Source organism: Telluria sp. GW821-FHT07G12 (genome assembly GCF_059418525.1).
In genome coordinates this window covers 100,251-157,134 of the sequence record NZ_JBWKQA010000006.1, presented here as the reverse complement: position 1 = coordinate 157,134, position 56,884 = coordinate 100,251, and the positions used below count along the sequence as shown (strand labels likewise).

The window sequence follows — 56,884 nt, the reverse complement described above, 5'->3', positions numbered from 1 at the left end:
CCGACAACATCATCGGATTTGGAGGAAGAACATGCCGTTTGGCCGAATGTCCTGGTCCGCCGCTGCCATGCTGGGGGCCCTGGCCATGTCGCTCGCCGTCCCAGCGCAGGCCCAGCAGCGCGCCACGTCAACGCCGAACGGCGAAGTCTTCGCGCTCAAGCTGCCGGCTACTTCCGCGCCTGCCTCGGAAGCAAACGGCACCGTCCAGTTCATCGGCACCGCCACCGTCCTGATCCGCTACCAGGGCTTCACCATCCTCACTGACCCGAACTTCCTGCACAAGGGCGACCACGTCCACCTGGGTTATGGCATCACCGCCGAGCGCCTGACCAATCCGGCGATCGAACTGGATAAACTGCCGCCGATTGACTTCGTGGTGCTGTCGCACATGCACGAAGACCACTTCGACAAGCTGGTGCAGGAAAAGCTGCCGAAGGACACGCCCATCGTCACCACCAAGGAGGCCGCGGCCGCGCTCGAGAAGCTGGGCTTCACGCGCGGCATCGGGCTGGGGAAATGGGACCAGGTCGAGGTCGAGAAGGGCGAGTCGCGCCTGCGCCTTACCGCCGTGCCGGGGCGCCACGGCAAGGCCGGCATGCAGGCGCTGCTGCCCAGCGTGATGGGCTCGATGCTGGATTTCGGTCCGAACAAGGCGGCGCCGACCTACCGCATGTACATCAGCGGCGACACGCTTGTCTACGACGACCTGAAGAACATCCCGCAGCGCTTCCCCGGCATCGACCTGGCCCTGCTGCACCTGGGCGGCACCCGCATCCTCGGCGTGTTCAAGGTCACGATGGACGGCAAGGACGGCGTGCAGTTGCTGCAGATCATCCGCCCGCAGCATGCGATTCCCATCCACTACAACGATTACGACGTGTTCAAGTCGCCGCTGGCCGATTTCGCGCGCGAAGTGAAGGCGGCCGGGCTGGACGAGCAGGTGAGCTATCTCGCGCATGGCGAGACCTATACCTTCTCGCCAAGAAAACGCTGATCACTCCTGTTCTTCGGTACGCGGCGCGAGCGTGGCGTCCTTTTCGCTGTGCGGCGCCGGCGTGGCGTTCACCTGAGGGCGCGGCGCCACGGTAGCGTCTTCGTCGAAGGGCCAGCCGGTGTAGGGCGGGACTTCGCGCTGGAATTCGTGGGGCATCACGATCGGCACCTGCAGGCATACGCTCTGGGTCGGCAAGACTTCCATCCAGTCGCGCACCAGTTCCTTGTAGGCGATGCCGACCGGGCGGATCTTGCGGTCCAGGTCGAACAGGCCCAGTTCGTTGACGTTGCCGTTGTTCTCGCGCAGGGCGGTGTCCCAGTCGACCTGGTCGGTAAGCGAATACCAGGTGAAGCCGACCAGCGGCACGCCGTTGTTGCGCACGCGTAGCACGTTGGCCCATTCCTTGCGCAGCCATTGCACCGCCTCGTCGCCGCGCGGGCCCTGGCACAGATTGGTCTCGGTGTGCATCACCGGCAGCCGGTAGCGGTTGTAGTACTGGTGGGTGATGACCGCGTAGCCGAAGATCTCGCCTGCCGAGCGCGTCAGGCCGTCGGCCGAGACGTAGTGCTCGTTGGTCTGGTAATAATCGTTGCCCATGATGCAGTGGTGCTTCAGATTATTATTCAGGAAGAAGTGGTACTCGTCGCGCGTCATGCCGTTGTCCAGCATGTACTCGTACATTTCGGAGTCGACACGCCGGCCGTAGTTGAGGTCGAGGGAGAGGAAGCGCCGCGCATTGTAGAGTTCGGCGGGGCCGATGGCTGCCGGGCTTTCGGCGTGAAAGTATTCGGTCGACTCGCTCTGGATGAAGAGGGCGTCCGGACGCACCTGCAGGATCGCGTGCATGGCCAGGATATTCGCCTTGACCAGGTGCTTCATCGCGGTGACGAAGGCCTGGTCGGTCGTCATCTGCTCGTTCCACCAGCCGTAGAGGGCCGAGAACAGGGCGCAGATCGACATCTCGTTGATCGGCGTGTACAGCTGCAGCCAGGGGTAGCGCCGTGCGAAGGTGCCGGCGTAGTCCGCGAACAGTTCGGGGAAGTCCGGATTCTGGAAATTGCCGATCCAGTCAGGCACGCCGAAGTGGCATAGGTCGACTATGGACGCGATATTGCGCTGGCGCAGATCGTTGAAGGTCAGGTCGGCAAACTCCCAGTCGTAGCGCTTGGGGCCGAGCCAGGTCCTGTGCAGGGGCGGACCGTAGCGCAGCACCTTCAGGCCGAGTTCCTCCACAAGGTCGAAGTCGGTCTTCCAGTGCTTGTAGTGGCCGCATTTTTCCAGTTCGTCCATGCGGACGCGCCCATGTTCGATGGTCGGATTGCTGTTTTCGATACCCGTGGCAAAGATAAATCCCGGAGACATTCACCCCCCTTTCATCCTGAACGCGTCGTTTTCATTGTAGCCGGCTTCCGATTTGCCGTTCCGAACCGTGCGCGCGTCATTACTGCCGAGTGATAAGCTATGTAATACTTAGACAATATTTCCCGCCGCTACCGTCCTCAGCATGTCCACGCTCATCGCGATTCCGACCGCCGGTCCGCGCGCGCCCGCCACGCTCGCGCCTCCAAACCGCCGGCTTGCCTGGGGGCTGCTGGTCTCGCTGTTGCTGCATGCGCTGCTCTTGTCGATGCAGTTCGGTATTCCCGGGCTGCGGGCGGGGGCGGGCGGGCCCTTGCGGGTGGTGCTGGCGCCGCCCGCGCATGTGCCGCCCGTGCCGGCTGTTCCCGCGGCGGCTGTGCCTGTTCCCCCACCGCCAGCTGCCGCCACGCCGGCGCCGCCTTTGCCGAGCGTAACGGTTCCGCCGCCCGTGCCGGCGCTGCCTGCCCCGGCCGAGGCCGCATCCGCGCCGCCTGCACCGGCCCCGCACCGCGGCTTTACCCTGCGCGATCCGGTTCCGGCCTTGCCGGCGCCGCCAGCGCCCAAACCCGCGCCGCCGGCGCGCCGCGTCCTGCGGCGGCGTTCCCGTCCGCGCACCCAGCCGCCGAAACAGACTTTGCACACCGAGGTGATCGCGCGCCAGCTCAGCGAGGATCCCAGCTTCGTGCTGCCGCAGCCTGAACTGCCCGTCATGGCGGAGATCGCCGAGGCGACTGAAGACAAGGCCGATCCCGCGCCGCAGCTTGCCCGCCAGGCGGAAGACGAGGAGGCCGAACGCGTGCTCGCGCAGCAGCGTGCGGACGAGGAAGCGAAGCGGCTGGCCGAGCGGCAACGCACTGAAGAGCTTGCGCGCCAACAAATGGCGGAGCAGGCTTTGGCCGAACAGCGGCGAACTGAGGAACTGGCGCGGCAGCAGTTGGTCGAACAGCAGCGTGCCCAGCAATTGGCCGAGCAGCGCCGTTCGGAAGAGCTAGCCCGTCAGCAGCTTGCCGAGCAGCAGCGGGCTCAACAACTGGCCGAGCAGCGTCGCGCGGAAGAGACCGCGCGCCAGCAGTTGGCAGAACAAAGCCGTTCGGAAGACCTTGCCCGTCAGCAGCTGGCCGAGCGGCAGCGTGTGCAGCAGGCGGCGGAACAGCGCCGTGTGGAAGAGCTCACCCGCCAGCAGCTGGCCGAGCAGCGCCACGCGGAAGAATTGGCACGTCAGCAGCTGGCCGAGCAACAGCGTGTGCAGCAGTCGGCTGAGCAGCGCCGCTTGGTAGAGCTTGCCCGTCAGCAGCTGGCCGAGCAGCGCCGCATCGAGGAACAGGCGCGCCAGCAGCTGGCCGAGCAGCAGCGCGCCCAGCAGTTGGAGGAACAGCAGCGTGCCCGGCAGCTGGCCGAGCAGCGCCGGGCCGAAGAGCAGGCACGCCAGCAACTCGCCGAACAGCAGCGTGCCCGGCAGCTTGCGGAGCAGCGCCAGGCCGAAGAACGCGCCCAGCAGGCAGCCGCACGCCAGCAGGCCGAGGAGCTGGCGCGCCGGCAGGCGGCGGAGGCCGAAGCCGCGCAGCGCCTGGCCCGCCAGGAAGCTGCTGCCGGGCTACCGGCCGCGGATGCCGGCGGCAGTCTGGCGCGTGCCGATCACCCTGCGGGTACGGGCGCCGGTGCCGGCCCCGAGCTGGGCAGCGGGCAGGGCGCAGGCACGGGCTCGCGCGGCCTGCCCGGCAAGGATTTCGGTTCGCGCGCACGCGAGCTTCTGCGCGGCATCGACGTCGCCAAGGCCGTGCCGCCGGCGATGCGCGCCGCCGAGCAGGCCCGGCAGTCGGTCCGGCGCGCGCTGGCCGATGCCGCGCGCCGTGACGTGCCGCTGCGCCTGTACCTCGACAGCGTGCGCCAGAAGATCGAGCGCAACGCCATCGTGAGCCAGATCCAGCTGTCCAGCGGGGCGGTGCATACCGACCCCGTGGTCAGCATCGCCATCCGCAGCGACGGCAGCGTCGATGACGTGACCATCCTGCGTTCCAGCGGGCGCCCGGACATCGACGAGGTCGTGCGCCGGATCGTCAGCCTGAATGCGCGTTACTCGGCCTTCCCGGCCAACGTGGCCGCCAACTACGACGTGATCGAATTGCGCCGTATCTGGACCTTTACCGAGGTCCTGCGCCTGGTCGAAGAAGTGCGCTGAGTTCCCCTGGGCAAGCTACGGGGCGCTCACTGCTGACCTGAGCCTGCCGTTTGACGTGCGCCAAAGCCGTTCCGGGTAGGGGGCTTACCCTGACTCTGATCGCCAGAGGCTGGCAGCACATTTCGACGGGCAACACATGAACGCTTCCAATACGCAATTTCTGGCACGCGCCTACGCCGCCGTGCTGGCAGCAGCCTTTGTATCCGTACTTGCTGGCTGCACATCCGCCATCCATTTCCGTTCGCAGGATGGGGCCGGTACGGACGAACCCGCGCCGCCCACGGAAATGATCACCGAAAAGCTGATCGCCGCCGAGCGCCAGCAGTACCGGCAACAGGCCAATGTCGACCTGGAAAAGCTGCTGGTGCCGGATCCGCCGCCGTATGCCATCGGCAGCGGCGACGTGCTGTCCATCGTGGTGTGGGACCACCCCGAGCTGGCCGGCAATGCGCTGAACACCGGTTCGCTCGCGCCCGATCCAAGCGGTGCCAACACCGCGCCGCCGGGCTTCGTGGTCGACCACCAGGGACGCATCCAGTTTCCCCTCATCGGCATGGTCAGCGTCGACGGCAAGACCGAGGAGCAGGCGCGCGCGCTGCTGACGGCGAAGCTGGCGAAATACCTGGCCAACCCCAACGTCACACTGCGCGTGCAGTCCTACCGCAGCAAGCGCGTGTACATCGACGGCGAGGTCAAGTCGCCCGGCCTGCAGGCCATCAACGACATCCCCATGACCCTGGTCGAGGCGATCAACCGTTCCGGCGGCCTGCTGCCCAGCGCCGACCAGAGCCGCATCGTGCTCGAACGCGGCCAGCAGCGCTATCTCCTGAGCCTGCGCGACCTGGTCCAGAAGGGGATCAACCCGGGCCTGGTGATGCTGGCCCCCGGCGACGTCGTGCGCGTGCATTCGCGTGACGAGAGCAAGGTCTTCGTCTCCGGCGAAGTGCTGACGCCCAAGGCCCTGACCATGCACGACGGCCGGCTGACCCTGAACGAGGCGCTGGGCGAGAGCGGCGGCATCAGCCCCCTGAGCGGCGATGCGCGCCAGGTCTACGTGGTGCGCAAGACGCCCGACCGTACCCGCGTGTTCCAGCTCGACGCCCGCGTCGCAGGCTCGCTGGCGATGGCCGAGTCCTTCGAACTGCAGCCGAAGGACATCGTCTACGTGGCCGCGTCGCCGCTGGCCAACTGGAACCGCAACCTGAGCCTGCTGATCCCCGGCGCTTTGACCTCGGCAGTGACCGCGACCAATCGGCCATGAACGCATCTCGATTTCAAGCAGGAGCACGAACATGAGTACCCCTGGCGAGCCGCATCCCCTGACTCCCGTCGTCCGTACCCCGCCCATCGTCAGCGTGCCTTTCGACCCGCGCGCGGTCGGCGGGCCGTCCGAAGAACCCGTCTTCGACCTCAAGGGTTACCTGCACACGCCCTTCGACAATCGCTGGCTGATCGGCGGGATCACAGCCTTCATCACCCTGGTGGCGGTGCTCTACGCCCTGGTCGCCATGCCGGTGTTCGAGGCCAACCTGATGATCCACGTCGAGGAGGAGAGCCCGAACGCGTCGAAGAACATCCTCAGCGAGGCGTCCTCGCTGTTCGAGACCAAGAAGGCGGCGATCGCCGAGATGGAGCTGCTGCGCTCGCGCATGGTGGTCTCGCGCGCGGTCGACAACCTGCAGCTCTACATCGACGTGCAGCCGAAGTACTTCCCGATCGCCGGCTTCTGGTTCGCCAACCAGAACGGCAATGCCCTGTCCGAGCCGGGACTGTTCGGCTACGGCGGCTACGTCTGGGGGGCCGAGAAGGCGGAGGTCTCCGTGTTCGAGGTGCCCGAAGCCTGGCTGGGGCGCGAGTTCGCGCTCACCGCGCTCGGCAACGGGCGCTACCGCTTCTCGGGTGGCGGCCAGCGCATCGTCTTCGACGGCAACGTCGGCCTGCGCTACCGCGTGCCGACGCCGGACGGCATGATCGAACTGAAGGTCGACCGCATGGTGGCGAATGCCGGCGCGCGCTTCCGGCTGCGCCGTATCTCGCGGGTGGCGATGATCCAGGCGATCCAGACCGCCCTGGTCATTACCGAGCAGGGCAAGCAGTCCGGCGTCATCGAAGTCAAGCTGCAGGGCGAGAACGCGCGCCGCACCCATACGCTGCTGAGCGAAATCGGCCGCGAATACATGCGCCAGAACCTGGCCCGCAAGACCGAGGAGGCGGAGAAGTCGCTGGCCTTCCTGAACCAGCAGCTGCCCATCCTGAAACGCCAGCTCGAGCAGGCCGAGGACCGCTACAACCAGTTCCGCAACGAGCACGGCACCGTGGATCTGCAGGAAGAAGCGCGCATGAGCCTGGCGCAGGCCGCTGCCGCCCGCGCCCGCCGTATCGACCTGATTCAGAAGAAGACGGAACTGCTGTCGCGCTTTACCGAAGACCACCCGATCGTGGCGGCCATCAATCGCCAGCGCAAGGAGGTCGAGGCCGAGATCGACGAGGTCAACGCGCGCATCAAGTCGCTGCCCGTGCTGGAGCAGGACGAAGCGCGCCTGACGCGCGACATCAAGGTCAACACCGACCTCTACACGGCGCTGTCGAACACGGCCCAGCAGTTGCGCCTGATTTCCGTGGGCCGCGTCAGCAATGTGCGCATGGTCGACGCCCCGGTGCCGCCGGAGAAGCCGCTCAAGCCGAACAGGCCTCTGATCGTCGCGCTGGCCGTCGTCACCGGCCTGTTCCTCGGCACCCTGATCGCCTTCGCGCGCAAGGCCATGATGGGCGGGATCGACGACCCGCAGAAGATCGAGCGCCTGCTGCACGCCCGCGTGGTCTACGCGACCATCCCGCACAGCAGCAACCAGGACAAGCTGATGCGCAAGGCCAAGGGCGACGGCGGCGCGCTGCCGCTGCTGGCCCGCATCATCCCCGAAGATGCGGCGGTCGAGAGCCTGCGCAGCTTCCGCGCGGCCCTGCAGTTCGCGATGCCGCACTTCCGCAACAATATCGTGATGTTCGCCGGGCCGACCCACGGCCTCGGCAAGTCCTTCGTCTCGGCCAACTTCGCGGCCGTGATGGCGGCCAGCGGCAAGCGGGTGCTGCTGATCGACGCCGACATGCGCAACGGCCAGCTGCACCGCTATTTCAGCGTCAAGCGCGAGCGCGGCCTGTCGGACGCCATCCTCGGCAAGAAGCGCGTCGACGAAGTCATCCGCCACGACGTGGTCGAAAACCTGGACTTCGTACCGACCGGCGAGCTGCCGGCAAACCGCTCGGAATTCCTGCTGCACCTGAACTTCGGCAGCATGCTCGAGCAGGTCAGCGCGCACTACGACCTGGTGCTGATCGATCCGCCGCCGCTGCTGGCGGTCGCGGATGCGCTGATCATCGGTGCGCATGCCGGCGCCGTCTTCATCGTCGCGCGCTCGGGGCGGACCAACGAATCGGAGATCAACGAGTCGATCAAGCGCCTGAACCACGCCGGCATCTCGCCGCAGGGCGTGCTGTTCAACGACCTGGCGCCGCGGCTGGGCACCTATGGCGCCTACAACCGCTTCGGAACGGCAGGGCAGATCGGGTTCTCGGCAAGCTGAAGCTTCGGCGCCGCCGCTCGAAAGACAGCCGGCCTGATTTCAGGCCGGCTTTTTTACGTCTGGTGCCGGCGGCTGCGATCAGTTCCGCGGCTGCGATCGGTGCCGGCGCGACAGACGCTGCGCGACGATGGGGATGCCGGCAAAGCGCGCCGTAAAGGCCTGCGAACGGGAGAAAGGGAGGGGAAAAAAGAAGCCGGCGCATCCGCCCAGGGGCAGGACGCGCCGGCTCAAGCGCAATCGCTCTTATTCAGCAGAGGCGGAAACGATGGCGGGACGAACACGCTGCGGCTGCACGGCATTCTTGATAGCGCGGCGCAGGCGGAAGGTATGGGCTTCGAACAGGCGGTAGGACAGCCAGGCGGTGCCGAGCAGGGCCAGCAGCATGCCGGCGTAGATCGCATAGTCCAGCGGTGCATCGACGGCCAGCTTGCTGCGGCCGAACTCCTGCTCGCCCAGGTAGCGCAGCAGCTTGATGGTCGGGATGTGGATCACGTACAGGGTGAAGGAGAACTCGGACAGCAAGTGCGCCACCTTCGCCAGGTGCTGGTTGAAGCGGGAGCGCAGGATCAGCGGACGCTGCAGCGAGGCCAGGATGAAGAGCAGCGGCAGGCTGTACACCAGGTCCTGCAGGAAGGAATCGAAGCTCAGGTCGTCGTTGCTGCCGTGGAGGCGGAAGTAGACCGAGCACGACAGGCCGATCGCAACCAGGGCCATGCGCAGGCCGTTGCCGCATTCGACGCGCACGCGCGAGAACGCGGCGCCCAGCAGCCACAGGGCGAAGTACAGGGTGATGGTCTGGGGCAGGGCGCCGGCGATCAGCACCAGGGCGCTGGCGGCGGCGAGCTGGCGCAGGCGGCTGCGGCTCATGAAGACGAACAGCAGCAGCGGGAACTGGACGTAGTACCAGGTTTCGTTGGCCAGGCTCCACAGCGCGTAGTTGCCGCCGAAGTTCTTGACCAGCACAGTCTGCAGGCCGACCAGGTTGCCGAAGAAGCTGGCGGCCGAGTATTCGTTCGCGGCCGCGAGATCGGCGCGTCCCGGATCCGCGTCCGCGACGAGAATGCCCACCGCGAGCATGAAACACAAGGCCGGCAGCAGCACCGTCCACAAACGGGTCGCGCGGTCGATGACATAGGACAGCAAGGCGCCCGGCTGGCCGATGCGGTTGAGCAGGCTGCCGCCGACCAGCCAGCCGCTGATCAGGAAGAACACGACCACTGCCTGGTGGGCGAAGCCGGTAGCGAAGGCCAGCAGCTGGTAATACAGCGGCGGATCGACCATTCCCTTCAAGCCCGGGAACATTTCCGAGCGCAGATGCGCGGCGGCGACCTGGAGCGCGGCCAGGCCGCGCATCAGGGAGATCAGCAGCGAGTGAACGGAGTTGCTGTCCAGCTGGCTCTGTCGCTGCCACTGGATCTTGGGAAGGATGGTGCTGCTCATGAACGTCTCCCGTAGTGAAGGAGTTAAGAAAGAGTGCTAACCGCAGTTGTCCCACGGGGTGGGGTAGTGGTTGCCGGACAGGACCAGCGCCACCTTGATCATCCAGTAGCCGACCGAGGCCGAACGGAGGATCCAGGCGACCGCCACCCAGGCGGCCAGGCAGCAGACCAGGGCCCTGCCCGCCGGCGGCGTGGCGACGTCGCCGGTCAGGTGGATCGCGCACACCGATGCGCCGGCGCCGATGAGCCAGCCGCCGATCGCCTCGGCGGCCGTGTGTTCGCCGGCATGGACCAGGGACGCGGCCACCATCGCCCCCAGCGCCAGCGCGGCGGCGGTGGCCGTCAGGCGCAGCATCGTGCCGCCTGGGCGCAGCAGCAGGAAGGTCAGCACGGGAAAGACCGCGGTGAAGCTGGCGGCGTGGCCGCTGATGGCCTTGTAGTCGAGCGCGGGCAGGCGGGTCGCCCAGCCGAGGAAGGCGATCTTGGTGGCCGCCACCAGCGCCAGGGCGAGCGCGAACACCAGGCTCCAGCCGAAGGCCGCGCGCCAGGCTTTGGCGGCCAGCAGCCAGGCGGCGATGGCGGCGCCCGCCGGCAGGGTCAGCGACAGGTCGCCCAGGTGGAGGAGCTGGGACCAGGCCATGGTGTCCTCATCGCACGATCGCCGCCAGGGTGCGGAAGATGATCCGCAGGTCCAGCCAGAACGAGCGCTCGCGCACGTAGCGCTGGTAGTACTCGAGCTTGACCGGCAGGATGGTGTCGACATAGGCGCGCTCGGGGTCGCCCGCCTGGCCGAGGATCGCGCTCTCGTCCTTGTACAGGATGGCCGCCAGGTCGGTGACGCCCGGCCTGACCGAGAGCACGGTGTTGCGTACCCCCGGCGGATAGCACTCGACGTAGCGCGGCACTTCGGGGCGTGGGCCGACCAGGCTCATTGTCCCTTCGAGCACGTTCAGCAGCTGCGGCAGTTCGTCGAGCTTGTAGTGGCGCAGGAAGTGGCCGGCGCGCGTGACGCGCGGATCCTGCCCGACCGTCAGTTGGCGGCCGCCGTCCGGGCAATGGGCCATGGTCCGGAATTTATAGATTTCGAAGGGCACGCCATGACGGCCTACCCGCACCTGGCGGAACAGCACCGGACCCTGCGAGTCGAGCTTGACCCATAGCGCCACCGCCAGCAGCAGCGGCGCCAGCAGCAGCAGGCCGGCGCCGGCGGCCAGCACGTCGAACAGGCGCTTGGCGGCGCCGCCCATCATGCGAGCAGCTCGCGCAGGGTGGCGATCACGCGGTCCTGGTCGACGTCGCTCATCTTGGTGTACAGCGGCAGACTCAGGATGCGCTCGTAGCAGGTTTCGGCAACCGGGAACTGCTCGGCGGACAGCTCGCAGGAATTGCGCCAGACCGGCTGGCGGTGCAGCGGAATGAAGTGGACGCTGGTGACGATGCCGTGCTGCGAGAGCTTCAGGATCAGCTCGTCGCGCCCCATAGGCGCCTCCGGCGTAAGGCGCACCACATACAGATGCCAGGCATGGGTGCTGCCGGCCTCGGTCTCGGCCAGCGGCGGCAACTGCAGCGGCAGCCCGGCCAGGCCTTCGTGGTAGCGCCGCGCCAGGTGCTCGCGGCGCTGCCAGAAGCGGTCGATCTTGCGCAGCTGCTGGATGCCGATGCTGGAGGCGATGTCGGTCAGGTTGTACTTGAAGCCGGCGGCCACGACCTCGTAATACCAGGCCGGGGTGCGCGAGACGTAGCGGTTGAAGGCGTCCTGGCTGATGCCGTGCAGGCGCATCAGGCGGATCCGGCGCGCCAGCTCGGCGTCGCGCGTGACCACCATCCCGCCTTCGCCGGTGGTCATGGTCTTGTTCGCGTAGAAGCTGAACACGGTGATGTCGCTGTCGAGGGTGCCGACCAGGCGGCCCTTGTAGCGGGTCGGGAAGGCATGCGCCGCGTCCTCGACCACGCGCAGGCCGTGGCGCCGGGCCAGGGCCAGCAGGGCGTCCATGTCGCAGGCCAGGCCGGCGTAGTGGACCGGGAGCACGGCGCGCGTGCGCGGCGTGATGGCGGCTTCGACGGCATCGATGGACAGGTTCATGCGCTCGGGCTCGACGTCGACGAAGACCGGCTTGGCCCCGAGGTAGCGCACCACCTCGGCGGTGGCGGTGAAGGTGAGGGTCGGCACGATGACTTCGTCGCCGGGGCCGATGCCCAGGCTTTCCAGGGCCAGGTGCAGGCCGGCCGTGGCGGAATTCACCGAGATGGTTTCCACCTCGCCGCCCAGGTAGGCCTTGAAATCCTGTTCGAACTGGCGCGTGGCCGGTCCTGTCGTGACCCAGCCCGAGCGCAGGCAGGCGACCACGGCCTCGATCTCCGCCTCGTCGATGTCCGGCAGGGCGAAGGGCAGGAATGGCGCAGCGTCGGCAGCAACTGCGGCGGCAAGCGCGGCGGCGGGGGCGGCGGGGGCGACAATTGCGGCAGCGGAGTCGTGATGTTCAGCCATGGCTAAGTTCTCCAGCAAATGCGTTCAGGAAGCGGCGTCCGAGGACGGGATAGGTATGGTTGGCGAGGGCGAAGCGGCGGCCGCGCTGGCCGAGCACGGCCCGGCATTCGGCGCCCATGGTCAGCAGGTTCAGGATGCCGTCGGCCACCGCCTGCGGGTTTTCCGGCGGCACGGTCAGGCCGCAGCCGGCTTCGGCCACCGGATCGTTGCCGGCCTCGACCGCATGCAGGATGGGGCGGGCCGCCATCATGTAGTCGATCAGCTTGTTCGGTGAGATGCCGAAGCGGTACAGGGGCTGGCGCTGCCAGCCGATGTAGGCGAGGTCGAAGCGCGCCAGCAGCGCGGGCACCTGGGCTTTCGGCACGGGGTCGAAGAAATGCACGTTGTCGAGGCCGAGCTCGATCGCATGGCGCAGCAGCGCCGGCTTGTCGGGGCCGCCGCCGACCAGCACGAAGGCCACCGCCTGGCCGCGCAGCCGGGCCGCGGCCTCGAGCAGGGTCTCGAGCGCATTCGAGATGCCGTGGGTGCCGGCGTAGCCGACCACGAACTTGCCCTGGCGGTGCAGCTCGTCCAGGGTGTCGGCCAGGGCCGCCGGCAGTAGCGCCGGGCCGCCTTCCCACTCCGCCGGATCGACGCCGTTCGGCACCAGGTACAGCTTGGACGGCGCCATGCCGTGGGCTTCCAGGTGCTCGCGCACCCGCGGCAGGATGGACACGATGGCGTCCGCGCGGCGGCAGGCGAAGTTCTCGGCTGCCTGCAGCAGCATGATGAAGGGATGCCAGCGCGAGTAGCCGCCCAGCTCCATCGGCGACAGCGGCCACAGGTCGTGCAGCTCGAACAGCAGGCGCGCGCCGGCCAGGCGGGCGATCCGGTGCGCCGGCCAGATATCGAGCGGATAGGTGCTCGAGGCGATCACGGCGTCCGGCTTCAGGCTGGCCGCCAGCGCCGCGCCGTCCCGCCGCAGGCGCATGACGAAGGCCGCCATGTTGCGCACTCGGACCACGCCGTTGCCGCGGTAGGGCGGGGTGGCCAGCCACAGGTAGTCGATGCCGTCGATGGTCTCGGCCAGCTGCGGCGCGCCGTGCAGCTCGGGCGCCAGCGTGCGCACGTGCGACTCGGACGAGGCGACGATCGTCACCTTGTGCCCCAGCCGCACCCATTCGCGCGCCAAATAGTAGGGCCGGTACTCCATCCCGTGACGCACGGAGCCGGCGTAATGATTGATCAGTAGGATGTTCATCTGTGCCACGCCACTTCCTCGGCCAGCCGCAGCAGGTTGCAGCGGGTGCTTTCCAGCCAGTTGGTTTCCCATTGCACGGGGTGGGTCAGGAAGCAGATGCGCTCGTGCTGGCCCAGCGCCGCGAACGGCGACATCGGGTAGTAATAGACCGGGTAGGGGCGGTCGCTGATGTAGAGGTCGAAGTGGCGCAGCAGCTCGGTGTCGTAGGACTCGCATTCGATGCCGCAGCGCCGGCGCAATTGTTCGTCGCGCAGAAGCTCGTGGTTGATGACCTTCAGCCTGCGGTTGGCGAAGTCGCCGTGGCTGGCCACGGTCGCCATCTGCATGCCCAGCTGCTCGCGGATGCGGGTGAAATTGCGCACGAACAGTTCGCGGATTTCCGGAAAGCGCTGGCGCACCTCTTCGCCCTGGCGCAGGCGGTGCCGCTTGGCGTAGGTGGCGACTTCCTCGTAGTGGTAGCTGGCCTCGCCGCCGGCCGCTTCGATCTCGCGCATGAAGCCGTAGTCGAGCGTGCTGAGGCGGAAGTAGTAACTGGCCTGGACGCCGTGCTTTACCTCCAGCTCGAACATCTTGCGGGCGGTGCGCAGGTCGCTGTCGATGTCGTGGCGGTGGACCAGCACCTTGCCCGGGTCCTCGCCGGCATGGACCTCGCGATAGAAGGAGCGTACCGACAGCTGCCGGTAGCCGGCATGCGACGCCTTGAGCAGCAAGGCCTCGTATTCCGCCATCCGCGACGGCATCAGGTAGTCCGCGTACAGGCGGTTAAGCAGCTTCTTCATTGCAGGCTGTACTTCACGCGATAGGGTTGGTAACCGAGGATGCGCTTGAACTGTTGCAGGCCGGGCTGGGCGCCGAAGAAGGTGTCGTACATCACCCAGCGCACCCGCTTTTCCTCCAGCAGGCGGCCGACGATGTCGACCATCAGCAAATGCATGATGCCGTCGTTGTTGCGGATGCCGATGAGGCGGGAAAAGGCGCTGAAGTTGCCGTAGTGGCCGATGTCGGCATAGGCCACCAGCTTGCCCTCGGGGTCCAGCACGCCGTAATGCCTGAAGTGGGGCAGGCGCTCGAAGTGCGTGACCTTGTCCCGGTACTTCTGGTCCATCGGCCGCCCCTGGCGCTCCTCCAGCGAGGTGTTGATCGCGTGGATAGCGTCGACGTATTCGTTGCGCTCGATCTCGGTGCAAACATAGCCGCGCGAACGGGCCCGCTTGGCGTGCCAGGCGCCGCGGTTCTTGCCCTGGATGTCCTCGAGATAGGCCGGCGGACCCGTAAATCGGCCGAGATCGATCAGGGCCGCACCCATGGTCTTGTTGCCGATCAGCTTGTAGCGCGGATGCCGCCGCGTGTAGTAGCGGTAAGTCTTCGCAATATCCGCGGGCTCGATGCGGGAATCGAACTGCAGCTGCGCCACCGGCATGCGCAGGATCTCGCGCAGGGTGGCGTTCAGCTTATCGTAATGGCGCAGGATGGCGTTCATGGTCAGGCTATGCGGGTGGGTAGAAGGGCGAGGCCGTCGTGGAAGGCCAGCAGCTTGTCGGCCTCGTCGCGCCAGTTGTAGCGGGCGTGCACGGCGCGCCGGCCGTTTTCGCCCATCTGGCGGGCCTTTTGCGGGTGGCGGCAGAAATCGTCGATGGCGGCGGCGATCGCGGCCGGGTCGTGCGGATCGACGCAGACGCCGCAGCCGTTGCCCTCGACGATCTCCTGCCACAGCGGAAAGCGCGAGGCGATTACCGGCAGCCCGGCCGCCATGTACTCGAACATCTTGACCGGCAGCGCGTCCAGGTAATTCACCACAGGATGCAGGGTGACCAGGCCGGCCATCGCGCGGCTCATTGCAAGCTGTACCCCGGTGCGGTCCAGGTGGCCGTGGGCGTCGACCCGCTCCCAGCCTGGCCAGGCGCTCACCTCGCGCTCCAGCGCCGGCTCGGAAAAACTGCCGGCCAGCGACAGGCGCGCGGGCGTACGCAGCAGTTCGCAGGCGCGCACCAGTTCGCGGATGCCGCGGATCGCCGAGATGCTGCCGACGTAGCAGACTTCCATCGCCTTGTGCTCCCAGTCCGGGGCCGCATCGAATTCCTGCAGCACCGGGTAATTGTTGACGTCTACCGTGTTCGGATTGATGCCCGCCAGGCGCTCGCGGATGAAGGGCGTGGCCGCGATCAGGCCGTCGAAGCGCCGGCAGGCGTGGCGCTCGTAGGCGGCGAAGGCGGTCGACAGCACGCGCCGCGAGAAGCGGTTCAGGTAGGGCTTGGCCAGCAGCTGGGCCGGGACGTCCTCGTGCGAGTCGAACACGACCTGGCGGCCGCGCCGTTTCAGGCGCATGCCGGCCGGGATCAACTCCGGATCGTGCAGCTGGTAGACGTCGGCGTCGAGCGCCAGCGCGGCCTGCAGCACGCGGCCGGTCGTGCGCAGCACGCGCTGCAGGCGCCCGCCCGGGCGTCCGACGTCGACGATGCGCACCCCGTCGGCCCGTTCGTCGCCCAGGCCATCCGCCACGACCAGGGTCACCTCATGCCCGCGAGCCGCCAGGCTGCTGCATTGCTTGACGAAGATCCTCGTGTCGTAGCGAGGATGGGCTGAGGTGAGGTGGACGATATTTGCCATATTTCCTCTCGAACCGGTATTGCGAGTAAGCGCCGAGCGCAGCGCCGATCAGCATGTCGGTGAAGTAGTGCGACGAAATCAACAGCAGGACAGTGACGCAGGCCAGGGAAAAGCCGAGGATGAATTCCGGGCGCCGCCGGCCCGCCAGGTACTCCTTGATGAACATCGGTATCGCCGGCACGATGGTGATGGCCAGGACGTAGAGGAAGCCGAACAGGCCCAGGTCGACCCAGGCCGACAGCACGTTGTGCGAGTAATAGCCGGGCGCGTAGCTGGCGTAGTCGCCCAGGATCGGATGCGCGGCGATGGTCTGGCGCGCGTACACGGTCAGGTGATGGCGCTTGTTGGCCGAAGTCGAGTGCGACAGGTCCACCAGCTCGAGGATGCGGCTTTCCGGCAGGGAGGCGATGATGTCGTCGAGATGGACATAGATGGCCATCCCGATCACCACGGCCAGGCCGAGGAAGATCAGCTTGTGGCGCGAAAAATAGAACTCGATGATGGGGATCGCGAACAGCAGGGCGGCGAACTCGCTGCGCGCGGTGTTGACGAACAGGGTCGCGGCGCCAACCGCGTACAGGACCAGGCGCAGCGGCATCGAGCGGGTGTAGGCGACCAGCGGCAGGAAGGTCATCAGGTAGGAGCGCGCGAAGCCCTGGTAGGTGGCCAGGCTCTCGGCATCCCTGGCGATGCCGAGGGCGCCCAGGTAGAACACGCCGTTGACGGAAAAGCTGAAGGCGATGGCCGACATCGCGGCCAGGCTGGCGAAGGCCATCAGGCGGAACTGGCGGTGCTGGAAATCGATGAAGGTGAACATGATGAAGGTGTTCACCATGAACAGGATGCAGACCAGGTGGTTGGTGATGATGGCGCGGTTGGCGCCGGCCGCGGCGTTGACGATGATGACCGCCAGGAAGTAGGCGTTGAACAGGCCGTAGTGCAGGTCGATCGCGGAGCGGCGGCGGGCATCGAGCCGCATGCGCCTGTAGTACACGAAGAACAGGGGCAGCATGTAGACGATCGAGATCGGCGAGAAATAACCGCCCAGGAAGGCCCCGGTGGTGCCCGTGCCCAGCAGCGTGTGGTAATAGAAGAAGCCGGGAAACAGCAGGAAGAACGCCGAGTTCAGCAGGAGCTGCTCGCGCGTGTTGGTGCCGGGCCTGTGGGTAGTCGTGCTCATCGCTCAGCTCATTGGTCTTATGCCGCCGCCAGCCTGTTCTGGGAGCATTGGTAGGACATGCGCAGGTACACCAGGTAGAGCATCGAGTAGCCGATCGTGTACCACAGCACGTTCTGGCGCAGCGTGCCCGGGGCCAGGAAGGCGCACAGGGTCATCAGGAACAGGGCGATCTGCCAGATCAGGTCGACTTTCTGCCGGCCGGTCACGAAGAACACATAGCTGAGCGGGCTGGCGATGAAGTTCAGGAAGCACAGCGGCGCCAGGATCTGCGCCAGCTCGCCGGCCGGGCGCCAGTTATCGCCGAAGGCAAAGGCGAACAGCTGGGGCGAAAACAGCAGCAGCACCACGGCCGGGCCGATGCCCAGCAGCGACAAGGCCTTGAAGGTGTAGCGATAGGCGCGGCGGCAGTTGCCTTGCGTTTCGAATTCGTGCACGGATTCGCGCTTGAACACTTCCAGCACCGAGGCGGCCAGCAGCGACACCGGCGCCGCCAGCACGCGGTTGGTCAGGGCGTACAGGCCGGCGGCCAGGGCGCCATGGCGCATGCCGATCAGGAACAGCGGCATCTGGCTGACCAGGGCGTTGAGAAGGTTCGAGGGCAGCGAGAAGCGCCAGAACTTCTGGTGCCGCAGCAGGTAGGCCTTCGCCGTGTGGTCCAGGCGCGGCATCACGCGCGGCGAGGGCGGGCGCAGCAGCAGGGTGGCGGCAAACAGCCCGGCCGTCAGGCCGATCAGCTGCCCGGCCAGCAGGCCGAATTCGCCGGCCCCGAAGTACAGCAGCAGCAGCTGGCTGAGCGCGATCGTGGCCGCACCCCAGACCTTGGCGCGGGCCGCCTTGCCGAAGGCCTTGTGCGAGGTGGCATAGGCCAGCGTGGTCTGGGTGTAGGCGGTCAGCCAGGTGCCCAGACCGATCACCGCCAGCGCGAACCAGGACTGTTCGCGCAGGGCTGGCAGGCCGAAGGCGTGGGCGGCCATGGCGGCCAGCGACACCAGCACCGCGGTGATCGAGGCCGTATAGAGCACTACACTGAAGCAGACCCGCTGCTGTTCGGGCTCGTGGTCGAGGATCATCGCCGTCTCGAGCCGCAGGGTGGCGGCGATGGCGGAGACGGCGACGACCCCGAGCCAGACCGAGAACGCGCCCATGTCGCTGGGCATGCACATGCGCGTGATCAGGGGCGCGGCCAGCAGCGGCATGGCCTGGGCCCCGAGCGCGCCGCCCAGTACGGTGCCGACGTGTCTCCAGAAACCCGGCACGCTCATACGCTCAGCGCCGCCGCAACAGGCGCGGTTTCCCTGGCCGCGTGCAGCAGGGTCGCGCACACGGTACGGATTTCCGCATCCGAGAGGTAGGGGCCCATCGGCAGGCTCATCACCCTGCCGGCCAGCGCGTCCGAGACCGGGCAGTCGGCCGCGGGGTCCAGGTGGGCATAGGCGGGCTGCCGGTGGATGGGCACCGGGTAGTGCACGGCGGTTGGAATCTTCGCCGCGGCCAGCGCCGCCTGCAGCTCGGCGCGCTGTTCCAGCACCACGGTGTATTGCGCATACACGCTGGTGCGGTCCTCGCGCCGGCCTATGGGGCGCACGCCGGCGTCGTTGCCGAGCAGGAGGGCGTCATAGGTGGCGGCGGCACGCTGGCGCTGCTGCAGCTCCCAGTCGAACAGTTCGAGCTTGGCCAGCACCACCGCGCACTGCAGGGTATCCATGCGGCCGCCGACGCCGATGCGGGTGTGCACGTAGCGCCTGGACTGGCCGTGCACGCGGATCTCGCGCATGGCTTTCGCCAGCTCGTCGTCGCTGGTGAACAGGGCGCCGCCGTCGCCGTAGCAGCCCAGCGGCTTGCTGGGGAAGAAGCTGGTGCAGGCGATGCCGGACAGGTTGCAGCTCTGGCGGCCGCGGTAGCTGGCGCCGAAGCTCTGGGCGGCGTCCTCGATGACGGTCAGGCCGTGGCGCTCGGCGACGGCATTGATCTCGTCCATGTCGGCCGGCTGCCCGTACAGGGAAACAGGAATGATGGCGCGCGTGCGCGGCGTGATCTTTTCCTCGATCAGGGCCGGGTCGATATTGCAGGTGATGGGATCGATGTCGACGAAGACCGGCGTGGCCCCGAGCAGCACGATGGCCTCGGCGGTGGCGATGAAGGTGAACGGGGTCGTGATCACTTCGTCCCCGCGCCCCACGCCCAGCGCCATCAGCGCGACCAGCAGGGCCTCGGTGCCCGAGGCCACGGTGATGCAGTGGCGCGCGCCGGTGTACTCGGCCAGGCGCGCTTCGAGTTCGCCGACCTCGGGGCCCATGATGTACTGGCCATGGTCGAGGACCGCCTGGATGCGGCCGTTGATCAGATCGCGGGACGCCTGGTATTGGGACTTCAGATCGATGAATTCCATGATGTCGCGTCGCTCGGCTCAAAGTTGGATGTGGGCGGGAAGCAGGCTGCAGACGCCGCCGACCAGCTGGTACACCTCGCCGGTATGCGGGCAGGTGGCCTCGCCGTTGCCGGTCAGGCGCAGCGGCAGGCGTTCACCGAAGCGGCTGATCCAGCCGACCTGGCGCGCCGGCACCCCTGCCATCAGCGCAAAGTCGGGCACGTCGTGCTTGACCACCGCGCCGGCGCCGATGAAGGCGTAGGCGCCGATCGTCACGCCGCAGACGATGGTGGCGTTGGCCCCGATGCTGGCGCCGTGCCGCACCAGGGTGCGCCGGTACTGGTCCTTCCGCACGATGCCCGATCGCGGGTTGTAGACGTTGGTGAACACCATGCTGGGGCCGCAAAACACTTCGTCCTCGAGCGTCACGGCGTCGTAGACGGAGACGTTGTTCTGGATCTTGACCCGGTCGCCGATCACCACGTCGTTGCCGACGAAGACGTTCTGGCCGAGCGAGCAGCCGGCGCCGATGCGCGCGCCGCCGCAGACGTGGGAGAAATGCCAGACCCGGGTGCCGGGGCCCAGCACGGCGCCCGCATCGACGATGGCGCTCGCATGAACCGCATTGGTATCGAGAGGCGCGTTCACGATCAGTACTCCAGCGGCAGGGCCACGCGCTTGCCGTCGCGCGCCGACTTGTAGGCGGCGATCAGCACCTCGAGCGACTTCAGTCCCTCGCGGCCGTCGGTTTCCGGCTCGGCTTCGCCGCGCAGCACCTTGATCACGTTGTCGTAGTAGAGCGGATGGCCGAAGCCGTAGACGGAGGTGGTCTCGTAGCTGGCATCGAGCACCTTCTCGTCGTCGGGATCGGGCGTGGCGAATTCCCATTGCTGGATCTCGTTCACGGCCACGCCGCCGATGCGCACCGTACCGTGCTCGCCCAGGATCGTGATCGAGCCTTCCAGGTTGCGCGGGTAGGTCAGCATGGTGACGTTCATGGAGCCCAGCGCGCCATTCCGCCAGCGCAGGCTCAGGACGCCCGTGTCCTCGACCTCGATATCGCGCGCCAGGGTGGCGGTATAGGCCTGCAGGCTCTCGACCGGGCCGACGATCCAGTCGATCAGGTCGACGTAGTGGCTGGCCTGGTTCATGAAGGCGCCGCCGTCGAATTCCCAGGTGCCGCGCCATTTGGCGCTGCGGTAGTACTCCTGCGGACGTGTCCAGAACACGTTCAGGTTGACCATGTAGATGCGGCCGAAGCGCTTCTTGTCGACCGCGTTCTTGAGCAGCTGCAGGGTGGCGTTGCGGCGGTTCTGCTTGACCACGAACAGGCGCACGCCGGCGGCGTCGGCCGCGGCCACCATGCGCTTGCCGTCCTCCCAGCGGGTCGCCATCGGCTTTTCCGTCATCACGTGGCGGCCGCTCTGGGCGATCTGGATCGCCTGCTCGGGATGCAGACCGGACGGCGTGGTGACCACGACGATGTCGGCATCGACCTCGCGCAGCATCTGCTCCAGGTTGCCGTAGCCTTCGGCGCCGGTCAGGCCGACGGCGCGGTCGAGGGCGCGCGCGTCGACGTCGCAGACGCCGACCAGCTCGGCGCGGTCCTGGTGCTTGCGCAGCGCCTCGAAGTGGTTGTTGGCGATACGGCCGCAGCCGACCAAGGCGAAGCGGATCTTGCGGTCCTGGATGGGGGCGGGATAGTGGCGCATGATGGCGGTCCTCAGGCTTTCACGACGTTCGGCAGCGCGGTCGGGTAGACCCCGCGGGTATCGACGACCAGGGCGGCGTACTGCCGGATCAGCTCGTAGTCGAAGCCGCTGTGGGCAGTCGCCAGCAGCACCACGTCGTAGGAGGCGATGGTCTGCGGGTTCAGCTCCACGCTTTTCAGGTCGAAGTAGTGCTCGCGCATGCGCGGGAAGCTGGGCACGTGGGGATCGGAATAATCGACCACGGCGCCTTTGTCGCGCAGGATCTCCATCAGTTCGACCGAGGGCGATTCGCGCATGTCCTCGACGTCCTTCTTGTAGGCGATGCCCAGCACCAGCACCCGGCTGCCCATCACCGATTTGCCGCGCAGGTTCAGCGCGTCGGTGACCTTGCCGATCACCCAGTGCGGCATGTCGCTGTTGATCTCGCCGGCCAGTTCGATGAAGCGGGTGTGCAGACCGTATTCGCGCGCCTTCCAGGTCAGGTAGAAGGGGTCGATCGGGATGCAGTGGCCGCCCAGGCCCGGGCCCGGGTAATAGGGGGTGAAACCGAAAGGCTTGGTGGCGGCCGCGCGGATCACTTCGTGGATGTCGATGTCCATGCGGTCGGCGATGATCTTCATCTCGTTGACCAGGCCGATGTTGACGGCGCGGTGGATGTTCTCCAGCAGCTTGGTCAGCTCGGCGGCGCGGGTCGAGCTGACCGGCACCACCTTGTCGATCGCCGGGCTGTAGAGGGCGATGCCTGCCTCCAGGCAGGACGCCGTGACGCCGCCGCAGACTTTCGGGATAGTGCGGGTGTGGAAGTTCGGGTTGCCCGGGTCTTCGCGCTCGGGCGAAAACACCAGGAAGACGTCGCGCCCGATCGTGAAGCCGCGCGACTCCAGACGCGGCTTGAGTTCCTCGTCGGTGGTGCCGGGATAGGTGGTGCTTTCCAGCGACAGCACCTGGCCGGGGCGCATGAAGGGCAGCAGGGCGTCGGCGGTGTCGAGCACGAAGGACAGGTCCGGCTCGCGGTAGGCGTTCAGCGGGGTCGGCACGCAGATGATCAGGGCGTCCGGCTCGCCCGCGCGGGTGAAGTCGCTGGTGGCTTCGAAGCCGCGTTCGCGGGCGCGCTCGATGTCGGCCGACTTGATGTGGTTGATATAGCTTTCCCCACGGTTCAGGCGCTCGATCTTGGCGCCGTCGATGTCGATGCCGAGGACGCGGAAGCCCGCCTCGGAATAACGCAGGGTCAGCGGCAGGCCGACATAGCCAAGCCCGATGATGCCGATCACGGCCGTCCGTTTGTCCAGCCGCTCGGTCAGCTGTTCGAGATATGCCGGTTTGCTTTCGTCACGCATGAGTGTCCTCGTTAAATAGTTAGATACGGAACGGCACGAATTTCCTGATCAGGCCCAGCCTGGGCGCCTCGGCCACGGCGACCGGCGCGGGCGCATTCGGGGCCTGCTGCGGGGTGTATTCGGTGACGATGGCCTTGACCATCGACTCGATCATGGCGCGCTCGTGGGTCTCGCAGGCCATCATCAGGCAGGTGATGAAGGTCTCGAGCACGCTGGGATGGAGGGCGTTTTCCTTCATGCGCATGATGCGCGGGTGGTCGCTGGGGAAGACCACGCCGTCGGTCAGCAGCTCTTCGTGCAGCTTCTCGCCGGGAAACAGGCCGACGTAGCGGATCTCGATGTCGCCGGCCGGGTTCTGGGTGTTCTTCTCGGTCAGGCCGTGCAGGGCGATCATGGTGCGCGCGAGGTCGACAATGCGTACCGGTTCGCCCATGTCGAGCACGAACACGTCGCCGCCCTTGGCCATGGCGCCCGCCTGAATCACCAGCTGCGCCGCCTCCGGAATCAGCATGAAGTAGCGCGAGACCTCGGGGTGGGTGATGGTCAGCGGGCCGCCGCGGGCGATCTGGCGCTGGAACAGCGGGATGACCGAGCCGGAGGAACCCAGCACGTTGCCGAAGCGGACCATGCAGAAGGTGGTGTGGGCGCCGTGGCGGGCCGCCGCGGCCTGGAAGATCAGCTCGGCGATGCGCTTGCTGGCGCCCATGATGTTGGTCGGGCGCACCGCCTTGTCGCTGGAGATCAGCACGCAGGTCTCGACGCGGTGCTTGGCGGCCTGGGAAGCGACCACCTGGGCGCCGACCACGTTGTTGCGCAGGCCTTCGACGATATTCGTTTCCACCAGCGGCACGTGCTTGTAGGCGGCGGCATGGTAGATGGTGTCGACCTTGCCGTCGCGCAGGATGCGCTCGACCAGTTCGGCGTTGCAGACCGAGCCCAGGTGGGCGTCGATAGGGATGTCGGGGAAGCGCGAGACCAGCTCCTGCCGGATCGTGTACAGCGCGAACTCGGAGTGGTCGAGCAGGTGCAGGCGGCTCGGCGCCACGGTGACGATCTGGCGGCACAGCTCGCTGCCGATGGAACCGCCGGCGCCGGTGACGAGCACGGTCTTGCCGCGCACGCAGCGGGCGAACAGGTCGACCCGCGGCGGCACCGGCGGGCGGCCCAGCAGGTCTTCGAACTTCAGCTCGCGGATGGTTTCCCTTGGCGTGAGCTTGTCGTCGGACAGATCGACCAGGCGGCTCAGGATCTTGGTGGCGACACCGGCCTGGGCCAGGCGCTGCATGATGTCGCGCAGGCGTTCCGGCGACACCCCCGGCAGGGCCAGCACGATGGAGCGGATCGACATGGCCTGCACGATCTCGGCCAGGCGGTCGGTATGGAAGACCCGCAGGCCGGCGACGTTGCGCTCGCTCAGGGCATGCTTGTCGTCGAAGAAACAAACCGGGCGGTATTCGTCGCTGCCGCGCATGGCCTGGGCCAGGCGGGCTCCGGCTTCGCTGGCGCCGTAAATGGCGACCACCTCGGCGGCGCAGCGCTGCCTGGCATTCTGATTGCGCAGGAAATTGCGCATTCCGACGCGGGACGCCACCACATAGGAAAACACGATGAACCAGTAAATCGTCAATGCACTGCGCGGGAATCGTTCCTCGTTAATCGCGAACATCACGATATACGCGCATAAAATCGCGACGGCCAATGCGAGTCCCGTGACACTCAATAGACGTTGATCAATAAAGCGAATAACGGCGCGGTAAAGATCGGAGACGGAAAATGCAGCAATCGTCACCACCGCCACCAATACATAAGAAGCGGGTCCGAAATGGGAAGCGAGTTTCAGGTCGCCGCCGCGCAGCAGCATAGCGACGAGAAAGCAGAATGGCAGCGCGATCAGGTCGGCTGTCACCATCATGGCGATTTTGGTCCTGCGGTGCAGGGATACCATTCTGGAGCAAAACTGGCCGACAAGGCCTTGATTTAGCTTGGGCATGATCTCGGAAAGGCTGCGTGGTTGCGGGTTGTGTTTTTCTCGGGGATATCGCCAAGCTAAATCGGCGTCGTATTGGTTTTCTTATTTCTTATTGCGCGGAAATGTTCGGTGAGAATTAAAAAATGACCGCTGTTTAGATTGCTTATTGCTGAGTAAGTTTATTATCCGGTTCGCAAAGATTGATGGGTTTGACAGTGCTCAACCGATATAAGGGAATTAAATCTTTCCCTGTTTATTTGAAAATGGGAAATTAATTTCCGTATTTAATTAATTTCCTAATTGCACAGATAAAGATGAAAATGGGAAATGGGAAGAAGAAATGAAAACGGGCCGCATCGAGCGGCCCGTAAAGGAGGCGGGGAGAGAAAGGATCAGGCGCCGGCGCCGGGGCGCGGCTGCGGCGCCATCGGCGGCACCACGATGTTGTCGTTCAGGCGCAGGAACTTGAAGCCGGCCAGCACCTGGCCGTTCTTGCCTTCCTTGCGGTTGCGCTCCTCGCGCGCGGCGGCCCGCGCGATAAAGGATTCGAAAGTCTCTTCGCGCACCTGCGGCTCGGACGAGTGCAGGAAGTGGCGCTGGCCGTCCGGGCCCAGCACCACCAGGCCCACGTGCGAGGCCCAGTATTCGCCGTTGCGGGTCGAGATCACGTTCACGAAATCGCCTTCCTGCAGCTGGCTGGCGATGCTCGCCACCTGGTCCTTGGCGACGTAGGTCTGGCGGCTGGACTCGACCGGGATATTGCGCTCGGTGTGATGGCGGGTCTTCAGGAAGCGCGCGCGGTCGACCGTCATCGGATACGAAGGGCCGGCGGCGCCGGCGAGGTCCGCGCTGATGTCGGTGACCAGCCAGCGGTTGGCGACGTTCCAGTCCATCTCGGTGTAGTGGTTGCGGGTGGCGACGCCGATCACGCCGTCGCGGTAGCGGATGCGCTGCAGCATCCAGAAGAATTCTTCCCAGGACTGCGACAGCGCCATCGCATAGGTGTGTTCCGCGAAAACCACGCAGTCGCTGTGATCGAGGCTGAACATCGGCAGGTTGTCGTGGACCTCGAAGGGGAATTCGCCCAGCAGGTTCAGGGTGTAGGGCTGGCCGATGTTCTTGCGGCCGATCGCCGCGATGCGCTTGCGCAGGTCGGGCTCGGACTGGTGTACCCAGGCCACATAGCGGCCCGCTTCTACTGGGCTCATCTGATAGATCTGCTTCTGCAGGATGGTGTCCAGCGGGACCGGGGCCTGTGGCTGGGATGCCACGGCGGGCGGGGGTGTTGAGGGCGTGGCGGCGCAGCCGGCGAGGGCGGCGGCGAGCAAAAGGCAGGCGGTACGCATGGGGTGTCTCCGTGGTTTTCTAGCGACGCAAAGCTGCACGCTACCGTGAGGGGGGCATGTTTGCAAAATGAAAATTATGCGGGCGAGTATAACCAACCGTTCTCATCGGCCGGTAAACATTCCCTTGGGTTATGGATTCTTCAACACTTATCATTATCCAACACTTTCACTATCGTCAATACTGTGCGCGCGGTAGGGATACACCTGCCCCCGGATAACTATTCAGGAGAGTGAGAATGTTGAATCAGAAGCCGCTCGCGGCCGCCGTGGCGATGGCATTGGGTCTGACGGCGCTGCCCGCGCTGGCCCAGAATGGGGCTACGGTTGGCAATGCCATCCAGAGCGTCGAGATTACCGGTATCCGTGCCTCGATGGCGAAGTCGCTGGCCGTCAAGCGCGATGCCGCCGCCAACGTCGAGGTGATTACCGCCGAAGACGTCGGCAAGATGCCGGACAAGAACCTGGCCGACTCGCTGCAGCGCCTGCCGGGCGTGGCAGTGCGTACCGACTACGACGAAGCGGAAAAGGTGTCGATGCGCGGCACCAATCCCGATATGTCGCTGATCATCTTCAACGGCCACACTGTCTCCGGCGGCGACTGGTACGTCGGCGACCAGGCATCGAGCAGCCGCTCGACCAGCCTCTCGCTGATGCCATCCTCGGTCCTGAACCAGGCCATCGTCTACAAGACCTCGCAGGCCAACATCGTCGACGGTGGCCTGGCCGGCACCATCAACGTCACCACCCGCAAACCGCTGCAGCAGAAAGAGCGCATCGGCGGTGTGATCAGCGTCGGCTCCAGCTATGCGACCCTGCCGGGCAAATACGGTCCCGACCTGAACGCCACCATCAACTGGAAAAACGAAGCGAACACCTTCGGTTTCATCGTCCAGGGCTTTGCCGAGAAGCGCTACGTGCGCCGCGATTCCTCGTCGCGCCTGGCCTATGGCACTAGCAGCGGCTGGGATATCATCAACACCACTACCATGAAGGGCATCACCGACGAATCGCTGGCCGGCACCGGCCTGAAGGCGGCCGACCTGAATGGCGTGCGGCTGCCGGGCTCGATGTCCACCGAATTCGTCGAAGGTGTACGCGACCGCAAGGGCGGCGTGCTGTCGCTGGAGTTCAAGCCTAACCAGGACATGGACTTCACCCTGACGGGATTCCACTCGTCGATGAACGCGAATAACTACGGGCGCCTGAAGGCCGGCGCGATCTACTCGATGCTGTTGGGTAAAGCGTCGCTCGCGGACGGTGCCACCGGCGCGACCGCGCCGAACACCAACGCCACCGGCCTGCCGGGCGGCGCGCAAGTGTTCGCATCGATCAAGAACCCGGTGATCGTCACCGAGACCACCATGTACGGCAACCAGCTGCGCGTGCTGAAGAGCGCGGACATCGTGTTCCCCAACGGGACCGTGCCGCAATACATCGGCAACTCGGAAGGCTTTTACCGCGATGGCGCCAACGCCACCAGCGCCTTCCTGGACCTGAACGGCAGCTGGCGGGTCACCCCGGACTTCACCGTCAAGACCCTGCTGTCGACCACGCGCGGCCAGGGCAAGACCGATGCCGACCAGGGCCTGACCTACGCCAGCTTCGGCACCGGCCTGTCGTACGCCCTCGGCGACGTGCATGACGCTCCCTACATCAAGTACAACGGCACCGGCATCAAGCCGGACCAACTGGTGGTACGCACCATTTCCGGCCTGAAGACCATCGACAAGGAAAAGAGCGCGCAGGTCGATACCGAGTACAAGCTGGACAAGGGCTGGGTGCAATCGCTCGAGAGCGGGCTGCGCTACTCTGATCACCATCGTGACAGCGAGCGCCGTTATCCTGCCTATCGCGCGCCGATCGATTTTAACGCCGGTCCGACCAACACCATCCCGTGGCCTTCAGACTTCGGCAAGGACCTCGACGGCCCGGCAGGCTGGGACAATACCGGCGTGACCTTCGCGCCGGACGTGCTGAAGAACTACTTCGCGACCAACACCAAGGAAACCACCGACCAGTACGAGCGCCGCATCTTCTCCGAGCTGCACATGCGCGAGCGCCAGGCGGCGGCCTATTTGATGGCCAACCTGGAAGGTGACCGCTGGTCCGGCAACCTGGGCCTGCGCTTCGTGCAGACCCACATCAACGCCGACATCCCGACCCCGATCCCCGCCGGCGCCTGCGTGCGTGCGGCGCCGGGCCAGCAAGCCATCCCGTGCGCGGCCTATCCGGGCGCGATCACGGATTCGGGCGACCTGCAGCCGTACTACGACGACCAGACCAAGTACCCGTTTAACAACAAGTCGGGCAACACCTACTACTTCGCCAAGACCGACAAGAAGTTCAACAACTGGCTGCCGAGCCTGAACCTGCGCTACGAGCTGACCAAGGAGCAGGTTGCGCGCTTCGGCGCCAGCCGCACCATCGGCCGCCAGAACTACAACATCCTCGGCGCGGGTCTGGGTACCCCGACCTGCGACGCCAGCGGCTGTTTCGTGACGGGCCCGAACCCGGACCTGAAGCCGCTGACCTCGGATAACCTGGACCTGTCCTGGGCCTGGTACTTCGCGCGCCGTTCGATGGTCGGCGTGGACGTGTTCTATTCGAAGATCGACGGCTACGTGAAGACCGGTACCAGCGGCGGCTCCACCATCGATCTGTACGATGCGGCCAGCGGCGGTTCCAAGACCTACGTGATCAACACCTCGAGCCAGCAGGGTGCCCGGATCAAGGGCATCGAGGTGGCCTACGAGCAGCCGTTCGGGAACACCGGCTTCGGCTTCACCACCAACGTGAGCCGCGCCAAGACGAGGGTCGACGATGGCCGTCCGATGGTCGGCGCATCCGAATGGGCCGGCAACCTCGGCGGCTACTTCGAAAACGATCGTCTGTCGATGCGTCTGGTGGCGAACTACCGTAGCGAATACGTGAACAGCAGCACGGCGCCGTCGCCGACCGCCAACAGCCAGGGCCTGTACGTCGTGAACGGTGTCAGCATGCCGACCGCGCCGACCATGGCCGCGCCGGTGACGACGCTGGCTTTCAATGCCAGCGTCAACCTGACGAAAAACCTGCTCCTGACCTTCGACGCGACCAACCTGACCAACGTCAAGCGCGCGTACTACCGCTACAGCGAGGAAGAACAGCAAAAGCTTGACGTGATCGGCCGCCAGTTCTACCTGAACCTGAAGTACAAGTTCTAAGGTCTGTCGTTTTCCGTTGCAGTAGGAAGGGGAGCTCCGGCTCCCCTTTTTTTCGTGTAGGAGCAGGCCCACCGCACAGTGTGCGTCACCTAACGGTGAGTGCGCTGCGGCTTCGATAAGATGAAGGCGTTGAGTGAGGACGCCAGCGAATACGCAGGCCGCCAACCACCTCAACAGGTTAGCCGGTCGCCTCGAGGATCGGCACCAGATTCCACGCCCTTTGGGAAGCGGAGGTTGTCCATGTCTTTGCCAACGACGAGTCATCCACCGAAGCACCTCGTGCGCGAGTACCTCGAGCGCCGCACGAAGGAAAGTGCTCCGCCGCCGACGCCGGAAGAAATCCGGCGCCAGCTCGGCTGGGGCATGCTGATGCACTCGGCCGATGACGACAAGATGGGCTCCTCGCGTTCCTGAAGCGGCACCAACCCCAGCCTCACAGGAGAGCGCCATGACCAAGAAAATCGGCAGCAAGCACGTCGCCCAGCACCGCGGCAAGAAGGAAAGAGAAGAGATTTACAAGACCAACGTTGCCCGCGAAGCCGTCAAGCAGGCCATCGCACGGGCCAAGTACCGCAACCAGCAGAAGGGCCAGCCGACCATGGTGATGGCGCAGCCCGCTGCCTGAATTCCCACGCGCCGTGTACCAGTGACGGTACCGGTGACAGCATGAGCCCGCCCCGGCAACGCGGCGGGCTTTTTTGCGCCCGCCGTTCGCCCGCAGTCTGCCGATTGCGCCGCCGTTCGCCGGCCTTTCCCCGCCATTCGCCGAAAAGCCCTTTCGCTGGATGACCGTCCGCGGTTATCTTGTCCTCATTCCAACAAGGAGGACTCAATGAACAGCGAAGCATCGTATCACCTGCGGCGCCAGGTCCTGTGGGGCCTGCTGCTGATCGGGCTGGGCGTGGCGTTCCTGCTGGACCAGCTCGACATCTACGAGATCGACCGCCTGTGGCACTACGCGCCGCTGCTGCTGGTCGTGGCGGGCATCAACCAGACCATCGGCTATCCGAGCGCACGCGAATTCGTCAACGGCCTGTGGACCGTCTTCATCGGCCTGTGGCTGTTCGCCGTGTTCGAAGGCCTGTTCGGGCTAAACTGGTTCAACAGCTGGCCGCTCTTCATCATCGTCGGCGGCATTGGCATGGCGGTGAAGCCGATCGCCGAGCGCCGCTTCGGCGCCAACCCGGACCGCACCCGCCAGGGCTGCTTCGACAAGAAGGGAGACAGCCGTGGCCAATGACGATACCCGGAATACCCGCACAAGAATGGGCGCAAACGGCCAGGTCGTGATCGGCCTGCTGGTGGTGGCCTTCGGCGTGCTGTTCCTGCTCGATAACCTGAACATCATCTACCTGCGCCACGTGATCTTCTTCTGGCCGCTGGCCTTCGTCGCCTCGGGCCTGGTGGCCTTGTGCAGCGACGGCCCGCGCAGCGGGCGCATCACCGGCATCGTGCTGATTGCGATCGGCGTGGCCATGACCCTGAACCGCCTCGGCTACTACTTCATCAGCTGGCGCACCTTCTGGCCGCTGGTGATGATAGGCCTGGGCGGGCTGATCCTGTACCGCACGCTGGGCGGCGGGCGCGTGGTCCGCGTCCACGCCGGTCCCTACACCAAGGACGATGCGAAAGCCGATAACGTGATCGACATCACTGCCATCCTCGGCGGCTTCGAGCGCCGCGTCAGCACGCCGGACTTCCGCGGCGGCGAGATCACCGCGATCATGGGCGGCTGCGAGATCGACCTGCGCGATTCCGGACTGGCGGGCGAAGCCGTGATCAACGTCTTCGCGATCTGGGGCGGGATCACGATCAAGGTGCCGGCCGACTGGACCGTCGTCCTGCACGGCTCGCCGGTGATGGGCGGCTTCACGGAAAAGACCGCGCGCCCGCCGGACAACCTGAAACGCCTTGTGGTCACCGGCTACGCCATCATGGGCGGGGTCGAGGTTCGTAACTAAGGGCGCGTCGGCGATGCACGGCGTGGTCTCCAGGTGGTATGCGGCGCTGCTCTACATGCTGGCCTGGCTGATGCTGGGCCTGGCGACCGCCGCGCTGCTGGCCGCAGGCGGTGCGAGCTGGGGCGCCAGCCTGCTGTTCGCAGTGCCGCTGGCGATCGTGTACGCCAACGCCACCGCCTTCTCCGCTTACTACGTGTGCCGCGCCTATCCGATCGGCCACAGGCATCCGGCGGCGATCGTCGGCGGAGTCGGCGCCACTGCGGCCTGCGCGGCGGCGCTGTGGTGCGCGATCGGCTCGGCCTGGGCCGCGCTGCTGCGCACCTTCATGCCGGAAGGCGCCGTGTTCGAACTGGACGCGGCGCGCCTGGCGACCATGTTCGCGCTGGGCGTGATCCTGTACGGGCTTGCGGCCGCCGTGAACTACCTGCTGATCGAGGCCGAGCGCGTGCGCCAGCTCGAGACCCGCGAGCTGCAGACGCGCCTGATGGCCCAGGACGCCGAGCTGCGCATGCTGCGCACCCAGGTCGACCCGCACTTCCTGTTCAACAGCCTGAATTCGATCAGCGCACTGACCTCGATCGACCCCGGCGCGGCGCGCGCGATGACCCTGCGCCTGGCCGGTTTCTTCCGGCTCAGCCTGGGCCTGCATGCGGAGCGCAAGGTGTTACTGAGCCGCGAACTGGAGCTGATACGGGACTTCGTCGCGATCGAGCAGGTGCGTTTCGGCGAGCGCCTGCGCTTCGAGGCCGAGGCGGCGCCGGAAGCGTTGGCCTGCCTGGTGCCGCCCATGCTGCTGCAGCCGCTGGTGGAGAACGCCGTCAAGCATGGCATCGGCCAGATGATAGAACCGGGCTGCGTGCGTCTGTCGGCCAACCGCGCCGGCTCGCTGCTGCGCATCGTGGTGGAGAACGACGTCGATCCGGACACACCCTGCGCCGGCGGCACCGGCCTGGGCCTGGACAACGTGCGCCGGCGGCTGGCGGCAGCTTACGGACACGAAGCCAGCGTGCACTGGTCGCGCGAGGACAATCAATTCAGGGTCGAGCTGGCGCTGCCGGCCGAGGCCATGGAAACGGTAGAGGAGAGCTGAGAGCATGCGTGTGATCATCGTGGACGACGAGCTGCTGGCGCGTGCCGTGCTGCGCGAATACCTGGCCGCCCATCCGGACGTCGAGATCGTCGGCGAATGCGCGAATGGCTTCGAAGCCGTGAAGGCGATCGCCGAGCTGGCGCCGGAGCTGGTCTTCCTCGACATCCAGATGCCCAAGCTCGATGGCTTCGAGGTGGTGGAACTGGCAGGAGCGAGGACGCAGTACGTGTTCGTCACCGCCTACGACCAGTTCGCGCTGCGCGCCTTCGAGGTGCATGCGCTGGACTACCTGCTGAAACCCTATTCGCGCGAGCGTCTCGACCAGGCGCTGGCGCATGCGCGCGAGCGGCTCGGCAGTCCGCAGGCCGGGGCCGCGGCGCTGGAGGCCGTGGTCGCGGCGAGCGAGGCGGCGCAGCGGCGCGCGCCGCTGGAGCGCATCCTGATCCGCGACGGCAGCCGGGTGCAGGTGGTCATGGCCGCCACCATCGACTATATCGAAGCCCAGGACGATTACGTGCAGGTGGTTGCCGCCGGCAAGGCATGGCTGAAGAGCCAGCGCCTGTCGGAGCTGGAGGAGCAGCTGGATCCGGGCGCCTTCCTGCGCGTGCACCGCTCGTATATCGTCAGCCTGGCCGCCATCGAGCGCATCGAACCGTCCGGCAAGGATGGGCATTGCGCGGTGCTGCGCGGCGGGGCGCGCATACCGGTCAGCCGCAGCGGCTACCAGAAACTTAGAGAGCTGATGCGCTAGACCGCGCCTCGACGTGCCACCAGGCCGGCAGCAGCTCCAGCACCTCGGGCCGGGCAAAGCGGTCGTCGATCAGCCAGACCGTGCCCTGGTCCTGCTCGGTGCGGATCACGCGGCCGGCCGCCTGCACCACCTTCTGTAGGCCGGGATAGAGATAAGCGTAGTCGTAGCCGGTGCCGAACAGCGCCTGCAGGCGCTCGCGCAGCTGCTCGTTCACGGGGTTCACCTGCGGCAGGCCGAGGGTGGCGACGAAGGCGCCGATCAAGCGCGCGCCGGGCAGGTCGATGCCTTCGCCGAAAGCGCCGCCCAGCACCGCGAAACCGATGCCTTTGCCCTCAAGGGTAAAACGCTCCAGAAACGCAGTGCGTTCCAGCTCGCTCATGCGGCGCGACTGGCGCCAGGCCGGGATCTCGGGATGGCGCTGGGCCAGGGTATCCGCGGCTTGCTCGAGGTAGTCGAAGCTGCTGAAGAAGGCCAGGTAATTACCCGGCGCATCGGCATACTGCTGCGCCATCAGGTCGGCGATCGGTACCAGCGAGCTTTTCCTGTGCTGGAAACGCGTCGAGATGCCGCGCGCCACCTGCACCTTGAGCTGGCTGGCGACGAAGGGCGAGTCGACGTCGATCCAGGCGGTGTCCTCGGGCATGCCGAGCAGGTCGGCGAAATAATGCCAGGGACTGAGGGTGGCCGAGAACAGCGTGGTCGAATGGGCCAACTCGAAGCGCGGCTTGAGGAAGGGCGCCGGCACCAGGTTGCGGATCGCCAGTACCGTGTCCCTTTCGTCCGCGCGCGTGAGGTCGAACAGGGAATGGTCGCCGAAGGATTCCGCCAGGCGCTGGAACTGCAGGGCGTCGAAGTAGAACTCCTGCAGCGCGGGGTCGAGACCTTCGGGGAAGGCCGCCATGTACTCGGTGATGGCGCTGGTGGCGTTCTGCAGGCTGTCCAGCAGCTTTTGCGGAATGGCTTCCAGCACCTGGTAGGGCAGGGGCGCGCCTTTGCCTGCTTCGGTCCAGGCGCGGCCGACCTTTTCCAGCGGTTTCTGCACCGCCGGCGGCGCCACGGCGCGGGCCGCACGCAGGCTGCCTCGTTCAAGCGAGGCGCTGTACATGCTCCGCGCGCGCGACACCAGGTTGTGCGCCTCGTCGGCCAGCACGCTGACCTTCCAGCCGCGCTCCAGCGCCAGCGCATACAGCATGGCGCCGCCGTCGAACCAGTAGTTGTAGTCGCCGACGATCATGTCGCTCCAGCGCGCCATCTCGCTGCCCAGGTAGTAGGGACAGACATCGTGCTCCAGGCCGATCGTGCGCAGGGTGTCGCGGTCCAGCAGCGGTGCGTCCAGGCAGGCCGCGCGCGCGGCCGGCAGGCGGTCGTAGAAGCCGCGCGCGAGCGGGCAGGCATCGCCGTGGCAGGCCTTGTCGGGATGCTCGCAGGCCTTGTCGCGCGCGGTCAGTTCCAGTACCCGCAAGGGAATGCTGCCGCCGGCTTTCAAGGTCGTGGCGGCGTCGAGCGCCAGCTTGCGGCCCGGCGTCTTCGCGGCCAGGAACACCAGCTTGTCGATGTTTTCCTTCGGCGCCGCCTTCAGGGCCGGGAACATGGTGCCGAGGGTCTTGCCGATGCCGGTCGGGGCCTGGGCCAGCAGGCAGCGCTTGCCTGCATTCGCGCGGAACACGGCTTCGGCAAGCTGGCGCTGGCCCGGACGGAAGTCCGCGTGCGGAAAGCGCATGCCGGTCAGGGCGCCGTTGCGCGCCTCGCGGTGGCGCATCTCCTGCTCGGCCCAGGCGATGAAGCGGCTGCAGTGGTCTTCGAAGATCGTCTTCAGCTCGGCGCGCGTGCGGGTCTCGCGCAATGCGGTCTCCTGCTGGGTGCCGATGTCGAAGTAGACCAGGGCCAGGTTGACCTCTGCCATGTCCAGCTGCTCGCACATCAGGTGCCCGTAGATGCGCAGCTGGGCCCAGTGCAGGTGGCGGTGATTGTCGGGGATGCTGTCGAACCGGCCGCGGAAGGTTTTCACTTCCTCGATCAGGTTCTGGTCCGGATCGTAGCCGTCGGCGCGCCCGCGCACGTGCAGCAGGCCATAGTCGCCTTCGAGCGTGAGCTCGGCGCGGTAATGCTCGCCGCGGCGCGAGGCCACCACCGCATGGCCGGCAATGCCTTCCAGGGCCGTGGGCGAGGGCGTGAAGCGCAGGTCGAGGTCGCCCTGTTTGGCGGTGAACTCGCACAGGGCCCTGACCGCGACGGTGTAGCCGGTCAAGCCGCCTCCTGCCACTGCAGATAGCAGACGGTGACCGGCATGCCGTGCTCCCTGCAGTACTCGATCCAGCGCAGCTGGTTGTCCTGCAGGCGGTCGCCAGGGCCCTTCACTTCGATCATCTCGTAGCGCCCTTCATCCGGGAAGAAGCGGATCAGGTCGGGGAAGCCGGTGCGGTTGTCCTTCACGTCCTGCAGGATGCGCTGGAACCACAGCTTCAGGTGCGGCGCCGGGATGCAGTGCAGGGCCAGTTCGAGGATGCCGCGGTCCAGGTAGTCCCAGGCCACGAAGGGCGACTGGATGCCTGCCTTTTCTTCCCAGGTGGCGAGGATGGCCTCGCGGTGGCTGCCCTCGTCCAGGCGCGCCAGGCAAGCCGCGAATTCGCGTGCGCGGCGCTGCTGGAAATCGGGGCTGTACAGGTCCGCCGGGCCGCGGTGGAAGGGGTGGAAGAAGGCGCCGGGAATGGCTGCGAACACGGCCGGCCAGCACAGCAGGCCGAACAGGGTGTTCGCCAGCGTGTTCTCGACATAGAACACGGGTGCGTCGTCGCGGTGCAGATGTTCCAGCACCACGCCTTCGACGCGCCATTCGCCACCGGGGACAGGCAAATTGAGATCGAGCCGCGCGGGCGGCGCCGCCTTGCGCGGCTTCACCTTGGCGTGGCCCAGTTTGCGCGCCAGGCGTGGGCCGATGCGCAGCAGGTGCTGGCGTTCGGCTTCGCTTTCGGGCGCCTGTTCGGCCTCGCAGAACAGCGCATAGGCGTGGTCGAATTTCTCGTCCTTCTCGAGCACGCGCATCGCGCGCGAGCGGGCGCCGGGAAAGCGGCATTCGGCATAGACGGCGTGGGCGGATTCCCAGTCCTTGTCCTTCTCGAACTGCTGGGCGATGCGGAACAGGAGCTTTTCGCGGCGGCTGTCCAGCCAGTCGTTGTCGAAGCCGTGGCGCGGCACGTCGCGCAGGACTTCATGCAGCACCTCGCGGAATTCCTCGCAGCCCGGTTCGAGCGCATGAAAACGTTCGCGGCAGGCGTGCAGCTGCAGGTAGTGCTCGATGTCCCGGCGCGAACGGAAGCCGCGCGAGGCCTCGGAAAACTCGACCTGCTCGAAGCGGAACAGGCCCAGGTCGGCCAGCACGAATTCGGTCCAGTCCTGGTGCAGGTTGCCGAAGAAGACCAGGCGCAGGCGGTCGCACAGCGGCTTCACCTGAATCGCGAAGACGGTGTCGGTACAGCCGGCATACCACTGCGAGAAGGGGCGCGGTTCGGCATGCTGCTCGCGCAGCGCTTCCAGCTGCTCGTCCTTGCGCGCCGCCTTCAGCGGCGCCTTCAAGCCGAAGGCGTCGACGATCTCCGGCTTGACCAGCAGCTCAAACAGCTCGTCGATGTCGAGTACCGGATCGGCCACGATCCAGCCGGTCGGCAGCAGCTCGCGCGAGGCGGCCACGGGGCAGCCGATCTCCGGGTAATTCATCTTGGAGGCGCGGAACAGGCTCCCCTTGCGCATCACCATGCGCACGAACAGGGCCTGCGAAGGGCGGGGCAGCTGGGCGAAAGCCTGGATGAAGGCCTGCTCCTCGCCGTCGAGGAGATCGGCATAGCGCTGGGCGATCCAGTCGAGGACGCGCTGGAAGTTATCCAGATAATAAAACTCGTTTTCCAGAACCCTGATCATGTCGCACCATACTGTAACTTTGTACAGTATAGCTGCGCGGCATTGCTTTACCCAGCAGTAGCGGGGCTTTTTTACGACAGCTTGGCTATTTGCTATTACTTGCCGGCGGCTTCCTCGGCCTCCTGGCGCTTGTTGGCGTGCTGGATGATGGCCGAGATCAGGGCGACGTCCGTGTCGACGGTGGCGGGCGCCGCCTTGGCCTGCGCAGCAGACCGGCGGCTGCGCGCTTCGGCATGGGCCAGAGACGGAGAGCGGGCGGCGGAGGCCAGTTTGCCGGCGGCGCTGCGTGGCCCGGCTCTGGACGCGGCGGCGTGCGCGGCCAGGCGCTGGCGCTCGGCCTGAGCTTCTCGCTGGCCGTCGTGCTGATCGTCGCGCGGCGCGATGCGGCCCGCATGCTGTTGCGGCGGCAGCACGCGCAGTTCCGTGGCCGCCGGCGCCGGCTCGGCGGGCGCGAGGTCGACGATGGTCGCGCCCACCGTCGGCAGCTCATCGACCACTTCGGCGCGCGCCTCGGCGGATGCCGTCGCGGATGCCGTGGCCGCAACCGGCGGCGCGGCGGGCGCCGCCATCTCCGGCGCCGGCCGCCCCCTGGCCTCGACCGTCCCGGCCAGCGCCGCGCCGGCGGTCGGCGGCGGGCCGCTGTCGCGCGCCAGCAAGGCCAGCGAGCCCACCAGCCCGACCACCAGCAGCCCGGCGCAGCCATACCAGACCATGGACGGTACGCGTCGCAGCAGGCGCCGCATGCGTCCGCCCGACTCGTGGCGGTCGAGCATGGCGAGGATATTCGTCTCGTTCGCCGTCCGGCGCGTCGAGGACATCAGGTTCGGACGCCGCGATCCGGATTGATCTTCATCTGTAGGGCGCACTGCGGTCCTCCTAAGATTGGACACCAATGCCAATTAGAAACAAACCGGAGAAGCGGATGCTGATCTTTCTCGCCCTTTTGTATTTTTGTCTTGCCTGCAGCCTCATCTGGCTCGCCTGTTTTCCCGGCGGCCGAGCCTCGGTGCTGCACTTCCTGGGCTGCCTGCAGCGGCGCCTGCAACTGCGCGCGGGCGGCTGGCGGGCGTCGGGCGGTTCTGCCTTGCGGGATGCGGGCCCGGCATTGCGCTGGCGCTGGCGCGACGTCCGTGGATGGATCAAACGACACCGCGCCTTCGTCGCCGTCGGCGTGCCGCTGGTGCTGATCCCGCCGCTGGTCGCGCTGTTGTTGCGCAAGCCCGACATGTTGCCCGGCTACGAGCCGCTCGATACCGTGGTCGACGCCCAGGTTGCGGCCCTGCTCAAGGGCGAGCAGCTGGTGCCGCCGGCCTCGCTGCCGCCGGTGGCCTTCACCACGCGCGAAGTCGAGCTGGTGCGGCCGATGCTGGTCGATGCCAGCCGCAACTGGGGCCTGCTGCATCCGGATTTCAGCCAGCGCCTGCTGCTCGCCTTCCGCATCATGAAGGAAAAACATGGCTACGAAATGGCGCTGCTGGAGGGCTACCGCAGCCCGGCGCGGCAGGATCTATTGGCGAAGATGGGTTCGGCCGTGACGAATGCGAAGGCTTTCCAGAGCTGGCACCAGTACGGGCTGGCGGCCGATTGCGCGTTCTTGCGCGACGGCAAGCTGGTCATCTCCGAGAAGGACCCGTGGGCGATGCGCGGCTACCAGCTCTACGGCGAGGTGGCGGAATCGCTGGGCCTGACCTGGGGCGGGCGCTGGGCCATGATGGACCTCGGCCATACCGAGCTGCGCCTGCGCGGGGTGATGCGACGCTGAGGCGACATGCCTCCGTGCCATTGTCCGAACTCAAGATTCAGCTGGGAAATGGTGCCAACATTGCCTGTGGCTTTCCATTCACCTCTCTGAACCGAACCCACTATGGCCCGACTCTGGCAGTTTCTCACCAACCGCCGCGTAATGGCCGTGATCGGCATCGCGGCGCTCGCAGGGCTCCTCTTTCTCGGCGCGGAATCGCTCGAAGTGGCGGCCATCTGGGCCGTGCTGGCCGGCCTGCTCCTGCTGGCCGCATGGGGTGTCTGGTGGCTGGCGCGCGGCTGGTGGCGCAAGCGCGCCGCCGCCCGCCTGAGCGAAGCCATCGTCGCTCAGGCCGACAACCCGAAGCGCGACGATGCGCCGGTACTGCGCAAGGGCATGCTGGAGGCGATCAATACCATCAAGACCTCCAAGCTGGGACTGACGCGCGGCGCCCAGGCCTTGTACGAGCTGCCCTGGTACATGATCATCGGGAACCCGGCGGCAGGCAAGAGCAGCGCGATCAAGCATTCGGGGCTGACCTTTCCCATCCCCGGCAGCAAAGCGGTGCAGGGCGTGGGCGGCACCCGCAACTGTGACTGGTTCTTCACCACCGACGGCATCCTGCTCGACACCGCAGGCCGCTACTCGGTGTTCGAGGCCGACCGCGCCGAGTGGTTCAGCTTCCTCGACCTGCTGCGCCGCCACCGCCGGCGCGCGCCGATCAACGGCATCATCATCGCGGTGAGCGTGGCCGAGCTGGCGGGCGGTTCGCCGGAAGCCTCGATCGAGCTGGCGAAGAGCCTGCGCACGCGGGTCCAGGAACTGACCGAGCGCCTGGGCGTGCACGCGCCGGTGTACGTGGTGTTCACCAAGGCCGACCTGATCGCCGGCTTTTCCGACTTCTTCCACGACAGCGACCGCGCCGAGCGCGAGCGCGTGTGGGGCGCGACCCAGCGCTACAACCGGCGCAGCACCCCGCAGGACGTGCTGGCCTTTTTCGACCTGCACTTCGACGAGCTGTACGACGGACTGAAGGAGATGAGCCTGGCCACCATGGCCGGCAACCGCAGCGCCACCATGCGTCCCGGCGTGTTCACCTTCCCGCTCGAATTCGCCTCGCTCAAGCCGCAGCTGCGCGCCTTCCTGGCCACCCTGTTCGAAGAGAACACCTGGCAGTTCAAGCCGGTCTTGCGCGGCTTTTACTTCACCAGCGCGCTGCAGGAAGGGATCGTCGAGAACCTCTCCTCGCGCCGCGTCGCCAGCCGCTTCGACCTGCAGCTGAAAGGGGACGGGCAGAAGGGCATGCAGGCGGAGGAGCAGTCGGGCTTCTTCCTGCTCGACCTGTTCCGCAAGGTGATCTTCGCCGACAAGGACCTGGTCAAGCGCTACACCAGCCCCGCCGCCACGCGCGTGAAATACGCTGCCTTCTTCGCCGCCACCGTGCTGCTTGGCTGCGCGCTGGGCGGCTGGAGCTGGTCCTACATGGGCAACCGCCAGCTGGTCGCCAACGTCCAGGCCGACCTCGACAAGGTCATGAAGGTGCAGGCCAGGACCGGCGGCCTGCAATCACGCCTGGAAGCCTTGGACATCCTGCAGGACCGCATCGAGCAGCTGGAAAAATACCGCGAGGACCGGCCCTGGGCGCTGTCCTTCGGCCTGTACCAGGGTGAGGCGCTGGAACGCAAGCTGCGCGACGAATACTTCGCCGGCGTGCGCGAGGTGATGGTGCAGCCGGTGGCAGGCGCGCTCGAATCGCTGCTGGCGGAGACGAATGCCAATGCGTCGCAGCTCGACCCGAACGCGCAGGCGGCGCCGACCGCCAAGCCGGGCCAGCCCTACCAGGACGTCTCGGCAACCAACGTCGGCGACGCCTACAACGCGCTGAAGACCTACCTGATGCTGGCCGATAAAAGCCACGCTGAGCCCGGCCACCTGAACGACCAGCTGACCCGCTACTGGCGCGTGTGGCTGCAGGCGAACCGCGGCGGCATGCCGAAGGAGCAGATGATCCGCAGCGCCGAGCGCCTGATGACCTTCCACCTTGCGCACATCCAGGACCCGGCCTGGCCGCAGATCACGCCCAAACTGAGCCTGCTCGACACCGCGCGCGAAAACCTGCGCCGCGTGGTGCGCGGCACTCCGGCGCGCGAACGCGTGTATGCCGACATCCGCACCCGCGCCGGCACGCGCTTCCCGGCGGTGACGGTGGCGCGCATCGTCGGCGAGCAGGACCAGGCGCTGGTGGTCGGCAGCTATGCGGTGCCCGGCGCCTTTACCCGCGACGCCTGGGAGAAGTTCGTGCAAGGCGCGATCCGCGAAGCCTCCAACCGCGAGCTGCAGAGCACCGACTGGGTGCTCAAGAGCGTGGCCAAGGACGACCTGACCCTGGAGGGCAGCCCGGAGCAGATCCAGAAGACCCTGATCGACCTGTATAAAGCCGATTACGCGCGCGAGTGGACCAAGTTCGTGCAGGGCGTGACCATCGCCGACCTGAACGGCTTCGAGGCCAGCGTGCAGGCCATGAACCGGCTCGGCGATCCGCAAACCTCGCCGCTGGCCAAGGTGCTGAAGACCGTCAACGACGAGACTTCCTGGGACGACCCGAGCCAAGCGCGCGTGAATCAGGCGAAGTTGAAGCGCGGCCTGACGGCATGGTTCCGCGAAGTCGTGCTGCGCCAGGCGCCCAGCGATGCGCGCCAGCTGGCCGATGCGGTGGGGCCGCTGCCGGGGGGCGTGGCCGGCGTGGCGGTGGCGGCGGGACCGGTGGGCCGCGAGTTCGCCGGCGTTGCACGCCTGGTCGGCATCAAGGAGAAGGATGCCTCGCTGATGACCGGCTACCTGGACGCGCTGTCGAAGCTGCGCTCGCGCCTGAACCAGCTGAAGAACCAGGGAGACCCCGGCCCCGGCGCCAAGCAGCTGATGCAGCAGACTCTGGAAGGCAACGGCTCCGAGCTGGCCGACGCCCTCAAATACGTCGACGAGCAGATGCTGACCGGGATGACCGACGCCCAGAAGCAGATGCTGCGGCCCTTGCTGGTGCGGCCGCTGGTGCAGACCTTCGCCATGATCGTGCTGCCGTCCGAATCCGAGATCAACAAGACCTGGCAGGCGCAGGTGGTCGAACCCTTCCAGAAGAATTTGGCCGGCAAATACCCCTTCGCGCCGGGTGCGCAGATGCAGGCGGGGCCGGGCGAGATCGGCCAGATCTTCGGCCCGGACGGCGCGGTTGCAAAATTCGTCGGCACGACCATGGGGCCGCTGGTGGTCAGGCGCGGCGACGTGCTGTCGAGCCGCACCTGGGCCGACATCGGCGTGAGCCTGGCGCCGCAGGTGGTAAGCGGCTTTCCTGGCTGGATTGCGCCCTTGTCGGCGAATGGCGTGGCGTCCGGCGGCGGTCCGCAGACTGTGTTCCAGCTGTTGCCGATGACGGCGCCGGGCGTGACCGAGTACACGATCGAGATCGATGGCCAGCAGCTGCGCTACCGGAATACCCCGCCGGCCTGGGTGAACATGGTGCATCCGGGGCCGCAGGGCGCGAGCGGGGCGAAGGTGAGCGCAGTTACCTTTGATGGGCGGACGGTCGAGCTGTTCAACGAGCCGGGCGAGCAAGGTCTGACCAAGCTGATGGCCGCTGCCGCCACGAAGAAGCTGCAGCCTGGCGTCGGCGAGCTGCGTTGGACTTCCGGCAGCACGACGGTGGGGGTCACGATGAAGCTGGTCAGCAACGCCGCCAGCACCGGCGACGCCCAGGCCAGCCGCGGCTTCAGCGGCCTGCGCCTGCCCGAGACCGTGGTCGGCCGCACCGCGGCCGGCGGTCCACAACTGGCGGGAGCCGCCCAATGACGCGCGCCGCGACCTCGCCGCGGATCGGCTACTTCGGCAAGATCCCGGCGCGCAGCGACTTCGTGAAGGTCGCCGACGACCAGCCGGTGCTCGGCATGCTGGACGACTGGCTGGCCCAGGTCATGACCCGCCTGCCCAACGACGCGCGCTGGAAGCTGTACTACGACGCCTCGCCGCCGGTCAGCTTCGCCTTCGTCGGGCCGAGCCGCCGCCATGCCATCGCCGGGCACCTGGTGGCCAGCCACGACCAGTCCGGGCGCCGCTTTCCCTTCCTGATGATGCGCACCGTCGAGGTGGCGGAGCCGGCCGCCTTCGTGTCGCGCTGCCCGCTGGCCTTCGGGCCGCTGTGGGACTATCTGGAAGCGATGGCGCCGCAGGTGCTGGGCGCCGACGAGCCGGGCCCCCACCTGCACGCGATCGCCGATGCGGCGGTGGTCCTCGGCGAGTACGAGACCCGGCTCGACGACTTCCTGGCCGTGGCCACCGTCAGCTCGCTGTCCGGCGCCCTGGAACTGGAGGCGAACCGTCTGATCCTCGGCCTCGGCCTGCTGCTGCAGCCGGTCATGCACAGCCGCCCGGCGGCGCTGCACAAAAGCCTGGTGCTGCCGCTGCCGCGCGATCCGGCGCTGCGCTGTCAGGTGGCGGCGTTCTGGCTGGAGCTGGTTACGCCCTTCATCCGCCGCACCGCGTTCGACCTGGTACTGTTCCTGACCACGGTGGCGGAGCGGCCGGCGCTGGTGATCGGCTTCGGCGGCGCAGCCAGCGAGACCCTGCACGGCATCGTCGACCCGCTGGCCGGCCGCGAGCAGCAGGTGCAGCTGAGCGACAACGGCTGGATCGACGAGCAGCTGGGCATCGACATCGACGTGCGCGCGCTGGCCAGCTATCTCGAGCAGCCGATGCTGCCGCTGCGCCTGGCGCGCGAACTGTTCCTCAAGACTTTCATTGGAGCCGCCACGTGAAGCGCATTTCGACATCGCTGATTGCCGCCTGCCTGGCCGCGGCACCCGCCCTGGCCGACAACCCGACCGCCGCTGCCGCGCCGATCGTGGTGTCCGGCACCGTCCCCGACGACGCCAGCAAGGCGGCCCTGCTGGCGCGCCTGCGCACGGTCTACGGCGCCGAGCGGGTGGTCGACCAGCTGGCCGTGGGCCGGGTGTCGGCGCCGCCGAACTGGAACGAGCACGTCGCGCGCCTGATCGGGCCGAACCTGAAGCTGGTCACGCGCGGCCAGCTACAGGTCGACGGCAACAGCGTCAGCCTGCGCGGCGACGTCGCCAGCGAAGCGCAGAAGCAGCAGATCGCCGGCGAGCTGGCGATGAACCTGGACACCAGCTACACCGTCAACAACGGCCTGCGCGTGGCGGTGTCCGAGCAGGGCATGCTGGACGCCGCGCTGGCCGACCGCATCATCGAGTTCGAATCCGGCAAGGCGGCGCTGACCGACGCCGGCAAGCAGGTGCTCGATCAAATGAGCGTGGCACTGCTGCGCCTGAAGGACAAGAAGGTCGAGGTCATCGGCCATACCGATAATGCCGGCTCGCGCGCGGGTAACCTGTCGCTGAGCCAGGCGCGCGCCGAGGCCGTGAAGGCCTACGTCGTGGAACGTGGGGTGAAAGCCGACATGGTGGCGGTCTCCGGCGAAGGCCCGGACCGTCCGGTGGCCGACAACCGCACGCCGGAAGGCAGGGCCCGCAACCGCCGCATCGAGTTCAAAGTCGTCCAATAGTTTCGACCCCTAAATTCGGGGTCAGAGCACTTTTTTGGGAAATGACCGTTGGGCAAATTTCCGCTGGTGAGGCCTGGATTTCCCGGCAGGCGCGCGCAGAATTTGTCAACGGGTCAATTGTTCAAAAAAGTGCTCTGACCCCGAATTTTTGATCCTGAATTTCAGGGCAGGGTGATTGTCACATTGGCCGACCGCGGCGGCAGTTTCACCAGGTCGTTATAGGCAGCCAGCGCCTGGTCGGTCTCGTGCGCCAGCGCCGTGCGGAAGCCCAGGTAGCCGCCCAGGGCCGCCACCGCGAACACCATCGACAATGCCCACAGCGACAGATCGCTGCCCAGTTTGTGCACGATCTGATCGGGGCGCTCGGCGTGCGGGGCGAAACCGCGGTTCTTGCCGCGCATGCGGGCGATCTCGTCGCCCAGACGGGCCGTCAGGTAGGCCAGCTTGTCCTTGCCGTCCAGCGCGAAGCGGCCCTCGAAGCCTAGCAGCAGGCAGACGTGGAAGACTTCTAACGCCTGCAAGTGCACGGCGCCCTTGGCGCGCAGGTCTTCCAGGCGCTGGAAGAAGTGCTCGCCGGCGAGCTGGTCGCCGAACAGGCGCAGCTGCAGCGGGCGGGTCTCCCAGGCTTCGCGGATCTCGTAGTCGGAGCGCAGGATGATCTCGTCGACCGCCGCGCAGAACGCATACTTGGCCGCAGTAACGTCGTCGGCCGGCACGCCCAGCGCCTTGGCGTTGCGGTCGACGTCACCGAGGAAGCGCGTCATGTGGTCGGCGAAGGCGGTCTTGTCGTGCGGGCCGTTCCCGTTCTTCAGCAGGAACAGGGCGTAGAAGCCTTCGTACATGACGTCGACAAGGGAGGTGGGGGTGCTGCCCGACGGGTTGCGGCTGCCGGGTTGCGGCGCGGCGCGCCGTTCGACGTGTTGGCTCATGCTGCGATTCCGATGAGTTCGAGTTTGAGGTCGCGGATCCCGTTCGGCACGTAGATCGAGATCGCCTGGGCTTTCAGCATGCTTTCGTACAGCACGCCGCGGTTTTCGAGCACGAAGTAATACGTATCGGGCCGCACCGGCACCGCGCTCGGCACCTGCGGCGCGTGCACCAGGCGCACGCCGGGCATGGCCGAGAGCACCAGCTTGTCGACATCTTCCGGCGCGCCGATCTTGAAGCGCAGCGGCACGATGTCGACCAGCTGCAGGGCCGGCATATCGGCCGCCACGCCCAGGTAGAGCGTGGTCTGGCCGTTGATCTTGCCGGAATCGAGCGCGCCCAGGTGGTAGGACGGGCGTTCGTTGCTCAGCCCGATCGAGAAGTACTTCGACGAGATCACGGTGTCGAGCAGCTCGCGCAGGATCGCGTCCAGGCGCGTGAAGGCGGGACCGGGATCCTGGTGCACGTAGGCCGGCAGGTCCTCCAGCTTGACGCTGCGCGAAAACGTCATCAAGCCTCCCGCAAGCCCCAGCAGCTCCTGGAACAGGCGCTCGGGATGCAGCTCGCGGTGCGCCAGGAAGTGGGTCAGGCCCGCATAGCCGCTGCTCACGGTGTGCAGCAGCCAGAAGGAGGCGACGTCGCCGCCGCGCAGTTCGACCACGTTCTTGCTCGGCTCGCGGTAATGGCCGTACAGCGCGTGCACCTTGGCCAGCAGCTTTTCCATCAGGCGCGTCAGCATGCCGTGCAGGCCGGGCGCGCCCTCGACCGAGAGGCTGGGCGGGACGAAGGCGTGGTCGACTTCGAAGCCCCCGGTCGGCAGGCGGCGCAGGCGCACCAGGGGGATGGTCTCGTAGGGTTCGAGTGGCTCCAGCTCCGACACCAGGCGCAGGCTGCGGCTCAGGTAGGCGACCGGCGCGCTGGCGGCGTCGGTGTAGAGATCGAAGGTATCGTGTTCGTGCTGGCCGAAACGGGTGTCCAGGCGCGACTCGCCGCGCGCCGTGCAATTCTCGCCATGGTCCTTGAGGGCGGGCAGAGCGGCGTGGAAGGTCAGGGCCTGCACCGATGGCGCCAGCTCGCCCAGGCGCACCTGCGGCGGCAGGGCGTCGCGCTCTGGCGCATGCAGGATCTCGCCGTCGGCGAAGATCAGCGACAGCCCGGTGATGCGCAGGGTGTCGGCCTTGAGCGCGTCGAGGTCGATCTCGAGCTTGCGCACGCCCCAGCAATAAGGATGCAGGGCGCTGGCGGTGTCGTTCAGGCGCGCTTCGTGGTAGCGGTCCTGCTGCTGGAAATGCTGGGGGCGCAGGAACAGGCCCTCTCCCCACAAGACCTTCGATGGTGGTTTCACGGATGCCTCCTGCGAAGTGTCGCAAATCTCTAGCTTGGAGGAAAGCACGCGGTCTTCATTGACATCGGACAAGCGCCATAGGCTTGGTGGCGGCGGTGCTCATGGCGCAGGCGTGCAGGCCGATCGTCACCCCGGATTTCTCCGCCTCGGGGGCGGCGAAGGCCAGCCGCCAGCCCTCGCCAAGCGGCGAATGGAAGAGGGCGACCACGCCCAGCCAGCCGGCCGGCCTCGCGCGCCAGCTTTTCGTTGAGTTCCAGCTGCTGGCCGGGCACCAGAGTCAGTTCGCGCACCTCGAGCAGCTCGGCGCCCAGCGCCTCGCGCTCGGTCTGCGGCGACAAGAAGGCGGCATACGGCGCCTGCTCGAAGGCGGTGCGCTGGCGCAGTTTGTAGACCCGCACCAGCAGGGCCAGCGGCTGTCCGCGCGCATCCACGTTCAGGCGCTTGGCCGCATGCAGGCGCATGCTCACGTTGCGCGGCGCCAGCTGGGCTTCCGGCAGCGGCGGCGGCTTGCGCAGGCCGGCGGCTTCCAGCACGCCGGCGGGCGAGGGGCCAGTACTACTGGCGCAACTAACCAACACCAGACAAGACAGCACACAAACGAAAAAGCGGACAGGGGCCATGAGCTTACCTTAAGGAAATAGACTGACAGCGCCATTTAAAGCCATCGCCAAGTGCACGCGCTGAGCCCGCGCAACGAGCGTTTCGACTGAGCGCAATTGCTGGGAAAACCTAAGTTGACACCACGCAATTCTCCGTAGAAATCGCGCGCCAATAATGGCGCTTGATTTCACCTAGGGAGAGCCAGATGAAGTTCCACCGCCTGATGCCGAGTCTAGTCTGTGTTGCGTTCCTGTCGGCCTGCGCCGGCACCGGCGGCCAGGTTGCCGCCAGCGCCAAGCCGGCGCCCACTATGGCCGCCGCGATGGCCGAGGTCGACGCCGCCGTGCTGGCCGGCCAAACCGACAAGGCCTATGCCCTGCTGAAGAGCGCCGGCACCACCTTCCCGGTCGACAAGACGCCGTGGGTCAGGATGGCCCAGATGCGCTTCGACAGCACCGACTACGGCGAAGCCATCGTCAGCGCCCTGGAAGCGCTGGAGCGCGACCCCGACGACACGCTGGCCAACAGCATCGTCGCCGTCAGCGGCCTGCGCGTGACCAGCAAGGCGCTGGCCGACCTGAGCCAGAAGAACAACCTGAGCGGCAATGTGCGCACCGAGGCCGTGGAGCTGGCCAAGCTGCTGCGCACCAGCCTGAACGAAGAGGTGCTGGTGTCGAACGGCGGGCGTCCGGCCGCGGTACGGCCCAGGGACACGGGCGGCAAGAAGGCGATCGCCAGCCCGTCTACCGCCCGTCCGGCCAGCAACGACCCGTTCGGCGCGCTCAAGTAAAACCTTCCACCCAGCCTGGAGCCGACATGCCCAAGAATGAAAGCGTGCAGAAACGCCTGCAGAAAGTGCGCGCCCCCCGCGTGCAGATGACCTACGACGTCGAGATCGGCGACGCCATCGAGAACAAGGAGCTGCCCTTCGTGGTCGGCGTGCTGGGGGATTTCGGCAGCGATCCGGACGCCGCCAAGAAGCGCCTGAAGGACCGCAACTTCGTCAGCGTCGACGCCGACAACTTCGACGAAGTGCTGAACGCGGCCGCCCCGGCCGCCACCTTCCGCGTCGAGAACCATCTCTCGAACGAAGGCGGCGAGTTCGCGGTCAGCCTGCAGTTCCGCGAGATGGCCGATTTCCGGCCGGAGTCCGTGGTGCAGCAGGTCGCGCCTTTGAAAGGCCTGCTGGACGCGCGCAGCAAGCTGGCCGACCTGCGCAACAAGCTGGCCGGGAACGACAAGCTGGAAGACATCCTCAACGACGTGCTGACCAACACCGAAAAGCTGGACAGCCTGCGCAAGGCGAAGGAGGAGAAATAACATGGCAGCGATCCTCGATGCGGTAGCAAGTCCCGAGGCGGCTGGCGCCCTGGAACTGGACACCGGCCTGCTCGACCAGATCGTCGAGCAGAGCAGGGTGGCGAAGTCCAGCAGCGAGCACGAACGCGCGCGCGACATCATTTCCGAACTGGTGACCCAGGTGATGGAGGGCACCATGGTCATCTCCAGCAACCTGTCGGCGACCATCGATGCGCGCCTGGCGGAACTGGACCGCATGATTTCGAGCCAGCTGTCCGCCATCATGCACGCGCCCGAGTTCCAGAAGCTCGAGCGCAGCTGGACCGGTTTGAATTACCTGGTGCGGAACACCTCGACCTCGACCAACCTGCAGATCCGCATGCTCAACGCCACCAAGCGCGAGCTGGTGAAGGACTTCCAGTCGGCGCTGGAATTCGACCAGAGCAGCCTTTTCAAGAAGATCTACGAAGAGGAATTCGGCAGCTTCGGCGGCGCGCCCTACGGCGCCCTGATCGGCGATTTCGAGATCAGCCGCCAGCCCGAGGACATCTACTTCCTGGAGCAGATGTCGCACGTGGCTGCGGCCAGCCACGCGCCCTTCATCACCTCCGCCGCGCCGGAACTGTTCGGCATCGAGAGCTTCGGCGACCTCGGCAAGCCGCGCGATCTGGCCAAGGTCTTCGACACCGTCGAATACGCGAAGTGGAAGGCGTTCCGCGAGTCCGAGGATTCGCGCTACGTCGGCCTGACCCTGCCGCGCTTCCTGGGCCGCCTGCCGTACAACCCGATGGACGGCATGGCCACCGAGGGCTTCAACTTCGTCGAGGACGTCGACGGCAGCGACCACCAGAAGTACCTGTGGTGTAACGCCGCCTACGCCTTCGCTTCGAAACTGACCAAGGCCTTCGAAGACTACGGCTGGTGCGCGGCGATCCGCGGCGTCGAGGGCGGCGGTCTGGTCGAGAACCTGCCGACCCACACCTTCAAGACCGACGAGGGCGAGGTTGCGCTGAAGTGCCCGACCGAACTGGCGATCACCGACCGCCGCGAGAAGGAGCTGTCGGACCTGGGCTTCATCTCGCTGGTGCACTGCAAGAACACCTCGTACGCGGCCTTCTTCGGCGCGCAGTCGGCGCAGAAGGCGCGCAAGTACGCCAACGACGCCGCCAACGCCAACGCGCTGCTGTCCTCGCAGCTGCAATACATCTTCGCGGTCTCGCGCATCGCCCACTACATGAAGGCCATGATGCGGGACAAGATCGGCAGCTTCGCCGCTGCCTCGAATGTCGAGGATTACCTCAATCGCTGGTTAACCCAATATGTGCTGCTGGACGATAACGCCAGCCAGGAGCAGAAGGCGCAGTTCCCGCTGCGCGAAGCCAGCGTGCAGGTGGCCGAGGTGCCGGGCCGTCCTGGCGTCTACCGCGCCGTGTCCTTCCTGCGTCCGCATTTCCAGCTCGACGAGCTGTCCGTTTCGCTCCGACTGGTCGCGGAGTTGCCGCAATCGACCAAAGGCTGATTTTTTCACTAACGAAGACTGGAGTAAGACATGGCAATAGACGTGTACCTGCAAATCGACGGCATCAAGGGCGAGTCGGCGGACGACAAGCACAAGGACTGGATCGAGTGCAAATCGGTGGACTGGGGCGTGATCCAGCCTAAATCGGCGACCTCGTCGACCGGCGGCGGCCACACCGCCGAGCGCTGCGAGCACAAGGAGATCGAGCTGCTCAAGCTGGCCGACCTGTCCTCGCCGGTGCTGCTGCAGACCTGCTCGTCCGGCAAGACCATCCCCAAGGCGAAGTTCGAGTTCATGCGCGCCGACGGCCAGGGCGAGCGCATCAAGTATTTCGAGATCGAACTGGAAAACGTGCTGATCGGCTCGATCACGCCGGCCGTCAAGGAGGGCGACTTCATGCATGAAAAGGTCGGCCTGAAGTTTTCGAAGGTGAAGTGGAAGTACACCCAGCAGAAGATCGGCGGCGGCTCCGGCGGCAATACCTCGGGCGGCTGGGACCTGTCTTCGAACAAGGTGGCCTGAGCGCCATGCGCTGACCGAGTTCCCCTGCGCTACGTTGCCAGCGCGCTTGCCGCGGCCTTCGTGCCGCGGTCTTTTTTGGAGGAGCCATGACCGCCTATGTCCCCGGCCTGCTGGACCGCCTGATGGGCGAGACCGCGGGCAGCGGCGCGGCCCGCAGCGCCGTCGACCAGCTCAAGGACAGCCTGGCGCGCGAGCTCGAAGCCCTGCTGAACACGCGCCTGGGCTTCCCGTCCGGGCACTTCGACGCCAGCCCCGAGGCGCGCTCCTCGGTCCTGAATTACGGGCTGGCCGACTTCGCCGGCTTCTGCCTGTCCAGCAGCGAAGACCGCGCCGCCATCTGCGCCAGCCTGAAGGACGCGATCGAGCGCCACGAGCCGCGCCTCAGGAACGTCAGCGCCTCGCTGGAGCGCGATGACGGCAGCGTGAACCGGCTCCACTTCGTCATCCACGCCACCCTGCACGTGGCCGAGGGCCTCGAGCCGGTGAACTTCAACGCCGTGCTTCAGCCCTCGAACCTGCACTACGCGATCGCGAACGAAAGGAAAAGACGATGGACATCAACCTGAAGACCCTGATCGGCAAGCTGAACGACACCACCCGCGCGGCGGCGACGCGCGCGGCCAGCATCTGCGTCGGCTTCGGCCAGTACGAGGTCGACATCGAGCACCTGTTCCTGGCCTTGCTGGAGCAGCCGTCCAGCGATTTCGTGGTGGCCGCGCGCGCCGCCGGCATCAGCCTGACGGCCTTCGAGACCGACCTGCGCAAGGAAGTCGAGCGCCTGCCCGGCGGCAGCGGCCGCACGCCGGTGTTCTCGCGCCACCTGCCGGTGCTGTTCGAGCACGCCTGGCTGATCGCCTCGCTGTGGCAGCCGGCGCCCGGCCAGGAGCAGCGCATCCGCAGCGGCCACCTGCTGCTGGCGCTGCTGGCCGAACCCGGCCTGGCCCAGCTGGCCCAGCGCGCATCAAGCTGCTTCATGGATTTCCCGGTCGACCGCCTGAAACACGATTTCGACAAGCTCACGCGCGGTTCCAGCGAGGCGCAGGCGGTCATGGAGGCCGCGCCGTCGCAGGCCATGCAGGCCGGCGGCGACCCGGTCGGCGAGCTGCAGTCGACGGCGCCGGGCAGGACGCCCGCGCTCGACCAGTACACCACCTGCCTGACCGCCCGAGCGCGCGAGGGCAAGGTCGACCCGGTGATCGGCCGCGACGCCGAGATCCGGCAAGTGATCGACATCCTGATGCGGCGCCGCCAGAACAACCCGATCCTGACCGGCGAGGCCGGTGTCGGCAAGACCGCCGTGGTCGAAGGGCTGGCGCTGCGCATCGCGCAAGGCGACGTACCGGACGTGCTGCGCGGGGTCGAGATCCACACCCTCGACATGGGCCTGCTGCAGGCCGGCGCCAGCGTCAAGGGCGAGTTCGAGAACCGCCTGAAGAACGTGATCGAGGAAGTCGGCAAGAGCCTGCACCCCATCGTCCTGTTCATCGACGAGGCCCACACCATGATCGGCGCCGGCGGCGCGGCCGGCCAGAACGATGCGGCCAACCTGCTGAAACCGGCGCTGGCGCGCGGCGAGCTGCGCACCGTGGCCGCCACCACCTGGGGCGAGTACAAGAAGTACTTCGAGAAGGACGCCGCGCTGGCGCGCCGTTTCCAGGTGGTGAAGGTGGAAGAGCCGGACGAGGACACCGCCTGCGCCATGCTGCGGGCGATGGCGCCGCTGATGGAGCAGCACTTCGGCGTGCGCATCTTCGACGAGGCGATCCGCGAGGCGGTGCGGCTCTCGCACCGCTACATCAGCGGGCGCCAGCTGCCGGACAAGGCGATCAGCGTGCTCGATACGGCCTGCGCCAAGGTGGCCCTCGGCCAGAAGGCGACGCCGGCCGCGCTGGAAGAAGCGACCCGCGGCGTGGAGCGGCTCGATGCGCGCATCGCTGCCCTGGCGCGGGAAGAGAGCGGCGGCGCCGACCACGCCGACATGCTGGCCACGCTGCGGGCCGAGCGCGAGGCCGGCCTGACGGAGCAGGAACGCCTGCGCGCCCAGTGGGACCGCGAGCAGGCGCTGTCCGCCGAGATCCATGCGATGCGCACCAGGCTCGAAAGCGGGGAGGGCAATGGCGCGGCCCTGCAGGCGCAGATCGCCGAGCTGCGCACCCTGCAGGGCGAAACGCCATTGGTGCCGCTGCAGGTCGACGGTCATACGGTGGCCGGCATCGTCGCCAGCTGGACCGGCATTCCGCTGGGGCGCATGGTGAAGGACGAGATCCGCACCGTGATGAATCTGCAGGGCATGCTGGACGAGCGCATCCTGGGCCAGAACCACGCCAGCGGCATCGTCGCCCAGCGCGTACGCACGGCGCGCGCCAACCTGGAAGACCCGAACAAGCCGAAGGGCGTGTTCCTGTTCGTCGGCAGCTCGGGCGTCGGCAAGACCGAGACCGCGCTGGCCCTGGCCGACCTGCTGTACGGCGGCGAGCGCAAGCTGGTCACCATCAACATGAGCGAATACCAGGAAGCGCACAGCGTGTCCGGCCTGAAGGGCTCGCCCCCGGGCTATGTGGGCTACGGCGAGGGCGGCGTTCTGACCGAGGCCGTGCGCCGCAATCCCTACAGCGTGGTACTGCTGGACGAAGTGGAGAAGGCCCACAGCGACGTGCTGGAGCTGTTCTTCCAGGTCTTCGACAAGGGTGTGCTGGACGATGCCGAAGGACGCCAGATCGACTTCCGCAACACCATCATCATCCTGACCTCGAACGCGGCGTCGCCGCAGATCATGCAGGCCTGCCTCAACAAGCCGGCCAGCGAGCGCCCATCGCCGGACGAACTGGCGCAGCTGATCCGTCCCAGCCTGATGAAGCACTTCAAGCCGGCCTTCCTCGGGCGCCTGACGGTGGTGCCTTTCTATCCGATCGACGACGAGGTGCTGGCCAACATCATCCGCCTGAAGCTGGAGCGCATCAAGGCACGGGTGGCCGCCAACCACAACGCCGCTTTCCTGTACGACGACGCGCTGGTGAATGCGGTGCTGGCGCGCTGCACCGAGGTCGACTCCGGCGCGCGCAACGTCGACACCATCCTGAACGGCACCATGCTGCCCGAGATCGCGGACAACGTGCTGGCGGCGATGGCCTCCGGCGGCGGCATCAAGCAGATCAAGGTGAGCGCGACCAAGGCCGGCAAGATCAAGTACGCCGTCGAGCCGGCGTGAGGAGGGCGGCATGCTGAACATGGAAAAGCTGCTGGCGCCGGTGAGCGAGGGCAGGCCCTGCGGCGAGGACCTGGCCTTTTCGCGCGAGATCGACGACATCGTGCGTGCGCGCCAGGCCGACGATCCCTCGATCGAGCAGGGCGCCTGGGTCACCGAGCTGAAGGAAGCCGACTGGAAGTTCGTCGCCAAGCAGTGCGCCCAGCTGATCGAAAAGCGCAGCAAGGACCTGCAGCTGGCGGTCTGGCTCGCCGAGGCCGCGGCCAGGACGGACGGACTGGGCGGCCTGGGCGACAGCCTGGTACTAATCGCGGCCTTGTGTGACCGCTACTGGGAGGGGCTGTATCCGCTGCCGGACGAAGACGGCCACGAACGGCGCATCGGCAACCTGTCCTGGATGGCCTCGCGCATCGCGCCGCTGCTGCGCGAGATCCCGCTGACGGAAGGCCAGAGCGGCCAGCCCGGCTTTGCGCTGCGCGACTTCGACGTCGCCCGCATGCGTGGCGGCGACGAACTGGCGAAGCTGGAGACGGCCAAGGCGCGCAGCTCGCCGGCCTTTTTCGAAGCCCTGCTGCGCGACTGCGAGCACTGCGCCGGCGCGCTCGAGCGCATCGAACGCAGCGTCGACGAGCGCCTGGGCACGGATGGGCCCAGCTTCACGGCGGCCAAGTCCGGCCTGCAAAGCGTGATCCTGTTCGTGAAGCCGATGGTGAAGGAGGGCGGATCGAAGCCCGCGGCTGCCGGCAGGCCGACGGAAAATGCGCCGGCGCAGCCGGCCACGCAGCATGCCGCGCCGGCGCAGGAGCAGGGGGTGACAGGCGGTCCGCCGCAGTCGCGCACCCAGGCCCTGGCCCAGTTGCGCGAAGTCGCCGAATTCTTCCGCCGTACCGAGCCGCACAGTCCCGTCGCCTACCTGGCGGAAAAGGCCGCGCACTGGGGCGAACAGCCCCTGCACGTGTGGCTGCGCTCGGTGGTGAAGGACGATGCTTCGTTCGCCCACATCGAGGAGATGCTGGGCGTCGCGCCGCCGCCAGGAAGCTGAGGCGGCGCGATAGTCGGAGGGTTTAAGCCTTCGGCGCCTGGCCGGCTGCCTCGGCCAACTGCGAGGTGGCGCGCGTCACCTGTTCCTCGACGCGGCGCATGGCATCGCGGGTTGACTGCGTCACCTGCTCATAGCCCTTGAAGGCGTTGTCGATCGCGGCCTTGATGATCTCGACTGCGTTCTCCTGGCCCGGCTTGACGTTCTGGGTGACGTCGTAGATCAGCGCCGACAGCGTGTTCTTGGCTTCCACCAGGTGGGTGTCGGCGGCCTGCTGGAAGTCCTTCTGGATGTCGGCGACGATGCGGCGCAGTTCTTCGCCGTAGGCCTGCGCGTTCTGCACGCCGGGCTGCATGTGCGAGGACAGGGTGTCCATCGCCGCTTTCGGGTCGGCCGCCTGGCTCATCTGGCGGCTGGTGGCCATCGCGCCTTCCATCGAATTCTTCGCGGTGGCCATGTTCAGCGCCACCACCTGCTCGACGCCCTGCACGGCCTTGCTGGCCAGGGCGTTGAAAGTCTCCATCTGGAGTTCGAACAGGGTCTTGGTGGCGTTGGCGAATTGCTCGGGGTTCGTGAACATTGTGTCTCCTCGGTTAGGGTTTCCTGCGGCGCTACTCAATGTTTGTCGTTTTACATTATTTCCCGGTCTTGCGTATTTCGCAACGGGCGTCACGATAGGGCCCGGAGAATTTTTCCCAGCCGGCGCCGAGCGGGGTCTGCGAGCAGACCAGGTCGCCGGTGGTCTTGCTGCGCCACTGGAACCAGGGCGCCGGCGCGGCATTCAGGATGGCTGGGCAGGCCAGGGCCAGACCCAGCAGGATGGCGAGCGTGTTCTTCATCTTGCCGAGCTTGACGGCCCAGGGCCCGCAAGTCAAGCGCGCGCACCCGTTTGACCTTCCCACGATGGGAAGGTGTATCCTGCTCGGAACAGTAGGAGCGATGCACATGTTGAATATCGGCGAAGCGGCGCAGGCCTCGGGCGTATCGGCCAAGATGATCCGCCATTACGAGGCGATCGGGCTGCTGCCGGCGGCGCGGCGCACGGCATCCGGCTACCGCGTGTACGGCGAGCAGGACGTGCGCCTGCTGCAGTTCATCCACCGCGGCCGCGAGCTCGGCTTTCCGCTCGAAAAAATCGCGGAACTGCTGGCCCTGTGGCAGGACCAGGACCGCGCCAGTGCCGACGTGCGCCAGCTGGCCGAGCAGCACATCGCGGAACTGAATCGCAAGATCGACGAGCTGCAGGCGATGAAGCGCACCCTGGAGACGCTGGCCCGTTCCTGTCACGGCGACCGCCGCTCGGACTGCCCCATCCTCGACGACCTGGCCACGCACTGAGGGGCCGGCGATGCGCATCCAGACCCTGTTGTTGTCCCTGTTCGTCCTGGTCCTGCTCGGCGCGGCGGCCACCTGGCTGGCCGGCTCTTCGCTGATTGCCGTGCGCCATCAGGTGGTCGGCGCGGCGCCATGGCCGCAGGCGCAGGCGGTCTCGCTGCCGGTTCATGCCGGGATGCGGGTCGAAGGCTGGTACCTGCCCGGCGACGGCAAGGGCGCGGTCCTGCTGCTGCACGGGATCCGCAGCGACCGCCGTTCGATGGTCGAACGGGCGCGCTTCCTGCATGGGCAGGGTTATGCGGTGCTGCTGGTCGATTTGCCGGGACAGGGCGAAAGCCTGGCCCCTAGGGTGACCTTCGGCCTGCGCGAAGCGGACGGCGTGCGGGCGGCGATGGTATGGCTGCGCAGCGCGGCGCCGGGCCAGCGCATCGGCGTGATCGGCACCTCGCTCGGCGCGGCCGCGCTGGTGCTGTGCCGCGATTGTCCGGCGCCGGATGCGGTGGTGCTGGAATCGATGTATCCGACCATCGAGGAAGCGGTCGAAGACAGGCTGCGCATGCGTCTCGGCCCGCTGGGCAAGCCGCTGGCGAATCTGCTCTTGTGGCAGCTGCCGCTGCGGCTGGACATCCAGACCAGCCAGCTGCATCCGATCGCGCGCCTGCCGGAACTGAAAGCGCCGCTGCTGATCGCGTCCGGCAGCGCCGACCGCCATACGACGCTGGAAGAAACGCGGCGCCTGTACGCCGCGGCGCGCGAGCCGAAGTCGCTGTGGATCGTCGACGGCGCCGAACACGTCGACCTGCACGCCTATGCGCCGGCCGAGTACGAACGCCGCATCGGCGATTTTCTGGCGCTGCACCTGGCGGGGCAGGCGGTGGCACGGCCGTAATCGACGCAGAAACGCAAAACGCCGCAATCCTCGTGCAAAGATTGCGGCGTTTTGCGCCAGTATTCTGGAGCTCTTTCGAGCCGGGTAGCATTTGGTGCCCACGGAGGGACTCGAACCCCCACACCTCGCGGCACATGGACCTGAACCATGCGCGTCTACCAATTCCGCC

General features: G+C 66.7%; 49 protein-coding genes and 1 tRNA gene. 24 read left to right on the top strand and 26 right to left on the bottom strand.

What is annotated here, in order from left to right:
• Positions 1-31: 31 nt before the first annotated feature.
• A complete protein-coding gene (locus tag AC07PE_RS21650; RefSeq protein WP_498768320.1) occupies positions 32-994 on the top strand; it encodes an MBL fold metallo-hydrolase in 963 nt (320 codons plus the stop codon).
• Here AC07PE_RS21650 and AC07PE_RS21645 read toward each other — a convergent pair whose 3' ends face one another.
• Positions 995-2,356 carry a family 1 glycosylhydrolase gene (locus tag AC07PE_RS21645; RefSeq protein ID WP_498768318.1) on the bottom strand — a complete coding sequence of 454 codons (1,362 nt, stop codon included), beginning with the start codon at positions 2,354-2,356 and terminating at the stop codon, positions 995-997.
• A gap of 373 nt (positions 2,357-2,729) precedes the next feature.
• On the opposite strand from AC07PE_RS21645, the gene AC07PE_RS21640 reads away from it, so the two are divergent.
• The 3 genes from AC07PE_RS21640 (at position 2,730) to AC07PE_RS21630 (ending at position 8,113) form a co-directional block, all read left to right on the top strand.
• Positions 2,730-4,532, top strand: coding sequence for a TonB C-terminal domain-containing protein (locus tag AC07PE_RS21640; protein ID WP_498768316.1), 1,803 nt, complete (start codon positions 2,730-2,732; stop codon positions 4,530-4,532).
• 136 nt (positions 4,533-4,668) lie between these two features.
• A complete protein-coding gene (locus AC07PE_RS21635) occupies positions 4,669-5,793 on the top strand; it encodes a polysaccharide biosynthesis/export family protein (RefSeq protein WP_498768314.1) in 1,125 nt (374 codons plus the stop codon).
• A gap of 31 nt (positions 5,794-5,824) precedes the next feature.
• Positions 5,825-8,113, top strand: a complete 2,289-nt coding sequence (locus AC07PE_RS21630; RefSeq protein ID WP_498768312.1) for a polysaccharide biosynthesis tyrosine autokinase — start codon at positions 5,825-5,827, stop codon at positions 8,111-8,113.
• 243 nt (positions 8,114-8,356) lie between these two features.
• On the opposite strand, the gene AC07PE_RS21625 is transcribed toward AC07PE_RS21630, so the two are convergent.
• The 16 genes from AC07PE_RS21625 to AC07PE_RS21550 form a co-directional block, all read right to left on the bottom strand.
• Positions 8,357-9,553, bottom strand: a complete 1,197-nt coding sequence (locus AC07PE_RS21625; RefSeq protein ID WP_498768310.1) for an acyltransferase family protein — start codon at positions 9,551-9,553, stop codon at positions 8,357-8,359.
• A 36-nt stretch (positions 9,554-9,589) separates the two neighbouring features.
• Positions 9,590-10,192, bottom strand: a complete 603-nt coding sequence (locus AC07PE_RS21620) for a phosphatase PAP2 family protein (protein ID WP_498768308.1) — start codon at positions 10,190-10,192, stop codon at positions 9,590-9,592.
• Positions 10,193-10,199: 7 nt separating this feature from the next.
• Complete coding sequence (locus AC07PE_RS21615) at positions 10,200-10,802, bottom strand: sugar transferase (RefSeq protein WP_498768306.1); 603 nt, start codon at positions 10,800-10,802, stop codon at positions 10,200-10,202.
• Positions 10,799-12,040, bottom strand: a complete 1,242-nt coding sequence (locus AC07PE_RS21610; protein ID WP_498768304.1) for a DegT/DnrJ/EryC1/StrS family aminotransferase — start codon at positions 12,038-12,040, stop codon at positions 10,799-10,801. The genes AC07PE_RS21615 and AC07PE_RS21610 overlap by 4 nt, the downstream gene beginning before the upstream one ends.
• Positions 12,033-13,280 (bottom strand): glycosyltransferase family 4 protein, encoded by a 1,248-nt coding sequence (locus tag AC07PE_RS21605; RefSeq protein WP_498768302.1) that lies wholly within the window; start codon positions 13,278-13,280, stop codon positions 12,033-12,035. Before AC07PE_RS21605 ends, AC07PE_RS21610 begins: the two co-directional genes overlap by 8 nt.
• Complete coding sequence (locus AC07PE_RS21600) at positions 13,277-14,059, bottom strand: hypothetical protein (RefSeq protein ID WP_498768300.1); 783 nt, start codon at positions 14,057-14,059, stop codon at positions 13,277-13,279. The genes AC07PE_RS21605 and AC07PE_RS21600 overlap by 4 nt, the downstream gene beginning before the upstream one ends.
• Positions 14,056-14,760, bottom strand: coding sequence for a hypothetical protein (locus AC07PE_RS21595; protein WP_498768298.1), 705 nt, complete (start codon positions 14,758-14,760; stop codon positions 14,056-14,058). Before AC07PE_RS21595 ends, AC07PE_RS21600 begins: the two co-directional genes overlap by 4 nt.
• Before the next feature lie 2 nt (positions 14,761-14,762).
• Positions 14,763-15,887, bottom strand: a complete 1,125-nt coding sequence (locus AC07PE_RS21590) for a glycosyltransferase family 4 protein (RefSeq protein WP_498768296.1) — start codon at positions 15,885-15,887, stop codon at positions 14,763-14,765.
• Entirely contained in the window at positions 15,793-17,067 is a 1,275-nt protein-coding gene (locus AC07PE_RS21585) for a hypothetical protein (RefSeq protein WP_498768294.1), read from the bottom strand. Before AC07PE_RS21585 ends, AC07PE_RS21590 begins: the two co-directional genes overlap by 95 nt.
• A gap of 17 nt (positions 17,068-17,084) precedes the next feature.
• Positions 17,085-18,329, bottom strand: a complete 1,245-nt coding sequence (locus AC07PE_RS21580) for a lipopolysaccharide biosynthesis protein (RefSeq protein WP_498768292.1) — start codon at positions 18,327-18,329, stop codon at positions 17,085-17,087.
• The gene (locus AC07PE_RS21575) at positions 18,326-19,456 is read right to left on the bottom strand and encodes a DegT/DnrJ/EryC1/StrS family aminotransferase (protein ID WP_498768290.1); all 1,131 of its coding nucleotides are present in this window, start codon (positions 19,454-19,456) and stop codon (positions 18,326-18,328) included. Before AC07PE_RS21575 ends, AC07PE_RS21580 begins: the two co-directional genes overlap by 4 nt.
• A gap of 18 nt (positions 19,457-19,474) precedes the next feature.
• Positions 19,475-20,083, bottom strand: a complete 609-nt coding sequence (locus AC07PE_RS21570; protein ID WP_498768288.1) for an acyltransferase — start codon at positions 20,081-20,083, stop codon at positions 19,475-19,477.
• A 2-nt stretch (positions 20,084-20,085) separates the two neighbouring features.
• The gene (locus tag AC07PE_RS21565) at positions 20,086-21,147 is read right to left on the bottom strand and encodes a Gfo/Idh/MocA family protein (protein ID WP_498768284.1); all 1,062 of its coding nucleotides are present in this window, start codon (positions 21,145-21,147) and stop codon (positions 20,086-20,088) included.
• A gap of 11 nt (positions 21,148-21,158) precedes the next feature.
• Positions 21,159-22,487 carry a nucleotide sugar dehydrogenase gene (locus AC07PE_RS21560; protein ID WP_498768282.1) on the bottom strand — a complete coding sequence of 443 codons (1,329 nt, stop codon included), beginning with the start codon at positions 22,485-22,487 and terminating at the stop codon, positions 21,159-21,161.
• Positions 22,488-22,506: 19 nt separating this feature from the next.
• Positions 22,507-24,348, bottom strand: coding sequence for a polysaccharide biosynthesis protein (locus AC07PE_RS21555; protein ID WP_498768587.1), 1,842 nt, complete (start codon positions 24,346-24,348; stop codon positions 22,507-22,509).
• 500 nt (positions 24,349-24,848) lie between these two features.
• Positions 24,849-25,802 carry an N-acetylmuramoyl-L-alanine amidase-like domain-containing protein gene (locus tag AC07PE_RS21550; protein ID WP_498768280.1) on the bottom strand — a complete coding sequence of 318 codons (954 nt, stop codon included), beginning with the start codon at positions 25,800-25,802 and terminating at the stop codon, positions 24,849-24,851.
• 236 nt (positions 25,803-26,038) lie between these two features.
• On the opposite strand from AC07PE_RS21550, the gene AC07PE_RS21545 reads away from it, so the two are divergent.
• The 7 genes from AC07PE_RS21545 to AC07PE_RS21515 all read left to right on the top strand — a co-directional run bounded on the left by AC07PE_RS21545 (position 26,039) and on the right by AC07PE_RS21515 (position 32,807).
• Positions 26,039-29,005 carry a TonB-dependent receptor gene (locus tag AC07PE_RS21545; RefSeq protein WP_498768278.1) on the top strand — a complete coding sequence of 989 codons (2,967 nt, stop codon included), beginning with the start codon at positions 26,039-26,041 and terminating at the stop codon, positions 29,003-29,005.
• Positions 29,006-29,245: 240 nt separating this feature from the next.
• Positions 29,246-29,419, top strand: a complete 174-nt coding sequence (locus AC07PE_RS21540) for a hypothetical protein (RefSeq protein ID WP_498768276.1) — start codon at positions 29,246-29,248, stop codon at positions 29,417-29,419.
• 34 nt (positions 29,420-29,453) lie between these two features.
• Positions 29,454-29,630, top strand: a complete 177-nt coding sequence (locus AC07PE_RS21535; RefSeq protein ID WP_498768274.1) for a hypothetical protein — start codon at positions 29,454-29,456, stop codon at positions 29,628-29,630.
• A gap of 207 nt (positions 29,631-29,837) precedes the next feature.
• Entirely contained in the window at positions 29,838-30,245 is a 408-nt protein-coding gene (locus AC07PE_RS21530) for a LiaF transmembrane domain-containing protein (RefSeq protein ID WP_498768272.1), read from the top strand.
• Positions 30,235-30,966 carry a LiaF transmembrane domain-containing protein gene (locus tag AC07PE_RS21525; RefSeq protein WP_498768270.1) on the top strand — a complete coding sequence of 244 codons (732 nt, stop codon included), beginning with the start codon at positions 30,235-30,237 and terminating at the stop codon, positions 30,964-30,966. The genes AC07PE_RS21530 and AC07PE_RS21525 overlap by 11 nt, the downstream gene beginning before the upstream one ends.
• A 13-nt stretch (positions 30,967-30,979) precedes the next feature.
• Positions 30,980-32,056: a sensor histidine kinase gene (locus tag AC07PE_RS21520; protein WP_498768268.1), complete on the top strand. Its 1,077-nt coding sequence runs from the start codon at positions 30,980-30,982 to the stop codon at positions 32,054-32,056.
• Positions 32,057-32,060: 4 nt separating this feature from the next.
• The gene (locus tag AC07PE_RS21515) at positions 32,061-32,807 is read left to right on the top strand and encodes a LytR/AlgR family response regulator transcription factor (protein WP_498768266.1); all 747 of its coding nucleotides are present in this window, start codon (positions 32,061-32,063) and stop codon (positions 32,805-32,807) included.
• Here AC07PE_RS21515 and AC07PE_RS21510 read toward each other — a convergent pair.
• From AC07PE_RS21510 to AC07PE_RS21500, 3 genes are all read right to left on the bottom strand, one after another.
• Complete coding sequence (locus AC07PE_RS21510; protein WP_498768264.1) at positions 32,788-35,055, bottom strand: ATP-dependent DNA helicase; 2,268 nt, start codon at positions 35,053-35,055, stop codon at positions 32,788-32,790. The genes AC07PE_RS21515 and AC07PE_RS21510 overlap by 20 nt on opposite strands.
• Entirely contained in the window at positions 35,052-36,722 is a 1,671-nt protein-coding gene (locus AC07PE_RS21505; RefSeq protein ID WP_498768262.1) for a VRR-NUC domain-containing protein, read from the bottom strand. Before AC07PE_RS21505 ends, AC07PE_RS21510 begins: the two co-directional genes overlap by 4 nt.
• A 95-nt stretch (positions 36,723-36,817) precedes the next feature.
• Complete coding sequence (locus AC07PE_RS21500) at positions 36,818-37,588, bottom strand: hypothetical protein (protein ID WP_498768260.1); 771 nt, start codon at positions 37,586-37,588, stop codon at positions 36,818-36,820.
• A gap of 56 nt (positions 37,589-37,644) precedes the next feature.
• Here AC07PE_RS21500 and AC07PE_RS21495 point away from each other — a divergent pair, with 56 nt between their 5' ends.
• The 4 genes from AC07PE_RS21495 (at position 37,645) to AC07PE_RS21480 (ending at position 44,035) form a co-directional block, all read left to right on the top strand.
• Entirely contained in the window at positions 37,645-38,484 is an 840-nt protein-coding gene (locus AC07PE_RS21495) for a M15 family metallopeptidase (RefSeq protein ID WP_498768258.1), read from the top strand.
• A gap of 102 nt (positions 38,485-38,586) precedes the next feature.
• Complete coding sequence (gene tssM, locus AC07PE_RS21490) at positions 38,587-42,306, top strand: type VI secretion system membrane subunit TssM (protein ID WP_498768255.1); 3,720 nt, start codon at positions 38,587-38,589, stop codon at positions 42,304-42,306.
• Positions 42,303-43,268 (top strand): type VI secretion system-associated protein TagF, encoded by a 966-nt coding sequence (tagF, locus tag AC07PE_RS21485; protein ID WP_498768253.1) that lies wholly within the window; start codon positions 42,303-42,305, stop codon positions 43,266-43,268. The genes tssM and tagF overlap by 4 nt, the downstream gene beginning before the upstream one ends.
• A complete protein-coding gene (locus tag AC07PE_RS21480; RefSeq protein ID WP_498768251.1) occupies positions 43,265-44,035 on the top strand; it encodes an OmpA family protein in 771 nt (256 codons plus the stop codon). Before tagF ends, AC07PE_RS21480 begins: the two co-directional genes overlap by 4 nt.
• A gap of 161 nt (positions 44,036-44,196) precedes the next feature.
• Here the strand turns inward: AC07PE_RS21480 and icmH are convergent, their stop codons facing one another.
• From icmH to tssJ, 3 genes are read right to left on the bottom strand one after another with little or no spacing between them, the layout of a single operon-like run.
• Entirely contained in the window at positions 44,197-44,964 is a 768-nt protein-coding gene (gene icmH, locus AC07PE_RS21475; protein ID WP_498768249.1) for a type IVB secretion system protein IcmH/DotU, read from the bottom strand.
• On the bottom strand, positions 44,961-46,307 hold the full coding sequence (gene tssK, locus AC07PE_RS21470) for a type VI secretion system baseplate subunit TssK (protein ID WP_498768247.1): 1,347 nt from the start codon (positions 46,305-46,307) through the stop codon (positions 44,961-44,963). The genes icmH and tssK overlap by 4 nt, the downstream gene beginning before the upstream one ends.
• Positions 46,308-46,336: 29 nt before the next feature.
• A complete protein-coding gene (tssJ, locus tag AC07PE_RS21465; RefSeq protein WP_498768245.1) occupies positions 46,337-46,927 on the bottom strand; it encodes a type VI secretion system lipoprotein TssJ in 591 nt (196 codons plus the stop codon).
• A 185-nt stretch (positions 46,928-47,112) separates the two neighbouring features.
• Here tssJ and AC07PE_RS21460 point away from each other — a divergent pair, with 185 nt between their 5' ends.
• The 7 genes from AC07PE_RS21460 to tssA all read left to right on the top strand — a co-directional run bounded on the left by AC07PE_RS21460 (position 47,113) and on the right by tssA (position 54,494).
• Positions 47,113-47,697 (top strand): tetratricopeptide repeat protein, encoded by a 585-nt coding sequence (locus AC07PE_RS21460; RefSeq protein ID WP_498768243.1) that lies wholly within the window; start codon positions 47,113-47,115, stop codon positions 47,695-47,697.
• A 26-nt stretch (positions 47,698-47,723) separates the two neighbouring features.
• Complete coding sequence (gene tssB / locus AC07PE_RS21455) at positions 47,724-48,227, top strand: type VI secretion system contractile sheath small subunit (RefSeq protein WP_498768241.1); 504 nt, start codon at positions 47,724-47,726, stop codon at positions 48,225-48,227.
• A 1-nt stretch (position 48,228) separates the two neighbouring features.
• Entirely contained in the window at positions 48,229-49,725 is a 1,497-nt protein-coding gene (tssC, locus tag AC07PE_RS21450; RefSeq protein WP_498768239.1) for a type VI secretion system contractile sheath large subunit, read from the top strand.
• Between the two features lie 30 nt (positions 49,726-49,755).
• On the top strand, positions 49,756-50,247 hold the full coding sequence (locus AC07PE_RS21445; protein ID WP_379767244.1) for an Hcp family type VI secretion system effector: 492 nt from the start codon (positions 49,756-49,758) through the stop codon (positions 50,245-50,247).
• Between the two features lie 86 nt (positions 50,248-50,333).
• Complete coding sequence (gene tssE / locus AC07PE_RS21440) at positions 50,334-50,813, top strand: type VI secretion system baseplate subunit TssE (protein WP_498768237.1); 480 nt, start codon at positions 50,334-50,336, stop codon at positions 50,811-50,813.
• Positions 50,798-53,455, top strand: a complete 2,658-nt coding sequence (tssH, locus tag AC07PE_RS21435) for a type VI secretion system ATPase TssH (protein WP_498768235.1) — start codon at positions 50,798-50,800, stop codon at positions 53,453-53,455. Before tssE ends, tssH begins: the two co-directional genes overlap by 16 nt.
• A gap of 10 nt (positions 53,456-53,465) precedes the next feature.
• On the top strand, positions 53,466-54,494 hold the full coding sequence (gene tssA / locus AC07PE_RS21430) for a type VI secretion system protein TssA (RefSeq protein WP_498768233.1): 1,029 nt from the start codon (positions 53,466-53,468) through the stop codon (positions 54,492-54,494).
• A gap of 22 nt (positions 54,495-54,516) precedes the next feature.
• Here the strand turns inward: tssA and AC07PE_RS21425 are convergent, their stop codons facing one another.
• A complete protein-coding gene (locus AC07PE_RS21425) occupies positions 54,517-55,071 on the bottom strand; it encodes a phasin family protein (RefSeq protein WP_498768231.1) in 555 nt (184 codons plus the stop codon).
• Positions 55,072-55,126: 55 nt separating this feature from the next.
• The gene (locus AC07PE_RS21420) at positions 55,127-55,366 is read right to left on the bottom strand and encodes a hypothetical protein (RefSeq protein ID WP_498768229.1); all 240 of its coding nucleotides are present in this window, start codon (positions 55,364-55,366) and stop codon (positions 55,127-55,129) included.
• 73 nt (positions 55,367-55,439) lie between these two features.
• Here AC07PE_RS21420 and cueR point away from each other — a divergent pair, with 73 nt between their 5' ends.
• Positions 55,440-55,829, top strand: coding sequence for a Cu(I)-responsive transcriptional regulator (gene cueR, locus AC07PE_RS21415; protein ID WP_498768585.1), 390 nt, complete (start codon positions 55,440-55,442; stop codon positions 55,827-55,829).
• A 10-nt stretch (positions 55,830-55,839) separates the two neighbouring features.
• Positions 55,840-56,715, top strand: a complete 876-nt coding sequence (locus AC07PE_RS21410) for an alpha/beta hydrolase (RefSeq protein ID WP_498768227.1) — start codon at positions 55,840-55,842, stop codon at positions 56,713-56,715.
• A gap of 92 nt (positions 56,716-56,807) precedes the next feature.
• Here AC07PE_RS21410 and AC07PE_RS21405 read toward each other — a convergent pair.
• A tRNA-Leu gene (locus AC07PE_RS21405) sits at positions 56,808-56,884 on the bottom strand.

Excerpts from the sequence above, each read along its gene's own strand:
- AC07PE_RS21650 (WP_498768320.1), top strand. The coding sequence starts at position 32 with ATGCCGTTTGGCCGAATGTCCTGGTCCGCCGCTGCCATGCTGGGGGCC.
- AC07PE_RS21645 (WP_498768318.1), bottom strand. The coding sequence starts at position 2,356 with ATGTCTCCGGGATTTATCTTTGCCACGGGTATCGAAAACAGCAATCCG.
- AC07PE_RS21610 (WP_498768304.1), bottom strand. The coding sequence starts at position 12,040 with ATGGCTGAACATCACGACTCCGCTGCCGCAATTGTCGCCCCCGCCGCC.
- tssE (WP_498768237.1), top strand. The coding sequence starts at position 50,334 with ATGACCGCCTATGTCCCCGGCCTGCTGGACCGCCTGATGGGCGAGACC.
- AC07PE_RS21555 (WP_498768587.1), bottom strand. The coding sequence starts at position 24,348 with ATGCTGCTGCGCGGCGGCGACCTGAAACTCGCTTCCCATTTCGGACCC.
- AC07PE_RS21615 (WP_498768306.1), bottom strand. The coding sequence starts at position 10,802 with ATGATGGGCGGCGCCGCCAAGCGCCTGTTCGACGTGCTGGCCGCCGGC.
- AC07PE_RS21575 (WP_498768290.1), bottom strand. The coding sequence starts at position 19,456 with ATGGAATTCATCGATCTGAAGTCCCAATACCAGGCGTCCCGCGATCTG.
- AC07PE_RS21495 (WP_498768258.1), top strand. The coding sequence starts at position 37,645 with ATGCTGATCTTTCTCGCCCTTTTGTATTTTTGTCTTGCCTGCAGCCTC.
- AC07PE_RS21630 (WP_498768312.1), top strand. The coding sequence starts at position 5,825 with ATGAGTACCCCTGGCGAGCCGCATCCCCTGACTCCCGTCGTCCGTACC.
- AC07PE_RS21600 (WP_498768300.1), bottom strand. The coding sequence starts at position 14,059 with ATGAAGAAGCTGCTTAACCGCCTGTACGCGGACTACCTGATGCCGTCG.
- AC07PE_RS21580 (WP_498768292.1), bottom strand. The coding sequence starts at position 18,329 with ATGAGCGTGCCGGGTTTCTGGAGACACGTCGGCACCGTACTGGGCGGC.
- tssM (WP_498768255.1), top strand. The coding sequence starts at position 38,587 with ATGGCCCGACTCTGGCAGTTTCTCACCAACCGCCGCGTAATGGCCGTG.
- tssC (WP_498768239.1), top strand. The coding sequence starts at position 48,229 with ATGGCAGCGATCCTCGATGCGGTAGCAAGTCCCGAGGCGGCTGGCGCC.
- AC07PE_RS21545 (WP_498768278.1), top strand. The coding sequence starts at position 26,039 with ATGTTGAATCAGAAGCCGCTCGCGGCCGCCGTGGCGATGGCATTGGGT.
- icmH (WP_498768249.1), bottom strand. The coding sequence starts at position 44,964 with ATGAGCCAACACGTCGAACGGCGCGCCGCGCCGCAACCCGGCAGCCGC.
- AC07PE_RS21620 (WP_498768308.1), bottom strand. The coding sequence starts at position 10,192 with ATGGCCTGGTCCCAGCTCCTCCACCTGGGCGACCTGTCGCTGACCCTG.
- AC07PE_RS21410 (WP_498768227.1), top strand. The coding sequence starts at position 55,840 with ATGCGCATCCAGACCCTGTTGTTGTCCCTGTTCGTCCTGGTCCTGCTC.
- AC07PE_RS21460 (WP_498768243.1), top strand. The coding sequence starts at position 47,113 with ATGAAGTTCCACCGCCTGATGCCGAGTCTAGTCTGTGTTGCGTTCCTG.
- AC07PE_RS21425 (WP_498768231.1), bottom strand. The coding sequence starts at position 55,071 with ATGTTCACGAACCCCGAGCAATTCGCCAACGCCACCAAGACCCTGTTC.
- tssB (WP_498768241.1), top strand. The coding sequence starts at position 47,724 with ATGCCCAAGAATGAAAGCGTGCAGAAACGCCTGCAGAAAGTGCGCGCC.
- tssH (WP_498768235.1), top strand. The coding sequence starts at position 50,798 with ATGGACATCAACCTGAAGACCCTGATCGGCAAGCTGAACGACACCACC.
- tagF (WP_498768253.1), top strand. The coding sequence starts at position 42,303 with ATGACGCGCGCCGCGACCTCGCCGCGGATCGGCTACTTCGGCAAGATC.
- AC07PE_RS21595 (WP_498768298.1), bottom strand. The coding sequence starts at position 14,760 with ATGAACGCCATCCTGCGCCATTACGATAAGCTGAACGCCACCCTGCGC.
- AC07PE_RS21550 (WP_498768280.1), bottom strand. The coding sequence starts at position 25,802 with ATGCGTACCGCCTGCCTTTTGCTCGCCGCCGCCCTCGCCGGCTGCGCC.
- tssJ (WP_498768245.1), bottom strand. The coding sequence starts at position 46,927 with ATGGCCCCTGTCCGCTTTTTCGTTTGTGTGCTGTCTTGTCTGGTGTTG.
- AC07PE_RS21515 (WP_498768266.1), top strand. The coding sequence starts at position 32,061 with ATGCGTGTGATCATCGTGGACGACGAGCTGCTGGCGCGTGCCGTGCTG.
- AC07PE_RS21590 (WP_498768296.1), bottom strand. The coding sequence starts at position 15,887 with ATGGCAAATATCGTCCACCTCACCTCAGCCCATCCTCGCTACGACACG.
- AC07PE_RS21520 (WP_498768268.1), top strand. The coding sequence starts at position 30,980 with ATGCACGGCGTGGTCTCCAGGTGGTATGCGGCGCTGCTCTACATGCTG.
- AC07PE_RS21565 (WP_498768284.1), bottom strand. The coding sequence starts at position 21,147 with ATGCGCCACTATCCCGCCCCCATCCAGGACCGCAAGATCCGCTTCGCC.
- AC07PE_RS21445 (WP_379767244.1), top strand. The coding sequence starts at position 49,756 with ATGGCAATAGACGTGTACCTGCAAATCGACGGCATCAAGGGCGAGTCG.
- AC07PE_RS21530 (WP_498768272.1), top strand. The coding sequence starts at position 29,838 with ATGAACAGCGAAGCATCGTATCACCTGCGGCGCCAGGTCCTGTGGGGC.
- AC07PE_RS21560 (WP_498768282.1), bottom strand. The coding sequence starts at position 22,487 with ATGCGTGACGAAAGCAAACCGGCATATCTCGAACAGCTGACCGAGCGG.
- AC07PE_RS21605 (WP_498768302.1), bottom strand. The coding sequence starts at position 13,280 with ATGAACATCCTACTGATCAATCATTACGCCGGCTCCGTGCGTCACGGG.
- AC07PE_RS21505 (WP_498768262.1), bottom strand. The coding sequence starts at position 36,722 with ATGATCAGGGTTCTGGAAAACGAGTTTTATTATCTGGATAACTTCCAG.
- AC07PE_RS21625 (WP_498768310.1), bottom strand. The coding sequence starts at position 9,553 with ATGAGCAGCACCATCCTTCCCAAGATCCAGTGGCAGCGACAGAGCCAG.
- AC07PE_RS21535 (WP_498768274.1), top strand. The coding sequence starts at position 29,454 with ATGACCAAGAAAATCGGCAGCAAGCACGTCGCCCAGCACCGCGGCAAG.
- AC07PE_RS21540 (WP_498768276.1), top strand. The coding sequence starts at position 29,246 with ATGTCTTTGCCAACGACGAGTCATCCACCGAAGCACCTCGTGCGCGAG.
- AC07PE_RS21585 (WP_498768294.1), bottom strand. The coding sequence starts at position 17,067 with ATGAGCACGACTACCCACAGGCCCGGCACCAACACGCGCGAGCAGCTC.
- AC07PE_RS21635 (WP_498768314.1), top strand. The coding sequence starts at position 4,669 with ATGAACGCTTCCAATACGCAATTTCTGGCACGCGCCTACGCCGCCGTG.
- tssA (WP_498768233.1), top strand. The coding sequence starts at position 53,466 with ATGCTGAACATGGAAAAGCTGCTGGCGCCGGTGAGCGAGGGCAGGCCC.